Below are 52,693 nucleotides of genomic sequence, written 5' to 3'. Positions count from 1 at the left end.
GGAACTCCTCGGGATAGGCCTTGGGCATATCGATGATCCTTCCACTGCAAGGAAATCCTCACAGGTCAGGAGTCAACCGAACCGGGGGCAGTCCCTCCCGATGGACGGCCGCTCCGTCGTCGTTTAGGTGCTGCCGGGTGCGGTCCAGGTCGCTGATCGCTGGCATCTGTGGCACCGATTGGTGTCCTCGGTCGAGAAGGTGGTCACCACCTATAGTCGATCTTGGGCAGCGGCCGGACCGAAACGGCGCACACTGACAAACGAGACGACCACCCTGCAACGATGGCATGCCGTGCATGACCTGCTCGATCAAGGAGTTGGGCTGCTGGACTGCGCCCGCCGACTGGGCGTGGGCCTCAGTACCGTCAAACGCTACGCCCGAACAGTCGAACCGAAAAACTGCGCCGCCCACTGAACCGCCCCGAGTTTCTTGCCGCTCTGAGCCGTCCTGACGGACTAAAAGTCGGGACGGCTCAAAGCGGCATCAAACCCGGGGCGGTTCAACTCAGCTTGATCGGGCTGTGGCAGTTGTGACGAATCATTCGTGGGCGTGCCTTCTCTATCAGTCGTTGTCGGCGCAGTTCGTAGCTCTTGTGCACGACGACTGATCTGCTCTTACCCGCGAACGTCCAGCACAGGCGGCGAATCATGCTCTGCCCCAGAGCAAACCACCACACGTGTCCAGTAGCCGAGTCGAAAGCCTGCGGATAATACTCGAGGCCGACGTCCGGCAGCACGAGAGCTCTCCGCGTCGTCAGAAGAAGCCGAGCGCTTTCCGCGAGTAAGACACGAGCAGGTTCTTCGTCTGCTGGTAGTGGTCGAGCATCATCTTATGGTTCTCGCGGCCGATGCCGGACTGCTTGTAGCCACCGAACGCCGCGTGCGCTGGATACTGGTGGTAGCAGTTCGTCCATACCCGACCGGCCTTGATGTCGCGTCCGGCGCGGTAGGCGATGCCGCCGTTGCGTGACCACACTCCGGCACCCAGGCCATACAGGGTGTCGTTGGCCAGGGAGATCGCTTCGTCGTAGTCGGAGAACGAGGCGACCGACACGACCGGACCGAAGATCTCCTCTTGGAAGATGCGCATTTTGTTGTGCCCGGTGAAGATCGTCGGCTGCACGTAGTAGCCACCGTTGAGGTCACCACCCAGCTCGGCGCGTTCGCCGCCGGTGACCAGTTGTGCGCCTTCACCTTTGCCGATCTCGATGTAAGACAGGATCTTCTCGAGCTGGTCGTTAGACGCTTGCGCACCGATCATGGTCTCAGTATCCAGCGGATCACCCTGCCGCACAGCCTTCGTGCGGATCGCGGCCATGGTGAGGAACTCGTCGTAGATGTCGGCCTGAATGAGCGAGCGCGACGGGCAGGTGCACACCTCGCCCTGATTCAGGGCGAACATGGTGAAACCCTCCAGCGCCTTGTCCCGAAAATCGTCGTCGGACGCCAACACATCCGAGAAGAAGATGTTAGGGCTCTTGCCACCGAGTTCGAGGGTCACCGGGATCAGATTCTGCGACGCGTACTGCATGATCAGCCGACCGGTCGTCGTCTCTCCGGTGAACGCGATCTTGGCAATCCGATTACTCGATGCGAGCGGTTTACCCGCCTCGGTACCGAAGCCGTTGACGATGTTGACCACACCGGGCGGCAGCAGATCGCCGATCAGGCTGAAAAGGTACAGGATCGACGCGGGGGTCTGCTCAGCAGGCTTGATCACAACGGCATTACCGGCTGCCAGCGCCGGGGCCAGCTTCCAGGTCGCCATCAAAATCGGGAAGTTCCACGGAATGATCTGCCCGACAACACCGAGCGGCTCGTGGAAGTGGTACGCGACGGTGTCCTCGTCGATCTCCGACAGCGAACCCTCCTGCGCGCGAATCACACCCGCGAAATAGCGGAAGTGGTCGACGACCAGTGGCAGGTCCGCGTTCAGCGTCTCGCGGATCGGCTTGCCGTTGTCCCACGACTCGGCGACCGCGATGGATTCGAGGTTCTCCTCGATCCGATCGGCGATCTTGTTCAGAATGACAGCCCGCTCAGCAGCCGATGTCTTTCCCCAGGCGGGTGCGGCGGCATGTGCGGAGTCGAGGGCGAGTTCGACATCCTCGGCGGTCGAGCGTGCGACATCGCAGAAGCTCTGACCAGTGACCGGAGTCGAATTCTCGAAGTACCAGCCCCTGACCGGCGCGACCCATTCGCCACCGATCCAGTTGTCGTATCGCGCTTGGAAGGTCATGAGGGCCTTGGGGGTTCCGGGGCGAGCATAGATAGTCATATGATGTTCCTCGTCGTCAGACGAATAAAGCAATGGAAGATGGGTGTTGCGGAATAGGATGTTCCTGCGGGTTGTGATCGGTAGATTCCCGCTACGACGAGTCGCTTCCGTTGGCAGAAGTTGTGTAAGGGCGGGGCCCTTCGCGACGACCGTGAGGTAGTCGCCCATTCCATGTATGCCGGATGATGCGTTAGGCAGATGCTGTACTGCGTGGTGTTGTGCGGTCCGCGTCGTCGTTCAGATCGTTATGCAGCGGCGGGCATCCGGCGCCAACGTGGGATCAGCAGAAGCATCGCGATGAACGCAGCGCCCGCGAATCCGTAGAACAGCTGACCGGTTTCGAGATATCCGGGTAGCAAGCCGCCGAGGATCGCCCCGATCGAACCGCATCCATTGATCGTTCCGGTCGCGGCGCCGGCGTGCTTGGAGGTTCCGAAATCCACTGCGGCGACACACGAGATCATCGCGTCAGCGCCATAGATCGTCAGCCCGATCGCGGCGAGAGCAGCGACCATCACCCAAACATTCCCGGTCGCGGTCAACGGCCCGAACAGGGCGAGCGCCGTCACAAGACCCGCCAGGCTCACCACACAGGCAGGCATCCGCCTGGCGTGGAATACCTTGTCTGAGATGCGACCGATCAGCACCGGAGCAATCAAGCCGGCCACACCGAACGCGATCGGGACCGTGATGGCTTGAAAATTTCCTGCATCGTCCAACCGCTCGGCGACTATGACCGGCCCCCACAGCAAGATCGCGTATCGCGCCGGCTTGAGCAGGAAATATGCCGCACCGAGCGTCATCACCATTCGATCTCGCGTTACGGTCCGGAAGGTGTCGCGCAACGACATCGCCGGTTGCGCAATGTCGTTTGCCTCATTGTCGAGCGGAGCCACACTTTCGAGCGAGTGGTACTGCTCGATCGGCGGCAGCCCGACGTCGGCGGGTGTGTTGCGCTGGAACAGTAGAACGAGGAGGAGCACGCCTGCGACAACGAGTGCTCCGGTGACGAACGCGACACGGAAACTGTCGAAGACGCTGTAGGCTACCCAGCCGAGGAACGGCGCGGCGGCGAGCCCGCCGAAGGCGTAGTTGGTGCTCCACAATCCGAGCACGCGTCCGCGTTCGCCGATGGAGAAGAACTGCGCGATATTCTTCAGCGTGCCCGACCAACCGGTGGACTGTGCAAGACCCTGCACGATCATCAGCGGCAGCAGAACCATCAGCGCCGGGAACAATCCCATGAACAAGGTCGCGACCGCAGAAATCGCGAGGCCGCCGATCAGCACGACCCGGGGACCGAACCGGTCGGATACCGTCCCCCAAAGAAACTGTCCGGCGGCGTAGGCGGTCAGGTACACGGCGTCGAGGTCCGCGAGAGTGCTCTTGGTCACCGTGGTTGCGAGCACTGGATCATCGAGGATGCCGAGTTTGGCGACAGAGAAGGTTTGCCGGGTGAAATAGAATCCGGCATAGGCAATCCAGGTGATTGCGAAGATCTGTCGTCGCCAGCGCTCGTAGCCTGGGATCGTCGTATGGGGGGTCATGACTGTGGTCGACATGGTAGGTGCCTAGCCAGGAGTGGGGTGGTCGAAAGCTCGTGTGTCGTGCGGGCGATCGCTAACTGTGTTGCGATCGCCCGCAAGACTGGCGTGCGGCTGTTCAGAGTCGGCCGCGGTGGGTAGATCGGATTGGCAGTGCAGTGGCGGATCAGGCGCGGAGGGTGACGAGCAGCGCAGGCAGATCGGCGACGCTGTCGATGACGTGCGTAGCTCCGGCGGCTAGGAGTTGATCGCTGTTATGCGCTCCGGTCAGCACGCCGATCGATGCTCGTGCGCCCGCGCGCACACCGCTGGTGATGTCCGACGCCGTGTCGCCCACAACGACCATCTGCTGTACCGAATCGGTTCCGGTGCGGAGCAACGCGGTGAGTGGCATGTCGGGGTAGGGTCGACCTCGTATGCCTTCGCCAGGACATAAGACGACGTCGGCGACATTTGCCCAGCCAAGTGCCTTGATGATGGCCTGTTGGGTCGTGTGCGCGAATCCTGTGGTGAGCGCGACCTGGATGTTTTGCTTATGCAACGCCGAGAAGGTCTCGATAGCGCCGGGTATAGGGCTGCAGTTCCCGTCCTCGACCAGCTGGCCGTAGCGCCGCTCGAACGCGTCGTTCGCAGCCTGGGCCTGTTCCTCGTCATTGCGGCTCAGGTGACGGAAGACGACGATCTTCGACTGTCCCATCGTGTTGTGGACATATTGCAGCATCCTGGCCCGGTCGTGGGAGTCGCTGGATAGACCGGCATGGTCGTCGGCAGCGAGGAACGCCTGCTGGACCAGGCCGCTGTCCTCGACGGTGGTGCCTGCCATGTCGAAGACGACGAGGGTGGTTTGTGGGTTGTGGGTTGAGCTCATGCTTGCTCCTGTGTTGCGGTTCAGATGGGTCCAAATCAGGCTGGGACGCGAAGGTCATTGCGCTCGAACACACGCTCGACGCTTTCCTGCGCAAGCCCCATCGACGTAGTCATGCCGATGCCGGTCGTCACAGTCACAACATGGACCCCGTCGATCGGCTCCTCTATCAGGAATTCCTTGTCCGGCGCGGACGAGTAGACGCCTTGCCAGCGTTCGGTGATGGTGAACGGGACGCCGAACAAGTTCTCGGCCTCATCGATCAGCACCGTGAAGCCCTTCTCCGACTGAAAGGGTGAGGCCGTTACATCCTTCGCGTGGGTATCGCCCACAAGAATCGAGCCGTCGGGCTGCGGCGTGTACATCTGGTGCAAGTCGATCTCCGCATAGTCAGGGAACTCGGAGCGCAGGCGTTGTAGGACGGCATCTTTGGATGAGAGATTTTCGAAGCCGGAGTACCGCACCAGTGACCAGCCGGTAAAGAGGGGACTCGGGAGCGCGAAGCCGAGCGGAGCTCGAGCTCGCAGCATGTGTAGCTGGCAGCGTTGCAGTTTGTCGCGGTCGGCCAACTCGGGGAACAGCCGGTCGATGTCGTAGTTGACCGTCACGAAGATCGCGATCGCTTGCACGTCGCCTCTGGTGGTATGCACCACCCCACTGTCGAAATGGGTTGCGGCGGTGCGCCAGTAGAAGTCGACACCGGACGACTCGAGCCAACGCGCGATTGCGGGGGCCGCCAATCTCGGGTCGACCTGGATGTCGTTCGGGAGGTACATCCCACCGGTGACACCGTTGGGGCGGATCGGCAGGCGTTCGAGAATCTCTGTACTGCTCAACACCTCCACATCGCTTGGTCCACGTTCGTCGGCAAACTCGTTGATCAACGTCAGCTCGTCGTCGTGTCGAGCGACGCATAGCGTTCCCGACTCTGCCGACCAGAACCCTGCCCTGGTTGCAAGATTCAGCCAGTGCTCGCGCCCTGCACGTCCATAGCGCAGAGCCGCCCCCGATTGCGCCGTGATACATGCGTGACCGAAGTTCTGCACCGAGGCGCCGGTCACCCGATCGGCGTGTTCTATGACGGCGACGCGTAAGCCTCGGTTCAGTGCGTGATACGCGTGGGCGAGGCCGACGATGCCGGCCCCGACAACGACGACGTCGTAGTTCGTTTCAGTTGCCATGTTTCGAATTGTGAGCCCAATCACGGCAACTTGTCAATACAAGTTCTAAATATTTTAGACTAGTGAATACAAGTTTGATCGAGGTGGTGGAACGGGCGGCCACCCCCGCGTCAGCCCCGCAACCACGTGGTTATCTCCGGACTCGTGGCACGGATGTGTCTTCGCCGACAGTCTCACGACATACGCAGGCGTCCGCCCAGCGCGGAATACCGCGCCAGAGATGGGACCGATCATCACCACAGCGATCAAGCCACCCACGCCGAACACTGGACAACAACAGCTCTGTCTCTGTTCCGGCTATCGACCACGACCACGACCGGGAATGTGGGAATGCATGAGTGATGGTCGCCGTTCTCGCCGCGACCGGAACGATCAGCGGTTTGCGGTTCCGATCGGAGGATTCTCGGTGGCCGGCTACCCGGACATCTCGCGACCGGCCAGCTGTTCTACGGATTCGTTGGGGCTACGTTCATTTCGATGCTTCTGCCGAACCCGCATCGGTGCCGGATGCGTACCGTTGCTTAGTAATTCGTCAGCGTCGCACTTGATCGTCCGCGGCATCGCGCGGATCGATCGTGCGTGCGTTCACGATGCTGAACGCCACTCGGTCCGGCCTGTATCGATCGTCTGCGAACTCGAACGCCACACCTTCGCCATTCCAGGAGGTGCGATTTTCGCGCAGGAGTGGACTGCCGCGCTCGATCGCGAGGTTATCGGCGTCGATCCCGTTAGCCGCGACCGCGTCCAACACGTGCCTCATCGACTCGAACCGCACTCCGCGAGCCACGAGGAAGTCCGTGATCGAAATCGCGTCAGTGTCGACGTCGAATAGCAGTGAACCGATGCTCTCCAGGTAGGTGGACCGCTCGAGCATCGTCGGTTCGCCGTCCAGCAGTCTCAACCGCAGGATCTCGACGACGAAATCGTCGGCATCGAGGCCGAGCGCCACGCGCGCCGGCTCGGAGACGCGGCGGCGGGCGACTTCGATAGTCCTGCTGCCCGCGCTGCGACCCGTCAGCCGCGCCCACTGGGTGAACGGAGTGAACGTGTCCAACGTCTGAGTTGCGTCGAAACTTCGCACCGCTGCTGGCTTTCCGCGAGACACGGTGACCAGCCCCTCGTTCTTCAGCATCGCCAGCGCCTGCCGTACCGGACCGCGGGAGACACCGAACTGCGCACACAGTAAGCTCTCGCTCGGCAGCGAGGCGCCGACCTGGTATTCGCGACGGAGGATGCGCAGCCGGAGCTCACGTGCAACCTGCTCATAACGCGGCTCGCTCACCGACCACGCTCCCCTCAGTCGAAAGTCCACCTAGGCGAAGTCTAGTTGTGACGTCCGGGGAGGTTGTTCCGGGTTCGTGAAGGCCCGGCGATCCGGGCCGGGCCCAGCCGGTGCCGCCACCGCAGCCCGACCACCTGCCGGACTACCGATTCCGGGGTCCTGGCCGGGCTGCGGTGCGGGCGCGAGCTGCGGTCGGCCATTCCCGCCGCGCCTTCGGCGTGGTAGCGGTCGGCCCAGTTGCGGGCGGTCTTGGGGCAGACCATGAACATCTTCGCTGCCATGGAGCCGGTCCAGCCTTGCTCGACGATCAGTCGTGCCAGCCGCAAACGTGCACGCGGGGTCAATGTGGCGTTAGCGTGGACCACGAACGCCTCCTGGATTGTGAAGGGGTTACTCGACATCTCCACTTCACAACCGGAGGCCTTCACCCATCAACACGACCCGAACACCTCCGGCAGATCCCGCCACGGCGAACTGGTCCGTAACCGCTCAGTGGAACGGAAATCGCGTTTGGATTGCGTCGCAGGCGTGACCAGACCCAACCCATTCCGAAATTGCCGCAAACCTTCCAGGTGACTGTGCGTGATTCTGCGTGACCGAGCATGCAGTACATGCCAACTGGTCGTTTCTCGCTTGTCTCATGTAGTGGCCAGTGACTCGTGTCTCAGTTCGATGGCATTTCTTCAGTTCGATCCGAGCTCAACCGCTGATGATCACCCAGCCGCTCGACCACCATGCTCTCGAGGAACACGCAAGAACTCGAATCGGCACAGCCACCGTGATCGACTTGACAGAGTTCTATCGGTGCCTCGTCTGGAAAGGTTGATTCGGCGACCCGCAGGCCATTCGGGTCGTTGAAGGCCCGGAGAACAATCGTTCACACGGCAGGCGCGGCAGCCGACGCGACTTGATCGTTTCGGGAATCAATTCTATTGCGAACCGATGCTTTCGACTCCAATCGACGACCAAGTTGCGTGCCGCCCTCGACGGTGGCCTTGTAGTCGAAGGCCACGCCGGGCCAGCGAAATCCGCAGGTGTACATCGCCTTCGGATGGAGCCCGAGGGACCGCGCCCTCCGCGAATCTCCCATACGTGGGCAGCCAAACGCCACGCCGAAGTGGCGGACGTATCCAGTCCGGGAACCGCTGCCAGTACTGGGGCCAGCAATGTGCCGATCACGCCGGTATCGGCGAGCGGGTCCGCCGTCGGTGACGATTGGCCGGTTCCCTGGACGCCGATGACGTAGAGGGCTGGGCAGCCTGGGCCGTGCTCGACGATATCGATCTCGATGCGCCCGACCCTTATCTGGACGTCACCGGAACACTTGTCGAGGAGAAAGGCAAGGGCACCGGCGGGTGGGTCCGCAAGCCCGCTCCCAAGACCGACAACGGGTGGCGCAGGATCCTGTTACCTCCGCACACTATCGAGTCGATCCGCGAGGCCATCGAGTACCTGAAGACCTCGGGGCCCCCGAATCCGATGGGGTTGCTGTTTCCCTCCTGTGTCGGCACGGTGCGCAATCCGAACAACTTCGGCAGGCCCTGGCGGGCGGCCCGCGGTGAGACCTTCGCGTGGATCACCCCAAGAACCTTCCGCAAGGGAGCCACTACCGAAGTCGATCGTGAATACGAAGATCCGGAGCGGGCGGCCCGTCAGCTGGGCAACACCACCGCGGTGGCGAAGGGCCACTACATCGACATCCCCGAGACCGTGCCGGACAATCGGGACGTTCTCGAACGGTGGGCCCGGGGCGGATGAGCTCGAAAATCTGAGATTTTGATGGGATCGGCTCGAATCCGGGCCCGAATCGGACATAAGAAAACCCTTCTGACCGAGGTCAGAAGGGTTTTCTTTGTCGGGATGACAGGATTTGAACCTGCGACCACTTGACCCCCAGCAATGGCAGTCAGTCATCGGTGCACGTCATACGCGGTTTGCCTCTTGTCGGGTCTCCCCCGCGTCGACCTGTTGTTCGTGGTCGCGCACGACGTGCGGTCCCCAACTGGTCCCCACACTGCCAGGAACGGGTACGGTCGGTGATCGCCGTCAATCTGCGAAGCAACAGGCGGTTGAGTCTGCCGCTGGACTACACCGACGATCTCGATGAAGAGCAGCCGCTCCCCGACCCAGCCTCTGTTGAGGACCTTGTCACCGCTCGGAACCCGCTGCATGAGGCCGCTCGCCAACTGGCTGGCTCCGCATCTACGTACGAAGCTGCCAGAGCCCACCTTAGTCATCCCGAAGGATGATCCGATTTGCGCTAAACCAGATTTCATCCAGACAGTCGGTCTCAACCGAGCCGGACTCCCTTGCCAGCATTCGAGCAAATCCGAGTACAAGCATCTGACAACATGCCAGCGTGCCCATAATTCTTTCGTAATCATCACCTACGCCTTCAGCTTCTTCGTCATATAATTTCCCCGATGCGCTCCATATAAGATTAAGCGCACCAGTCCATGTCCGCTCCCCGTGCTCTTCCCACAGTTCTTCGGAAATCCCCGATTGATATCTGAGCATTTCCACATCAATAGCATCGGGCTCGAAGCCTGCCTCTACATATGCAACGACGGCACATACCAAGGTATGGACACATACCGCAAAGCATGCCCACCCGTCAGAAAACACAAGCTTATTCCATCGCAAGCGCAGTTTTTCAAAGCCGACTTTGTCGCAAGACAATTGCGCTCGGACCATCCTAAAGAAGACGTCTGCTTCGACTCTTGGCAAGGTCGTAGCCTCGTGAGTCACGAATGACCGTCCAATTGCCTTCGCGCTCGTCGGGAATTCACCAAAATGGTACTTGACCCGCGCGCTGTTCGCCATAAGTAAGAACTGTTCAACTATGTCGAGTCGCGACCATAGGACGACCGCAACCCCCTCGGACCCCAGACGCTTCGCTTCTTGAATGAGGTCAGCATGCTTGCCTGGATAATTAAATACAAATACAAACTCCTTCATCTGCCCCTTTTGACTCCAACACTCCACAGCACGCGTGAAGTCACTATTCAATTTCGTGATTGCAGATTTGAGTTTGAAGTATGGACTGGGTCCATAGCACGCAAATACCGTCGCCCGCGACTCAAGGTAGCCGTCACACCCCCGGTCGCCAAGTTTTCCGAGAGCGGCAGTCTCATGGTAGTCATTTCCGTGTATGCAGCGCATCACCTTGTCAAATACTGCCTGAAAAGAATTTCCATTAGCGCTTCTAAGCTCTGTATCCAATACAATGCGGTAGTAGTCGCGTATCCAGTCCGGAGCTTCATGAAGCCACTGGAACCGAGGCATTGAGGGCATCGCTAGAAGGTACCGTGAGGACATCCGAGCCATGCCATTTTGCGAGCCTTAGTCCACCTGCTCCATGTTTTGAATCGACCCGGAAAGTACCCCCGCCCGCGCCCGCGCATTCCGGAAGCTTTCCTGTTGCCTTCCCATGCCGGCACCGACCCATCCTCACCGCCTGCTCCGGAGGCAGCTCCGGCCCGTCCAGCGGGGTCCCGCCGATACCGCAACCTGCCGGTTCCGTCCGCCGAAACCCGGGGCAGTTTGCCCTACTTGCGACAACGTGGTGACACCGAAGGCTCCGGCGGGTGGGTACACGACGATACGTCACTAGAACATATATTCTAATCTATGCGGCCCTCCGTGTGCACCGGACAGTGGACCGAGCCTTCACCCTGGGTTCCGCCCGAACGGGCATCGCCTCGAGGCCAGGCGCGCGCTCGTCACGGCGATGCCTTGTCGGCGGATCAACGGACATCACCGTGTACATACCTGCTTGGCCTGTGGTGCGCACACCTACAGCCCGCCCGCTCATACCAACTGCGAGCATTGAACAGGCCAGGTCGCGCAGCCGGAGGTCGCTGTGGGTCGATTCGAGGGAACCGAATTCTGTTCAGCCACGTCCAAACAGGCACGACAAACAGCTAGAACGTAAAGCTTCAGTCGGTGCCGCAGTACGAACCGGCGCTGAGTCCTGAACCCGTCAGAAGCCCGTCCAGCGCAGGGGCCGACCACTTCGCCACAGTCGACGACGGACCGACTCCGCCAAGTAGGAATAGTTCGCACCCGAGATGCCCACTGAGAAGCCTGGGCGGTCAACTGAACCCGGGCTTCTCTGTGGCTCATCTCGGTGACGGGATCTGAATACCCTGTCGGTGGGGCCGTCCATACTGGAGGTGCCAACCCCGAGCGAACTAGAGATGAGGACTCAAGGTGACCGACGACTATCGTCACCCAAAGTGTTACGTCAATCTTCATGGCGGTTGCTCTTCCAAGATATCGGGTGAACATTTTATCTCCCACAGCCTAATAAAGCTGTACACGTTCGACGATCCGGAGATTAAGATTCTTCATGACCACGGCTTCGGGATCCCACACCCCGTGAGCCCCAAGAATTTTTATGCGAACGTGCTGTGCACTACGCATAATAATTCACTAAGTCCAGCGGATAGCGCCGCGCTGGATTTTGCGACATTTCTCCGCAAGATTGCCATTCAATACCTCAATGGAAATGGGGAGTGGGGGGAGGATGAGGTCATCGAAGTGTCGGGAGATGACTTTCAGAGATGGGTCTTGAAGCTGCTTGCCACACATGCGGCTGCCTCCGCCTTCGCTAGTCGCGGCTCGAAGGTCGTCAGCCCCATAACCGAAGAAGCAGTCCACCTTCTGCTGGACAAGGCAGCATGGCCGATAACCTGGGGGTTGTGCGTCGCTAAGGAGCCAGGAAACACTTACCTTAAATTTGATCCGTTCACGGACATAGCCTCAGTGACCAGTAACTGGTGGTCGGCCCATCCATTTTTTAGAAACGGTGACACGGCCTTGTGTGGCGGTGTTGTGGAACTTGCAGGAGTGGGCTTCGGGTTGACCCTGTTCAATCAAGGTAGGGAGTCGTTGGAATTCGATAGCCTTGACAATCCGATTCGCCGATCACTACAGCGTCCCGCATATATGGAATGGGAACTGAACGGAGTCAAGAAGCGGATAAACTTCATTTGGGATGACAGCCGGCACTCGTTCGGAGTCACGTACACGATGGTTCGGTAGAAGTCGTCTTGACAGGATTCGAACCTGCGACACCGCTTTAGGAGAGCAGCCGATGCCCGATTGCCGGGCATTGATGGTGTGGGCATCGTTTGTAGGCGTGGTTCCACCTGCGGATTCGTCGTTGGGTTCGTTGGTGACAATCGGCTGTGTGTGTCGAGGCGCTGGGTACGAACCGCGTACGAAAGTCGCGGGGTGTGATGCTCCGCGACTTCGTCGTGTCCGGACCACTGTTGGCCCTGGGCTGGGGTGCACACATAGGGGCTGGCTCACCGCCTGCCCGAAAGGCCTGCCTGTCACGCGCGAGGCTCACAGGTCAAGGGTGGCGAATGCCATCGGCGAAGCTGATGCCATCGGTGCCCTTGAGGCGTGAGGGGCGCGGGATCACAACGCAGTCCAACCCAGAGCAGGGCCACGCGGCCACCGATCGCGATACCACCCACCTCACCGCGGATTCCGTTCAGCAATTCAGTCGCACCTGGTGAGCGGCTCGGTAATCGGGCAGAGTGCCGGCCTTTTCGGCTGACCGGTGACGGCTCGGTGACCAGGTACGCAGGTCCGGCGGGTCAGGTCTATGAGGCAAGCGAGCGAAGCTCGTGCGGCAGCACCGTATTGGAGTGGGTGCGCTGGGAGCCGTCGATGGGCAGAGTGCCGGCCGAATCGGGCTCGGTGATCCGTTCAGCAATTCGCTGCCGTGCACACGTCGTGCCGCGTCCATGGCTCGGGTCGTTGCCGCTCTGAGCAATTCAGGTGTCGGATCGCCTATCGGTAGCGCGTGGGTGCCGCCGACGCGCCCGGCGGCCCGCCAGCGCAGCCAGGGCCGTCGGTTGCGCGGCGGTGGCGCGCATGCGCCGCCGCAGGCGCCTTGACTCTATATAGCGAAATTCAGCAACAACTCCGTGAGGTGGCGGGCGCTGGGCCACTGAGGCGTCCGACACGCGGCCTTGTCGTGGAATCGGTTGCCGTTCTTGCGATTCCGCTCGGCTGCTCGAGTAGGCTGGTGATCACCTCCAGCTCAGGGGCGGTGTGGCAGCTGGTCCAGGCCGCATCGCGCCGAGGAAGGAGGTGGTGGGAGATGGCGAAACATCGCCGGGCAAAGAGCAAGGCCCCGGTCGACTACGGCATCGTGCTTGCTACAGCTGCCGTGATCGCCGGGGCGCTCATGCTGGTCCGCTGGTCTAGGGGCTAGGTGACCCATCAGGTGGGGCGTCGCGCCAACGACGTCCCACCGCCCAGCAATCACTCGCGTGACGACTCAACTGTACTGGTTGCACCGAGTCACAGGCGACTTTGAGGGGAAACTAAAGCGAAAATCGCCGAGCCTGTCTGGCTGAGTCCCCCTGGCTGACCGCCCGCTTACCCGGGAACGGATGCATGCCCTGAGATGGCTGGCCGAAGCCGATACCTTGGATGTATGGCGCAAGACCTCGTGAGATGGGCGGCAGAACTCGCACACGAACACCTGCACACACTGCCGCGCAGGTTGCGGCACGTCGAAGGCGTAGCGCGGCGTGCGGCGCTAGCGAGTGACATCGTGGACGATCCGGCGTTGCTGATAGCTGCGGGCTGGCTGCATGACGTGGGGTACGCGCCAAGCCTCATCCGAACCGGGTTCCATCCGGTCGACGGTGCCGCGTTTCTTCGGCAATTAGACGCATCCGACCGGCTGTGCGCTCTTGTCGCGAACCATTCATGCGCCTGTGTGGAAGCACGGAACCGCGGAGTCACCATCGACTGGCCAGACGAACGAACACCGCTGCGTGATGCGCTCTGGTGGGCCGATATGACAACCACAGCCGACGGCGCGGATGTGACTCTGACCGAACGTTTGGCGGACGTGTACCGCCGGTACGGAGAAGCCGATGTGGTTGCCCGGTCTGTGCGTGAAGCCGAACCGGCGTTGCGGGAGGCTGTCGACCTAACCGAAGGCCGGTTGCGACTTCAAGTGAAATAAGGCTCGGCCGGCGGTTGCAGTCCGCGTTGGATTCTTGCCCTGATCGACGGATCGATATCGAGCCCCGAGATTTCCTCATGAGGGACCCACCGCACCGCCTTGGATTCCGAGCTGGTCGTGGGCGTTCCGCTGATCGGCTCTGCCGCGAAGCAGATCGAGAATTCCTGTCTGACCTCGCCGTCGTCGTAGGCGATAACGTGGCGCGGGTCCGAGAAGATCCCGACGATTCCGAGGGGTCGGACTTGGATGCCGGTCTCCTCGGCGACTTCTCGTACTACCGCGTCGGCAACTGTCTCTCCAACTTCCATCCCTCCGCCGGGAATCGAGTACTTGTCGTTGTCGGTGCGGTGGATCATGAGGATTCGTCCGTCTGAGTCTTGGACGAATGCGCTGACCGCAACTTTGAGGCTGTTCGCCTCTGGGGCTTCGGGGTCGTTGAAGTAGTCGATTCTCATGCCACGCTCGCCTGTAGGTCTGCGGGCTTCGAGCCAGCCCAAACCTGTTCGAAGCTGGTTACATACGTTTCGAAGAGGTCTCCGCCCGCCAATCGGCGAAGGTGCATCGCAGGGGCGTAGGCCCCCGGCTGTCCGTAAACGTGCATGTTGACGATCATCTCGTCGTCGAACCGAAATACGGAGTTGTACAGCGTGGTGTCGTGGTAGCGAAGGTCCACACCGTCGATCGAAGCCAACGGCGTGATCAGGGATAAAGCATTTCGGATGCGCGCTGAAACGGTGCCGTCGGCAAGACGTTCCTCACTGCTCCGCTTCTTCGCCTCGTCCGCTTTCGGATCGCCGAACAGAAGCCGAATCGATGTGCCGCTCGCGGCCTTCTGCTTGATCTTTCGAGTAAATGACGGGTCTTCAGCGAGGAACAGTCCAGCGAGCACGAGGATCTCGATTCGATCGTTTGCGTTGTCGAGAAGCCTGCCCCAGAGGTCAGCAGGTACCGAACTGCGATGGGGAAAGACTTTCACGACCTCAGATTCGGCTATGGCTGAACGTCGTTCTGGGGAAACAGCATCCGGCCAGAGATAGTTCACGGTCTCCTTGACCAGGGAAGCGACTGCGTGTCGGTGCTTGGGGTACGGAACACGACCTTTGGTGATCCACCGCTCGACAGTCTTCTGATCGACACCGGTCGCCTCGGCCACATGGTCGATGTTCACGCCGTTGCGTAGCAGCGCTTCACGAAGTCGCTCGTTTGCCATTCCATCTCCTGGGACGAGTAGGGACGACTTAATCGTAGCTAGGACGTCCCTAGATGTCCAGGTATGCGGTCTTCATGTCTCGGAATTTCTTGGAAAGTACTGGTCAGCAAGGGATTCCGATCCACCGAGATGACACAAGACATACGACAAGGAGCTGATTTCGATGGCACTCAAGGGCTACCGCTTCCCCATCTCCCACGCCGAAGCCTTTCCGCTGGGCTTGGTGCTGGTCGGCCAGATCGAGCCGCTGACCAAGTACAACCAGGACCGCAACGCTGCCCCTGAGCAGCGCTACGACTTCGACCCGAAGACCGGCACCGGTTCGGGCCTGCTGATGTGGAAGGCCACGGTCACCGATCCGTCGGAGACCAACTCCAAGCGCGCCAGCTTCCAGCTGATCTTCCTGGCAGATGTTCAGCCGGTGCCGTCGACTCCTGAGGTGCTGCCGGGGATGCGTCAGGTCGAGCTGGAGGGCCTGCAAGCCGAGCCGCGCGTGATGGGGCAGGGCGAGTTCAAGTACCAGGGGTTCAACTTCTACGCCGGTGGCATCAAGGGCGACAACTCCGGCGCGAAGGTCAACCAGCCCGCCGCCGCGAAGGCTGCGTGATCGCCATGTCGCACATCTCCACCTCGGCTGGGTCCTGCGATCAGATCGGCGCCGTCTATCACCCGGCCACGACCACCGAGCACGGCTACACCATTCCGGCATCGGTGTGGATCTGCCTGGATAGCGACCGCAGCAGCTCGCACGCGACGATGTTCCTGAACATCGAACATGTGCGTGAGCTGGCACAGCGATTGCCGGAACTGCTGATGGCTCACGATGCCGCCGAGCACGCTCGCATCGAGCAGCTGGCCGCCGAGAAATCTGCGGCTGAGTCCCGGGCGGCGTGACCGTGAGCGCGGCGGATCAGCAGTCCAAGGGAATGGCGTGGGCTCGCTGGTCCGCCGTCCTCGTGGTCGTTGTCATCGGCGTTGCCGCGTTCGTGTTGTCGTTCGCGGCGTTGGAGGACCTCGCGAAGAAGGCCCATACCCCCGAAGGGCTGGCGTGGTTGTTCCCGATCATCGTGGACGGCACCATTATTCAGGCCACGATCGCTGTGCTGGCGTTGGCCGAGAGTGACGACCGTAAATGGTTCGAATGCGTCCTGGTCGCTGGGGCTGCGGTCTCGATCGGCGGCAACATCGCTCATGCCCTGGTGTCCGGTCACGGTGTCGGTGCTGCCGTGCTCGCGGTGATCGCCCCGGCTGCTCTGCTGATCGACACCCACGGCCTGGCGGTGCTACTGCGCACCCGCCGACCCGTCCCGACTGAACCTGTTGAGCCCGTGACGGATTCCGTACCCGTCGAATCCTCATCCCCCGAACCCGTGGCCCCGGAATCTCCGGTCGCCGAACCCCCGGCCCTAGAACGTGTCCCGGTGTCTGTGCCGGTGCGTTCCCCGATTCCCACGCCTGTCCGGCCCGTTGTTCCGCCGAAGCGTGTGGCTCAACCTTTCCAACCCCCGCGTCCGATACCAGTCCGGCCGGTCGCGGTTCCTGTCAACGGAGGCAACTGACATGGCAATCATGACGATTCACCACAGTGACTACCGGCTCAATTCCCACGCTATCGGCACCGACCTCGCCGCCGCCTATATCCCCGCGATAGGCATGGTGATGGTCTGTGTCGGCAACGGATCGCTGTGCATGGTCCCCGACCAGGCCGCCGAGCTGATCGAGATGGTCACCGCGGCTCTGGACTCCCACATCTCCACGCAGGCGGTGGCGTGATGTTCCTGCGTGAGCGCTTCGGATTCCCGCCCCCGCCAGTGCGGATGGAGACCGGTTACGACCCGGATCAGGACGTGATTTTCCTCAAGGTCGGCCGCAAGGGGGTTGGGCTGTCGCCACGAGATGTGTCCTGGCTAATCGAGGATCTGCTGGATTCCGTGAACGAGCAGGCCCGAAATGCAAGGTCGGACAACAGCGTTGCTCGCGACTCGGAGGTGGCGTGATGTACACGTCGTCGCTTCTGCCCCTGGGCGTGGTGTTCGCCGCAGTGATCGTGTCAGCGGCTCCAGCTGCTGAGGCCGTTACCGGTGAATGCTCGATGTTCTGCCAGAACCAGCCGTCGCGTCCGGCTCCTGGCCAGTGCTCGATGTTCTGCGAAAAACCGGCACCTCCGCGCGATGACAGTGCGTGTGGCCAGTTCTGTGTACTGAACAACACCTGGGATCGAGGTGGACGGTAATGAGTTTGGCAACCACCTTGGGTCCGCTGGCAGCAATAGCCGGTGGTGTGGGCATGACGGCACGGATGGCGTACTGGTCGCGGCAGAAACCTGTGGCTCGTGTGGAGACGGTCACCGATTGGGTGGCTGCGGCACCGAACGGGTTGAAGGCTTCGATCCTGGTGTTCTGCGACCGCCGGCAAGAGTTGATGCTGTGGCGTGAGCTGGGATTCGGCTCCGAAAAGGAGGGTTTCCCTACGGTCCTGGGTGTCGAGTACACCGCCTACGGGCTGGATGTGGACGTGCAGATGCGGGGCGGACACAAGGTCAGCGACTGGACCGACCAGGAAACCCTGGACGCGTTCGCCCAGTACATCGGCGTTCCCGAAGTCACTGCGATGTCGTCGTTTCCCGGATTCATCCGCGTCCAGGTCAGAGTCCACGACACCCTCGCCGACCCGGTCCCGGTGCCGGTGCCGGTGGAAGTTCCTGATCATGTGGACTTGGAGGCCGTCTGCGCAGGGGTGTTCGAGGACGGGCAGGGTTGGACTGTTCCGGTCCAGGGCCGTCACATCCTGATAGCCGGTGGTATGGGTTCGGGTAAGTCGAGCGTGTTGTGGTCGCTGGTCAACGGGATGGGTCCGGCGATCCGTTCCGGGCGGGTGGATCTGCGGGTGATCGACCCGAAGGGTGGCATGGAATTCGGGTACCTGGAACCCTTGTGCACTCGCTTCGCCTGCACCGGCGAAGAGGAAATGGTCGGCCTGCTCGAGGAGACCGTCACCGATCTGCAGGAAGCCACGCAACGGTATCGGGGCAAGGTCCGCAAACCCGTTCCTACACCACAGAACCCGCTGGTTGTCACGATCATCGATGAGGCCGCCACTCTCTCGGCGTTCTCCACCCCGAAGATGCAGGCCCGTTTCGAACGCGCTCACGGTCTGCTGCTCTCGCAGGGTCGGGCGCCGCTGTATTCGGTGATCGAGACGGTGATTGATCCGTCGAAAGAGAATGTGCCGCAACGGCAATTGCTTCCGTACCGGGTCGGTATGCGCATGGACGAAGCCGCCCAGGTCGCCATGATCCACGGCCAGGGCGCCCGTAACCGTGGCTCCTACTGCGACCGTATCCCGCACTCAACACCGGGCGTTTGCTACGTCCAGGAAGACGGCAAGGCCGGTTTCGCGCGGGCTCGGGCGTTCATGGTCACCGATGCTGATGTGGACCGGATCGTGGCGCAGTACAAGCCGGTTCCCCGCCCGGTCGACCTGGCCGACTTCGCTCAGGGGCGTGCGGCATGAGGACAGGGTTTGTCATGGAGTGCCACGTGGTCATCTACTGCGACGGCTGCGGCGACATCTACACCGAGAACACCGGCGAAGGCATCTGCTTCGACACTGTCAACCAGGCTGTCGGCTACCTCAACGCCCGATCCGCTGGTGTCGGCTGGGTCTATGACGGCGACAAGGTCGTTTGCGACGGCTGCCAAGCAATGGCCCGCTGCACCGAAGCCGGCCACACCTTCCCCGACCGCCGTGTCTCCCTGCGGCGGCTCACCAAAGCCACTCATCCCCGCACCTGCACCGTGTGCGGCATCCACGAAACCGAGGCCCTGTCATGAACACCAACAGCCGCTACGACGACAACGTCATCGACATGCAAGCCCGCCGCCGCTGCCAGCTGCAAGCCCGTGGCCTCGCCCCTGTCACGGTCGCGGTTCACGTGCTGGCCGAAACCGGCGCACTCCCGGCCTGGGGCACCGATGACTACGACGGTGGGGACTGGGCGGCATGACCAGCCAATGGATCCTCTCCCCGGTCCGTGCCCGCTACCTCGCCTGGTACCGCTACCGGCGTCGTTGGACCCGCCTCATGACCGCCGCCCGCCTCACCCGCCCTACCGACGACGGCACCACCCGAGTCCCACGCTTGTTGTCGGTCCGTATCGGTGAGACCACCGACCGGGTTCGGGTGCGGATGCTCGACGGGCACTGCCCCGCCGACTACGAAAACCGCACCACCCACCTCGCCAACGCCTTCGGTGTCCAAGGCTGCGACGCCGCAATCGTCGCCGCAGGAACCATCGAAATCGTTCTACACCAACAAGATTCGCTCAAATTTGCTGCTCCATCGGACGACGTAGACGACGTGGCATGACCGAACTTATCGACGGAGGCCGGACCAGGGACACCAGCCCCGATCCGGCCTTCAGGCCAAATGCGAAGGGGGACACCACGTTATGACCGCACCGATCATCGGCATCGCCCCCAACCGGGAAACCGCTGCCGACCGACGCGCGATGCCCGACATCAACGACATCGCCGAATCAGCCGCCGAGAAGGAAGGCGTGTGCGCTCGGGTAGTCCCGATGCGGGCGTTCGATCCAATCACCTCCCGCACCTCCTACGTCGGCGCCCCCTGCAAGTCCACGAACGCCACGACCTGCCCGGCGTGCGCGAAAGCCAACCGGTACCTGCGTATGACCCAGCTGCGCGAAGGCTGGTGCGCCGAACACGAAACCGTCGACACCACAACCGAACCGACCCAGGCGCAGCAGGATGTATTGGGCGGTCGCGCGATCCTTTTTACCGATTACCACGACGCTCGCCGCGACGGCGATCATGAACTCGCGGACGCGATCAAGGCTCTGGTTGCCGAGCTCGATATCGAGCTGCGTGAACTCGGTGTCCGCGGTCGGCTCCCGGCTCTGGACGAGAAGCCCCGCCGTAAAGCCAAGTCCACCCGTCGCCGTGACGACGTGCCGGACCTGCCACGTAAGAAGGTCAACAAGGCGCTGACGGTGGGTACCGCCTACGCGAACGGCAAGTACCGGCCCTCGACATTCTTCACCCTCACCCTGGACTCCTACGGGCACATCAACAAGGTCCGCGACCCTGAGACCGGCAAGATGGTGTCTGACGGTTCACCGCGCGACCCCGAGTCCTACGACTACACCCGCCAGGCCCGCGACACCATCCACCTTGCCCGGTTGTTCGACCGGTGGATGCAGAACCTACGCCGGGCGGTCGGCTGGAACGTCCAATACTTCGCGACCGTGGAACCGCAGAAACGTGGTGCCCCGCACCTGCACATCGCTATCCGAGGCTCGATCCCCTCGCAGCTGCTGTATCAGGTCACCGCGGCTTCCTATGTCAACATCTGGTGGCCGCACTTCGACACCCCCGTCTACACCGAGGCGAACATGCCGCAGTGGGACTATTCGGCCGGCACTTTCACCGACCCCCGCACTCACAAGCCGCTGACCTATTGGGATGACGCCCTGGCGGTGATGGACACCGTGGACGATCTCGAACCGGCCCACACCATGAAGTTCGGGGGTCAGTCCAAGGCGGTGCAGATCCTCGGCGGCTCGGAGGAGATGGACACCAAGGTTCGGTATCTGACGAAGTACCTCACCAAGTCCATCGGGGAAGTCCTCGAGACCGACTCGACCCGTGTTGCGGTGCATTACGACCGGCTCCACGCCGAGCTGCAGCAGACCCCGTGCTCGCCTCGGTGTGGTGTGTGGTTGCGCTACGGCATCGTCCCCAAGGGTGCCACCGAGAAGACCCAGCCGGGTAAGTGCAAGGGCAACGCGCACCGCCGCGACACCCTCGGCCTGCCCGGTCGGCGCTGTTTGAACTCGGGCAAGTGGTCGGGCAAGACGATTCCCGATCACAAGGCCGATCGCCTCGACTTCGTGCGCGCCGAGCTCGCCCGCGTCGGCATCCTCAAGCCGGATACCTCGCACCTGCGGATCACCCCGGTCGGGCCTGGTGACAAGGACGCGCCGCCTCGTTCGCATCTGGTGATGGCGCTCGTGGCTGCCCGGATCAATCAACGCGCCGAGTACACAAAAGCCCGCCTCGCCATGGCCGACAGACCACCAGGCGATGGCGGTCACACACCAGAAGTTGTTGTGCCACACGATATTTCGATCATTCAGCAATCGGCAGCATAGAGGGGAACCTTGATGGAGACATACGGAGTCTGGTGGTACACAACCGAGGAGGTTGCTCGGATGTTGAGTGTTGACGCGTCCAGCTTGCGGCGTTGGCGGACTGCTCGCCCACCGCAAGGTCCGCCGTTCGTACAAGTGTCCGATCGCGTGGTCCGCTACAGCGCAGCCGACGTGGAGTCGTACTTGCAAAGCAAGCGTGTCGATCCGATGGCGGCGTGATGGCTGATCAGGTACAGGTGATCCCGCTCGGCGTCCCGGTTCGGGGTGATGTCGAGATCCGGGACCGCGCGAAGTCCTGCCGGGCTCGGGTGCGGTGGGTCGATCCGACCACGAAAAGGCGGTGCTCGAAGTCGGAAGCGTTCGACACTCGCGAGGAAGCGGACGAGTGGATAGATCGCATTCGGCAAGCTGCGGCAAGGGGTGTCGATCCGAAGGCCGCGACGGCGACTCTGGCTGAGTACGGGACTGCGAACTTGGACTTGGCGTTTCGCGGCGTCGAGCCAAAAACGCTCGATCCGTACCGCGCTGGCTGGCGTCGTCGGGTTGTGCCCACTGTGGGTCATCTGCCGGTCACCATGATCACGGCTGGTGTGGCTGATCGGGCCGTCGGCATCTGGATCGCGGATGGGTGCACCAAATCGACGGTGAAGAACACGCTGGCCGCCTGGGTGAGGGTCATGGACCAGGCCGTGAGGGATGAACTGATCGACCGTAACCCGGTGCAGGTGGTGGGATGGCAACGCCAGTTTGCCCAGCACGAGGATGAACTCGATGATCCGAGGTCGTTGGCTTTGCCCGACTGGCAAACACTCACCAAGCTCGCTGCGGCACTTGTCGATGCATCGACGGACAAATATCAATGCTGGGGTGACGTGGTGATCTTCGAGGCGTGCACCGCTACCCGCATCGGTGAAGTGTCAGGGTGCCGAGTGGCCGACATCGACACCGACCAGTGGGTGTGGACGCTGCGCCGCCAGACGACTCCCGGCCCTGGCGGCATGAAGGACAAGGGCACCAAAGGTAGACGAGCTCGCAGGATTCCGATCATCGAGGAGCTGCGACCACTGGTACTCAAGCGGATCGCGGCGGCCAATGATCGGCCGGATGCTCGGCTCTTCGTCGGACCACGAGGCGGCAGGATAGCAACCGGCGTGCTGCGGCGGGCCACACACTGGGATGACGTGGTCGCCAAACTCGGCTACGAACATCTTCGTCGGCACGATCTACGGCACACCGGATTGACCTGGTTCGCAGACGCGGGCGTACCCCTGTATCGGCTCCAGAAGATCGCCGGGCACACCGACCCACGGATAACGCAGCGATACCTCCACCCCGATATGCAGGGGCTCACCGACGACGGGAATCTGCTCTCACAACACCTACGGTCCCCACGTGGTCCCCAACTGCGAGTGGTCGGTGAATGACAAAACCCCTTCCGATACTGGTCGGAAGGGGTTTTTCTTTGTCGGGATGACAGGATTTGAACCTGCGACCACTTGACCCCCAGTCAAGTGCGCTACCAAGCTGCGCCACATCCCGGTTGCGCCCGCGTGCGGGCGCTCGAAAAGATTACCTCAGGGAGGGTCGAGACACCGAATCGCCTGGTTGGCGGCGTGGCGGGGTGGTGTGAGAGTTACAGCGGTGTAACTCGGGCAGCGGCTCGAGGGTCGTCCGCTACAACGAACCAGACGTCGAGGGCGGTGCCGTTGCGGCGGCCGATGAGGCGGACGTTGTCGCCTGCTTTGAGGGGTTTGATGTATTCGATGACGGTGCGGTAGGGCCCGGATATCAGGTCGGTGTGGGCGGCGAGAAGTTCTTCCAGGGCGGCGAGGTAGACGGCGTTGTTGACGTGGTCGAGCCAGTCGATGTCGGCGACGCGCAGCGGGAAGGGTCGTTCGTGGACGGCGGGTTCGTCCGGTGCGGGGATGGGGGTGGTGAGGGCAGCTTTCCAGCGGAGTCGGTGTTCGGTGGTGTCGGCGAGCATGGGGGCCATGAAGCGATCGCTCATGCGGGCCGGGACACCGGATTCGGTGCCGAAGTGGATTAGGAAAGCTTCGGTTTCGACGAGGCCGCCGTTACTGCCGCAGATTTGGACGCGCATGTTGCACCAGCGGTTGGAGAGGCCGGAGCACCAGCGGCGGAGGGTGGCGTGTTCGCCGAATTCGATGGGCTTCAGTACGTCGATGACAGTGCGGCGCACCACCCAGCCGCGGTGGGTGTCGCCGTCTTCGACTGCGTCGAGGTGGTCGAAACCGATATCTTGGAGGTAACGGGCGATGGCGTCGAGGCGTAGGCGTTGGTCGCTGTCGGTGTCCGCGAGGCGCACCGGCCAATCCGTCTGGAACGGGGATCCGGTGGTAGGGCGTTCCGACAGCACGCTGGGAATGACCATGATCCGAATAATGCCAGTTCGGGGCAGTTCGGACGCATTCCGAGCCGCTCGCGTCGCGTATCCGGGGCAATTCGGAGCAATCCGTGTTTTTCGCCGTCATCCGGCGTTGGCAACCGCAGGGGAAGCCGACCGTCGAGCACGCGCACACAACCCCTGCCGCACTCTGTTCCGGGCCACCGCACGGGAACTCCGACCCTCCTAGTTGCCCCGGTCGACAGAGACAAACAGAGACCCGACCGAGGGCGGTAGAAGCCTTCGCGCACTGCCACGCCGCCAACACCGTGGCGAGTGCCCGATCGTCTGTGCGCCCTGAGAAGGGCCACCGTGCGGCGGACCGACAACAGGCCCTGTTCGCGGACGGTCAGGAGACGGACAATTCGGCGTCGCCCTGGTCGAGGATTCGGGCCAATTCGGCGGGGACGGGCATGGGAGTGCTGATGCCGACCGCGGCGCGGCCGGTATTGCCGATCGGGACACGGCCCACCGACGAGCCCAGACCCGCTACCGACAGTCGGACCAGCTGACCGAATGCTTCGCCGCGGTCGTGGCAGCGCAGAGCCAGGCGCAGCATGTGCCAGTGGGCGCGGGTATGCGGCCACGCCCAACGCTGGGACAGGATGTGCGCGCGTTCCAGTGCGTGCCACATTTCATCGAGATCTGTTGTGGTGTAGGCAGATTCCAGGGCGGCTTCGAAGGCGACGCGGACTGCGGACGGAAGGGGAGCCATGGTTTTCCTCCTGGGGTGGTGTCACGAACCAGACTCGTCCAGCGGTGCGTCGGGCGGCTTGAACAAACCTGCTGTCCAGCCGACCGGCAGCTCATCGACCCAGCGAATGCCTCTGAACGCCGATGGCGGAGCGCCGAACATGCTGCGGCACACACGCGTCAGATGGGCGCTGTCGGCGAAACCCGCGCCATGCGCGACAGCGGTCAGCGAGTGGCCAGCCGCGAGCAGTTCGACGGCACGCTGCAGCCGCAACCATCGGACATAGGGCCGGAACGGCAGACCGATCTCGGCAGAGAAGACATGGGCCAGGCGGCTTTCCGACAGGTGCACAGCATGCGCGAGTTCGGCCAGTCGGATGGGGCCGCTGCTCAACCGGTGCGGAAGCAGCCGCAGCACTTCCGACACCGCAGGATGACGCGTCGGACCGCCCGTCGCGGAACTCGAACCAGTCTCGGGCAGCCATTCCATCGCTGAGCCTTGACGCACGATCGAATGCGGCGGATGCCTCACCGAGCTGGATCGCACCGCCGAATTCACCCACGCACATAGGACATCGGGCTCTCGGGGTACCGCACCTACTACCTCGCTCGGTCTGCCGATTCCTGTTGGCGGCTCGTTGCCTGCGCGCGGATGCGGTCCGGTCGCCGGTCGCTGTGGGGCACCAATGGATTGACCAGCGCGGACCCAGCCATCCACCGCCGCAAGCGGATTCGGCCACGTTCTGAGCTCCGAACCCACAGCGGACTCCGGATCGATGTGCACGAGAATCCCATCGGCCGCACCGTGCACAATCGCATGCGGCACATCGGGCGGGATGACAGCGGACCGGCAGACCAGCTGCTCCCCCACCGCGTCCTCGAGCACGATGTCGCCACGAGTCGTGATCACTTGCACGGTGTGATGAGCATGCATGGCCGCAGCACCCACTGCGCCGGTGATCACCAGAAGACCAGGACGCAGCACCGCCAGTCCCGCCCACCGAAGTGGGTCCCCGTCAGCGACCTCACCCATCCCCTCAGTGTCGGCCCGTGCGGGGCGGAGGAGAAATCCGCCCATGAAGGCCCGCACAATGCCTGAGTGCGGAACGGGGCCGAGCCCGCTCCCAGAGTGATCGGACAGCGACTCGGATGGGATCCCCGTCGGGCAAGGAGCTTGCGCTGCGGTGTGCAGGCTCCTAGCAGGGCGTGAGGGGCTCCCAGCAGCGCACCCCCAAGAGCCGATCCCGCTAGTCCCGCTTCCAGGCACCCGAGGCAACCGCGGCGTGCACGTAGTCGGCAAAGTCGATCGGCTCGCGGCCGAGGAGACGTCGGACCGTGTCGGTCACGGTGGCATTTCGGCCGTCGAGGAGAGTGGCAAAGATGTCGAGCATGCCGGCGACCTCTTCGTCGGGCATCCCGAATTCAGATGTCAGCACCGCACCGAACTGCGCGCCGGTGACGGGGACGTACTGGACATTCCGACCGGACTCCGTGGCGATTGCGTCGACCGCGTCGCCGAAGCTCAGCAGTCGGGGGCCGGTCAGTTCGTAGTCCTGGCCGGCGTGCCCGTCCTCCGTCAGCGCGGCGACGGCGATGTCCGCGAGATCGCCGGAGTCGATGAAGGGCTCTAGCACCTGACCGGCGGGGAAGGCGACTCCGCCAGCCGACACCATATCGGTGAAGACGCCCTCGTCGAAGTTCTGGTTGAACCATGCGGCCTGCAGGACCGTCCATTCAACGCCGCTCTCGCGCACGGCCTGCTCGGCCGGAGCCGCCTGGTCTTCACCACGGGCGGACAAGAGCACGAGTCGCTGGACGCCATTCGCCACGGCGAGTTCGCTGAACGCCCGGATGGTGCCACCGGCGCGGGGATCCCCGATGTCGGGGGTGTACATGAGGAACACTCCCTGCACACCCTGGAGCACCGACGCCCAGGTGCTGCGGTCCTCCCAGTCGAACGGGATCTCCGCGGAGCGAGACCCGATGCGGACCGGAAATCCCTTGGCGTTCAAGCGATCCGCTACTCGACGACCCACCTTGCCGGTGCCTGCGGTGACCAGGATGGTGTTGGTGTTGTTCTGCGTTGTTGTCATGCTCCCAGTCAACCCGGACGGGGGGTCGACAGACCATCGGCGAAAGACTCGGCTCCATGTCTGTGCGTCTACGGCACGGAGTCCGACGGCCGAACACTCGTCATGCCGACGGGAATCACGAACGCTCCGTGCGTGAAATCTCGTGTATCAAATCTCGTCGGGCTTCGAATACATCAGCAGGTCATTTCACGACTTCGATTACATCGCCGGGCGATACATGGTGGTACAGCGCCTCGGCACCCTCGGGTGTCATTCGTATGCAACCGTGCGACTGTTCTTCGATCGGTCCGATATGAGTGGCGATGTCGCCGTTGAAGAACACTGCCCAGCGCATCGGCGCATTGTGCATCGTGCTCCAATGGTCTTCCTTCTTGAAAGCGACGCGGAAGACGCCGGGAGGCGTTTCATATCCCGGTCTACCGTGCGAAATAGGCGTCGGGCCGTAGGTCACCTTGCCGTTGTCCAGCAACCATGCCTGATTGGTCGAGAGTTGCATGCATACTCGCGAGGCCTCGGTGGTGCACGGCGCGATGACCGGAGCGGGCAGAGGCGGGATCAATGCTGGTACACCCGGAATGTCTGGGCCGCCCGGCCACAATGGTTCGGCGGAGGCGGGGGCCATGACGGCGAGTCCGGCCGATACGACACCGATGAAAATCATCGATCGGGCCGCCCATTCGAGTAAGCGCTTGTTGCTCATGGCGTTTCTGACCTCTCTACCCATGCCCGTCACCCTGAGTACCGCCTGCCAGGGCGATGGGGCCATCTCGTCGGCACAAGCTCGGAACCAGCTGGAGGTGTTGAAGATCATTGTGAACCGCATTCCTGATCATTGCGGGTTTTCCATTCATATTCACCGCATCAATTGAGTGATCAAGATCGAGAATTAGTCGCAAATAGCGGCGAAAACCCGCCAAACCTTCCGACTGGTCGGAGCTGATGTGTTTATCGCACGATTGCCCCCGCACAACCACATACCCGACCACGGTGGCGGCAAGAACGCGCTACCGTTGCGATCGAGCGCTGATCGCGCTTGCGGCCCGAGTTCATCTCACGGATCGACGAGACCGAAAGGCCGGTTCACGGCGAAGGAGCGACTGATCTTGCCACCAAGTCTTGCACTCCTGTTGTCCACAGCGGTCCAAACCACCATTTCGACCACCGGTTGCGGGTCCCCCATCGACACCGCAGGCGCCCGAGCGGCCGGCCCGCCCGAGACGTTGCCTGCGCAGCGGCCGCGGCCGAGCCGCACAGCGACTCTCGCGGTAGCAACCTGCCTCCGCCACCTCCTGACCGCACCCGAGAAGTCTCTCCTCGACGCCTCGGGTGCTGCCGAACTGAAGAGCGTCGACCGCTTCGCCGGCACACCCGCCACCTCGACTACGCGCAGCCGATGACTCCGTCGAGCAAACGTCGGAAAGTCGGTGCGGCCCTTCTTGTCCTGACGATCTCGTACTACGTCGCCGAATTGATCGTCGCGTCACGCTGGCCCGCACCCCATGCCTATAGTTGGGCACGAAACATGATCAGCGACCTCGGCGTCCCCGAATGCCTCGGTGACATGCGCAAGTACGGTGACGGCACACCCAGCGGCCGGTACATCTGCTCGCCGTGGCACGCGCTGATGTCCACCGAGTTCGTGTTGCTCGGCATCCTGCTACTCGGCGCCGCCATCCTGCTCTCGCCACTGCTGCCGAAAACCCCACTCGGCAAGGCACTTCCGTATCTGGCCGCAATCAACTGTCTTGGCATGGTCCTCGTCGGCACCTTCCCGGGCAGCTCCGGCGCAATACTCGGCGGCAGCAGAATTCGCGCCGTAGCGCATCCGGTGGGCGCGTACCTCGAATTGCTGACCGGCATCGTGATCATGGCGATAGTCGCCTACCTCTACCGGTCGTATCACGCTTACACCGCAATCACTCTCGTGCTGCTCGCCGCAAGCTTGGTGGGCGTGGTCGCCGGACTCACGACCACATATCCGGGCATGGAACCCGGTGCCGCAGAACGACTCGCCATAGATCCTTTCGTCTGGTGGCGGATCACGACCGGTATTGCGCTACTCCTCGCACCCGCGCGATTGGCCACGCGCCGCGCATCGTGAGCGGCCCCGCGAACAGCTCACCTTGCATCTGGACAACGCAGCATCGGTCGCCCCTTCCCTACGACCCGATCTCATCGGGATGTTGGTGTTCGCGAACCTCCGGCCGCTGCAGAGCTACCGAAAACGCGAAGTTCTATCCAAGGCGCGAGGAAGGTCGCGTGGCAGGTTTGGCCCGGTCACGATCGGAGGGGCGCACGCCGTGTCGGCATACGCCCCTCCGAGTACGCAACGGTGACAAACGATTTCGTCGCCGTGGCGCCTACTTCTTGCGCTCGCGCTTCTCGCGCACGCGGACCGACACCCGCACCGGCGAACCGTCGAAGCCGAACTCCTCACGCAGCCGACGCTCGATGAAGCGCCGGTAGCCCGCCTCCAGAAAGCCGGTGGTGAACAGCACGAAGGTCGGCGGGCGGGTCGTCGCCTGGGTGGCGAACAGGACGCGCGGCAGGCGGCCGCCACGCATGGGCGGCGGGGTTGCCGCAACCACTTCCTTGAGCCAGTTGTTCAGGCGGCCGGTGGGGATGCGCTTGTCCCAGGATTCCAGGGCGGTTTCCATTGCGGGGACAAGCTTTTGGACGGCGCGGCCTGTGTGGGCGGAAATATTCACCCGCTGTGCCCACGGCACGCGGACCAGGTCCCGATCGATTTCGCGATCGAGTTGCAGGCGGCGGTCCTCGTCGACGAGGTCCCACTTGTTGAAGGCGAGCACCAGCGCGCGACCGGAGTCGGCGACCATGCTGATGACCCGCAGATCCTGTTCGGTGATCGGCTGCGAGGCGTCGACCAGCATGATCGCCACCTCGGACGCCTCCAGCGCCGACTTGGTGCGCAGCGAGGCATAGAACTCCATGCCACTGGCATGGGAGACCTTGCGGCGCAGACCCGCGGTGTCGACGAACTTCCAGACCTTGCCACCCAACTCGACCAGCGAGTCGACCGGGTCGACCGTGGTGCCTGCAACGTCGTGGACCACCGAGCGCTCGTCGCCGGCCAGTTTGTTGAGCAGACTGGACTTGCCGACATTCGGCTTGCCGACCAGCGACACCCGGCGCGGGCCGGTGCCGCCAGAACCCTCACGCGGGGTTTCCGGGAGCACGGCGAGGACGTCGTCGAGCAGGTCACCGGTGCCGCGACCGTGCGCGGCCGAAACCATGCGCGGTTCACCGAGACCGAGTGACCACAGGGCGGCGGCCTCGGATTCGATCTTCTGATCGTCGACCTTGTTGGCAACCAGGATCACCGGGATCTTGGCCCGGCGCAGCTTCTTGACCGCGGCTTCGTCGGTGGCAGTCGCGCCGACCACCGCGTCCACCACCAGCAGGATCGCGTCGGCGGTGCTCATGGCCAGTTCGGCCTGGCGCGCCACCGACTGCTGCAGACCCTTGGCGTCGGGCTCCCAGCCACCGGTGTCCTGAACCAGGAACTTGCGACCGGACCAGTTCGCCTCGTAGGACACTCGGTCACGGGTGACACCGGGAATGTCTTCCACGACCGCCTCGCGACGGCCGATGATCCGATTGACCAACGTCGACTTGCCGACATTGGGGCGGCCGACCACGGCAAGGGTCGGCATCGGAATATGCGCGTCGACATCGAATTCACCTTCGAGATCGACCATCTCCCAATCGGATTCATCGCTCCATACGCCGTCACCGGCGATAACATCCTCGCTCACTTGGCACCTCCCATCCGGCTCGTCGAAACCTGTAGGCGCACAACGCGAAACAGCTCGTCGATGACTTCGTCCATACTCATGTCACTGGTGTCGACCAGCACCGCATCCTCGGCGGGACGCAGCGGCGACACCTTGCGGGTGGAGTCGAGGTTGTCGCGACGCTGCACGTCGGCAAGCACGGCCTCGTAGTCGTCGCCGCGCCCCTCGCGGATGTTCTGCTGGTTACGCCGCTCGGCGCGTGCCTCCGCCGAGGCGGTCAGGTAGATCTTGGCGTCCGCGTCCCGCAGCACGACGGTGCCGATATCGCGGCCTTCGACCACGATTCGCTGTGCGGCGGAGGTGATGTCGCGCTGCAGAGCAACCAGCAGATCACGCACCTCCGGCACGGCGGACACCGCGGAAACGGCCTTGGTGACGGCATCGCCGCGGATCTCCGACGACACATCGATACCGTCGAGCAAGATGACTTCCCGGCTCGGGTCGGTGCCGATCGTCAGCGGCAGCTCTTTGACGGCCGCACCGATCGCCGCGGTGTCGGTCAGTTCGAGGCCTGCGCGCAGCACGCGCAGCGTCGCCACCCGGTACATCGCGCCGGTGTCGAGGTAGCTGGCGTCCAAACGAGTCGCCAGACGACGCGAGACGCTGGATTTGCCGGTGCCCGAAGGTCCGTCCATCGCGACGACAAGTGGCGAAGTGCCCGATAGCTGCGCTGTTCCGATCCCCAGATCGCTGCGCTCCCGCCCGCCGGGGGCCTCGACCGGAATCTCCACACCGTTCACAACGACACCGCCTCATACAGTTTGCCGACTTCATCGCGACCGAGCACACGCAGCGTGCCGGGCCGTTGATCGCCCAACGCGACCGGACCGATATTGGTGCGCACCAGCCGGGTCACCGGGTGGCCGACGGCATCGAGCAGCCGGCGCACGATGTGCTTGCGTCCCTCGTGCAACACCAGCTTCACCAGAGAACGTCCCTCGCCCAGTTCGAGCACCTGGAACTTGTCGACCTTCGCGGGGCCGTCCTCCAGCTCGATACCGTCCTTGAGACGCTTGCCGACCGACTTGTTGACCTCGCCGTTCACTGTCGCCAGGTAGGTCTTCGGTGTCTCGAACGAGGGATGCATGAGCCGGTGGGCGAGATCACCATCATTGGTGAGCAGCAGCAGGCCTTCGGTGTCGGCGTCGAGCCGACCGACGTGGAACAGGCGTTGCCCGGCCGCGATGCGCTCGGCGACGATATCGCCGACGCAGGGACGTCCGAGGTCGTCGGACATGGTGGACTGCCAGCCCTTCGGCTTGTTCAGCGCGATGTGGACGAGTTCCTCGCGCACCATCACGCGGGTCCCGTCGACACGGACAACGGCGGTCTGTGGATTGATCCGCAGACCCTGCTCGGTGACAATGGCGCCGTCGACCTCGACGCGACCCTGCTCGATCATTTCCTCGGCGGCGCGCCGTGACGCGACGCCCGCCTTGGCGAGCACCTTCTGCAACCGTTCGCCTTCACCCGCAGGCAGCTTGACGTGGCCTTCGGCGACGGGCTCGACGTGCTGCCGCTTGGCAGGCTTGGCGTTGTTCAGCAGTGTCGGCGCGACAACTTTGCGCTCCGGCTTCGGATTCTTGGCCTTGCGTTGGCTCGCCCCGGCTGACGGAGACTGTGCGGGCCGACGCGCGGCGGCGCCTTCCGAGGCACCGCGGTAGCCACCGCCCTGCGACGAACCACGCTGTGCGGCACCGCCTTGCGCGGATCCACGGTACCCGCTGTCGCTGGGCGAACCGCCACGGTAACCGCCACCCTGCGACGAACCACGCTGACCGGCACCACCCTGCGAACTGCCGCGGTAACCGCCGTCGCCCTGCGAACCGCCACGGTAACCGCCACCCTGCGAACCACCGCGATAGCCACCCTCGCTCTGCGAACCGCCGCGGTAACCGCCCTCGCCCTGCGAACCGCCGCGGTATCCGCCGCCCTGCGCGGGACCACGCTGACCACCCTGCGAACCGCCACGATAGCCACCACCCTGGGAGGAACCACGGTAGCCGCCCTCGCCCTGCGAGCTACCCCGGTAGCCACCGCCCTGCGACGAACCACGCTGACCACCCTGCGAACCACCGCGATAGCCACCGTCGCCCTGCGAGCTACCCCGGTAGCCACCGCCCTGCGACGAACCGTGATGGCCGCCCGCTCCCTGTGAACTCCCCCGTTGCCCCCCTTGCGGACCGCCGCGGTAGCCCCCGCTCTGCGAAGATCCGCGGTCGCTTCCTCCCCAGGAAGCTCCGCGCTGTGTCTCTCCCCGTTGTGCCGAGCGGGCTCCTCGGGAGCCTGCGTCACGGCCTGCGCCGCCTCTGGTGGGCTGGTCGCTTCGTTTTCTACGATCCGGTGTGCCATCTCGGCGAGCGGGCGTATTCATGTTGTCCTGTCAGTCCTCGGTGCCGAGGTCCAAATCGGCCTCGGCGGGTTTCCTCAGCCTGGTGTAACGGGGATCCGTGTCCAGGCTCTCGTTGATCTCATCGATCAGGTCGACGCCCGGAAGTAGGGGCGCCAGTGGCGGCAGATCGGTCAGCGACGGGAGTCCGATCCGTTCCAAGAACAGTTCGGTCGTGCGGTACTGCGTACCGTTCGTCTCCGGGTCGACCCCGGCCTCGGCGATCAATCCCCGAGCCAGCAGGGTTCGCATCACCCCATCGACGTTCACGCCGCGCACCGCGCTGACCCTGGTTCGGGTCACCGGCTGACGGTATGCCACCACCGCCAGCGTTTCCAACGCCGCCCGCGTCAATTTCGACCGGGCGCCGTCGAGCAGCATCCGTTCCACATACGGCGCGTACTCGCTGCGAGTATAGAAGCGCCAACCGTCCCCGACGAAACGCAGATCGATACCACTGCCCCGCGCGGACAGTTCCGCCGACATTTCCCGCAGTGTGCGATCCACCCGCGCCGGGGTGTCCGCCAACGCGTCTGCCAGCAACTCTACCGGGGCCGGAGCGTCGACAATCAGCAGCATGGCTTCCAGCGCCGACCGCAATTCGTCGTCGTCGAGCGACTCGGGGGTGAACTCCGCCACTGCGTCGCTGGCGGAGTCGTCTTCGGTGTGCTCGCCGGAAGCTGTCGCTCGCGGTGCATCGGCGTCGTCACGGTCGGGATCTGCGTTCGGACGACTCTGCGCACCGGCGTCGGCGGTGCCGTCGTTGTCCGCGATCGCACCCGCGGCTCGAGCATCGCCCGCCGAAATGTCGACGGTGACGTCGCCGTTCTCGCTCACCCGTAGTCCTCCTCGATAGTTACGGCGTCGGCCGTCTGCACGGTGTCGTCCTTCGGGTCGCCGATCCAGCTGACCGAGAGCGGGCCGAGCGGGTCGGGCTGGTCGAACTCGATCGTTTTGCCGCGGTACAGCTCCAACAGGGCCAGAAAACGGGCGACGATCTGGATCGGCACGTCGCAGTCGACCACCAGTTCACCGAAGGTGGTCCAGCCGCCCGGTCCACGAAGCTTCAGCATTTCGAGCACGATGGCGGCCTGCTCGGCGACCGAGATGGCGTGCGAGTGCAGGTGGTCGAGGCCGACCTTGGGCACCGGGCGCGGCCGGAACGCCGCGGCGGCGATGGCAGCGAACTCGTGGGCGTCGACCCCCAGCGTCACCTCGGGCAGCAACTCGGCGAAGCGCTCCTCCAACCCGACCGCACGCGGGTAGCGTCGCAGCGCGACGGCCTCCAGCTCACCGAGCAGCTCGGCCACCTGCTTGAACGCGCGGTACTGCAGCAAACGCGCGAACAACAGGTCGCGCGCCTCGAGCAGTTCGAGGTCCTCGGCGTCGGTCATCTCACCCGACGGCAACAGCCTGGCCGCTTTCAGGTCGAGCAATGTGGCCGCGACGACCAGGAATTCGGTGGTCTGGTCCAAGATCTTGTCGGCACGCAAGGCCTCCTGCTTGCCGCCCTCCGCGCTCGCCGTCAGCGCCGCTGTCAACGCCTTCGTGTAGGCGATGAACTCATCGGTGACCTGGTGCAGCGCCACCTCGGTGACATCGAGCTTGCGCGAGCTGATCAGCGTGAGCAGCAGATCGAACGGTCCTTGGAAATTGCTCAGCCGCAGATGGAAGCCGGTCTGCTGACCCGAATCGCCCGTACCGACGACAGACTCCGAGCCGAGCGTTTCCGTGGTTGACGATGGCGCCGGCTCAGCCGCTCGCGTCACCGGCCGGACCGGTGGATGACTTCCCGCGCCATCGCCCGATATGCTTCGGCCCCAGCAGATTTCGACGCCCAGGTGGTGATGGGTTCGCCCGCGACACTGGCGTCGGGGAACCGGACGGTGCGCGAGATGGCCGTATCGTAGACCAGATCGCCGAACACCTCGACAACGCGCGCCATCACCTGGCGCGAATGTAGTAGCCGCGCATCGAACATCGTCACCACGATGCCGTAGAGGCTCAGCCTCGGGTTGAGCCGATCGCGCACCTTCTCCACGGTGTCGTTGAGCAGTGCGAGCCCGCGCAGCGAGAAATATTCGCATTCCATCGGGATGATCACACCATCCGAGCAGGCCAGCGCGTTCACCGTGAGCAGGCCGAGCGACGGCTGGCAGTCGATGAGGATGTAGTCGTAGCGGTCGCGCACCGGCTCCAGCGCCCGCGCCAGCGTCTGCTCCCTACCCACCTCGTTGACCAGCTGGATCTCCGCCGCCGACAGGTCGATATTGCTCGGCAGCAGGTGCAGGTTCTCGACGCGGGTCTCCATCAGCACGTCTTCGATGGACACCTTGGAACCGATGAGCAGGTTGTGCACCGTCAGATCGAGATCATGGTGAGCCACACCCAATCCCGCCGACAACGCGCCCTGCGGGTCGAGATCGACGAGCAGCACCCGCCTGCCGAATTCTGCGAGCGCCGCACCGAGGTTGATAGTCGAGGTCGTCTTGCCGACGCCGCCCTTCTGGTTGCACATGGCAACGATCAGGGCGTCGCCGTGGCGCTCGAGCGGAGCCGGGTCGGGAACCACACGCAGTGGCCGCCCGGTCGGGCCGAGCGCCGCGTCTTCAGGGACCGGTTCAGCGCCGCTGCCCCACAGCGTCTCCGCCGCGGCCGCCGAGTACGGACCCTGCGGGGTATCCGTAAGCGGCTGCGCCCCAGCACTGATCGGCGGCTCTGCCGCACTGGCTGTCGTCACGATCCGCTGCTCCTTATACGTTCCTACCCGTTGCCTCGCCGAGCGTAGCGAGGCCGATCGGGCCCGACCTCGCTTTCGTACGGTCCAGCTCTCGAAAGAACGCTACCGCTTGACTGTGTCCAACTACCGCGCCTCAGCGCGGCGTGTTCGCAGTGAAACGTTACCTCTCACTCTCTCACCGCCACTCGGGTCCGCCGTCGAAATGGACGTCGAACCGGTCGTGTAGCTCGTCCATACTGTCCCAATCCGCCTCGCCTCGGGCGATGCGACCGAGTTGCCGGAAGTATTCGAACCGGACGATACCCGGTGTGAGCACCGCCAGGAACTCTGCCGGGCCGTCTGCCGAAGCACCGAACGCGTGCACCGTGCCCGGCGGGACCACGACCAGGCCACCCGAGGACACCGACTGAAGTTCGCCGTCGACAAGGAATTCCATGGTTCCTGCGAGCACGTAGAAGATTTCCGTCGACTTGGTGTGGTGATGCGGACGTGTTCCGTTCGCGCCCGCCTGCAGGACGAGCCGATTGGCTCCGAACAAGCCATCGGAGTTCTCGCTGTCCTCCAGCAGCCGGAAGGAACCGCCGCCGGGCAGCGACACCGCTTCGACGTCCGACTCGTGGACGATGAAAGCCTTTGACATTCAACTCACCTCACTTGTTCAGCTGACACAGCGACGAGCCGACACAGCAACGACTCGACACGGAAAGCAAACGGACCGAGGTCCATTTTCTTCCTCGGCGTCCGAAGAAGTCCGATTTCCGCCAACCGGCCAAGCTGAATTCGCCTGAGATACGCCGGGTCTCGCGGTTCTGGGCCACGCCCGGCTAACGCGCGCGTGGATGTGCGGTGGCCCAGACCTCGCGCAAGGTGTTGACGGTGACCAAGGTGTAGATCTGTGTCGTCGTGACAGACGCGTGCCCGAGCAGTTCCTGCACCACGCGCACATCCGCCCCACCGTCGAGCAAATGTGTTGCGAACGAATGCCGCAGCGTGTGGGGGGAAACCGTCGCACCGATGCCGGCACGTTCGGCGGCCGTCTGCAGAACCTGCCAGGCCGTCTGCCGCGACAGCCTGCCCCCGCGCGCGTTCAGAAAAAGAGCGCCCGCATTGCCTTTGCCGCTCGCCGCGAGCACCGGCCTGCCCCGAACCAGGTACGCGTCCACCGCGGCGAGAGCGGGCCTGCCGATCGGCACCATGCGCTGCTTACCGCCCTTGCCATGCAGCACCGCCGCGCGCTCATCGGTGTCCAGGTCATCGACGTCCAGCCCGACCATCTCCGAGATCCGTGCGCCGGTCGAATAGAGCAGCTCGAGCAGTGCACGGTCACGCAGGCCGCGTGGCCCGCCATCGGTTCCGGCCGCGACATCGAGAGCCTCGGCGTCCATCGGTCCGCCGCCCGCGGCCTCCAGCAACCGCAGCACCTGGTCGTAGGGCAGCGCTTTGGGCAACCGCCTGCCCGGTGCGGGCGGCTTCACCGCATGTGCGACATCGGTCGCGGTGAGACCCTCGGCCGCCGCGAACCGGTGCAGCCCGCGCACTGCGATCAGTGCGCGGGCCACCGAGCCTGCCGCCAGCGGCGGATGATCGGCACTTCCTGCCCGCAACGCCGTGGTGAACTCGGCGACATCGGACTCGGCAACCGTGTCGAGCCCGATGACACCACGACCGGCCAGGAAATCTCGGTAGCGCACGAGGTCACGACGGTATGCGCCGAGAGTGTTCCGCGCGACGCCACGCTCGACCGCGAGATGGTCGAGATAGGCGTCGATCTCCCGCGCGAGCATCACCGAATCCCCGGTCAGTCTTCGGACTGCCGCAAAGCCGCCTTACGGCGAAGGAACGCGGTGGGCTGACCCGGCCACGGCGCGTCGGCGGGTCGTAGCTCGGTGCTGCCCGCCCGTGCCGCCGCAAGCGCCAGCACCCCGGCGACCGCCGTCGCGTTGACGATCTCACCTGCCAATGCGGCCCGGACGGCCGCATCGACCGGCATCCGGACCAGCTCCAGATCGGCTTCCTCGTTTTCCGGCTCGGGCTGGTGGGTTTCGTACAGATCCCGCGCGAGATAGACCCGCAGCGCCTCATCGGTGAAGCCGGGTGACAGCGCGACATCCACCAGCACTGACCACTCCCGTGCGGCCAGACCGGTCTCCTCGGCGAGCTCACGCTCGGCCGCTTCGAGCGGATCCTCGCCCGGCAGATCGAGCAGCCCGGCGGGCAACTCGAGCAGCCTGGTGCCGAGCGGGTGCCGGTACTGCCGGATCAGCACCACATTGTCGTCGGCGTCGATCGCGGCGACGGCAACCGCACCGTGGTGCTCGATCACCTCACGCTCGACGACCCGACCACCCGGCATCGCCACCTGATCCAGCCGCAGCGCGAGGATGGCACCGCTGTAGACGGTCTTGCTGGACACCGTCTCGAAATCGTGGCTACCCGGTCCACCGGCTTGCTCGGTCACTACGATCCCTGATCCGCGTCCGCGAGCTCTTCTTCGGGCAGGTCGACCGGAAGTCGCTCGGCCAGCTTGTATTTCAGCGCGGCCGCGATGAGCGCGGCGAACAGCGGGTGTGGGCGGGTCGGACGGCTCTTCAGCTCCGGGTGCGCCTGGGTGGCGACGAAGAACGGGTGCTTGTCGGCGGGCAGCTCGACGAACTCGACCAGGTGCCCGTCCGGCGAAGTGCCGCTGAACCGCAGTCCGCTGGTCGCGATCTTGTCGCGGTAGGAGTTGTTCACCTCATAGCGGTGCCGATGCCGTTCGGAGACCTGCTCGGCGCCGTAGGCCTGCGCGACCACCGAGCCCTTGGCCAGGGTGGCCGGATATGCACCGAGGCGCATCGTGCCACCGAGATCGGCCTCACCAGCGATGACCTGCTGCTGGTCGGCCATGGTCGAGATCACTGGATGTGGTGTGTCCGGCTCGAATTCGGCCGAGTTCGCCTCGGCGAGACCGACCGAACGCGCCGCTTCGATCACCACGCACTGCAAACCGAGGCACAAACCGAGCAGCGGCAGACCTCGCGTCCGCGCGTACCGGATCGCGCCGACCTTGCCCTCGATGCCGCGAATGCCGAACCCGCCGGGGATCAGCACCGCATCCACATCACGCAGCGCGGCCTGCGCGCCGGCCGGGGTCTCACAGTCGTCGGACTGTACCCAGCGAATGTTGACCTTGGCCCGCGAGGCGAACCCGCCCGCGCGCAGCGCCTCGGTCACCGACAGGTAGGCGTCCGGCAGGTCGACGTATTTGCCGACCAGCGCAACCTCGACGGTTTCCCGCGGCGAGTGCACACGATCGAGCAGATCCCCCCAGACGGTCCAGTCCACGTCGCGGAACGGCAGCCCGAGCTTGCGCACCACATAGGCGTCGAGGCCCTCACGATGCAGCACCTTCGGAATGTCGTAGATCGACGGCGCGTCCGGGGTGGATATACAGGCGTCGACGTCGACGTCGCACATCAGCGCGATCTTGCTCTTGAGGCCCTGCGGCACATCCCGGTCGCAGCGCAGGATCAGCGCGTCGGGCTGGATGCCGATGCTGCGCAGCGCCGCCACCGAGTGCTGCGTCGGCTTGGTCTTGAGTTCGCCCGACGGAGCCAGGTATGGCACCAGCGACACGTGCAGGAAGAAAACGTTCTCCCGGCCCACATCATGGCGCACCTGACGGGCGGCCTCGAGAAACGGCTGCGACTCGATGTCGCCGACGGTGCCGCCGATCTCGGTGATCACCACGTCCGGGACGTGTCCCTCCAGATCGGGGCCTGCCATCGCGAGGATGCGGCTCTTGATCTCGTCGGTGATGTGCGGGATGACCTGCACGGTGTCGCCGAGGTACTCGCCGCGCCGCTCCTTGGCGATCACCGACGAATACACCTGCCCCGTAGTGACATTCGCGTCGCCGGACAAGTCCCTGTCGAGGAACCGCTCGTAGTGACCGACATCCAGGTCGGTCTCGGCGCCGTCCTCCGTCACGAACACCTCTCCGTGCTGGAACGGATTCATGGTGCCGGGATCGACGTTCAAGTACGGGTCGAGTTTCTGCATCGTGACGCGCAGCCCGCGCGCCGTCAACAGCTGACCGAGGCTGGAGGCGGTAAGACCTTTACCCAATGAGGAGGCGACACCACCGCTGACGAAGATGTGTTTCGTCGCTGTTCGCGCCTGAATCCGTGTTTGACCCACGGGTCTTCACGGTAACACGAATCCGCAGTTCCGACCGCACCACACGCAGGTTTGCCACCGGGTCGCTGCATTCGGATTGTGCGCGCCGCCGACAGTGTTCACAGCGTAGTTGTGGTGCGCCCGCCCGAAGCCGCGCCACCGCACCGATTCACCCCGACCACGACTGTGAGAGACGTCGCCTCGACACGATAACGGTATCGCGGAGCACGCACTGGTCGAACGTGTACAACAGCGGTCAGTGCGGCAGGGCGACGAGAGTGAGGGAATTCGCCTTGGTACCGGTGCCGTAGCGGCCGGCGCCGCCCCGTAATTGCTCGCTGAGACCGAGGACGGTGGTGACCCGGCCGATTTCCCGGTCGAGGTTGTCCACGGTGGTGACTGTGGTGGCCAGGGCCGCGTCGGAGCGGGTGGCTGCGATAGGGCCCGGTGCGTCGGCGGCCCCGGAGCGGCCCGCCAGGACCGCACCCGCGCCACGGCCGCGGAGGGCGCCCGCGAAACGGGCGATGTTCGAGCCCTGACCGTTCTCGTTCGAACGGGCGCCTTCGCCGGTGATGACGACCGCGAGTTGCGCCGGGTCGACCGGAGTATCGCCGTAGGCGAGAAAGCCGCCGCCGCGCAGCGTCTCCAACGCGAGGCTCAACTCCTGCGGGGTGCTGCGGGGTTGCGAGTTCGCGGGATCGAGCAACAGCACGAGGCCGAGCAGATCGCCCGCCATGCTGCCCTGATCGACCGCTCCACTGCGCAACTGAGCGCCCGCGGGGATGACATTGGTGAGGGTGGTGCGCAGTCGGTCGCCCTCGGTGGTGTCCAGGAGGGCTTCGGCGAGTGCGATCTTGCCTGTCACGGTGGCACCGGAGGTGTCGAGGCCATTGGTGACGGCTTCGATGTCGGCGGGGTCGGCGTCGGGGGTAGTGAACACCACAACGCTATGGTCGATGAGGGTGCCTGGGAGGATCCGGCTCGAAGAGCCTGCGATGAAACGGTCGGCGGCGTTCAGCTCGCCAGATAGTCGACCGTTCTGTTCAGAGATGGTGTCGACCTGTTTGCGTAGATCGGTCTTATCTGCACGCAACCCGTGCAGCAGGTCCGCCGCCACCGTCTGCGAACCGAGCACCACGCCGACGGCCAGCGCTAGGAAGATCGCGACGAGAGAAACGGCGTGCTGTCGTAGCGAAATCATCGACGCTCCTGGGTTTCAGCGGTACCCCCACGCCCGGCCGGGCTGATGAGAACTGCGCGATGGTGTCTCATCAGCCCCTCCTGTGTAGCGGTCGCCCGATCATTTGCCGACCAGGCCATGCGCCCATAGCGCGAAGCGGTTCCAGGTGTCGATGGCCCAATCGAGCACCTCTGCGCCCATGTGGGAGGCGAGCATCGCGACGATCACGGCGATCAGCGCGGCGAGCACGATCATCGCGATCGCGATGCCGGACACACGGTTGCGATACAGCGTGGCAACGGCGGTGGCGTCCATCAGCTTGGCGCCGACCTTGAGCCGGGTGAGGAAGGTGGCCGGGTTGCTGTCGCGGCGGCCACGATCGAAGAAGTCGTCCAGCGAGGCGGCGGCGCCCGCGGTCACGATCAGCGACGCGCCGTGATGGTGAGCCAGCAACAACGCCAGGTCCGCAGGCGAGCCCGAGGACGGGAAGGTCGTCGCACCGATACCGAGATCCTGAATGCGCTCCAAGCCCTTGGCGTGGCCGTCGGTGTCCGCGGGCAGAATCATTTCGGCGCCGGACTTCAAGGTGCTGGTGGTGATTTCGTCCGGATCGCCGACGATCAGGTCGGGCCGGTAGCCCTGCTTCATGAGGGTGTCCGCGCCGCGTCCGACTCCGACCATGATCGGCACGTACTCCTTGATGAAGGGCTTGAGCGCTTTCAGTTCGGCCGCGTGGTCGGGCCCATCGGCCACCACCACGACATGCCGATGTTTCATCACCAGGTCGAGTTCCGGAACGCCGATGCCATCGATCAGCAGCGCGCTCTCGGTGCGGAAGAACTCGATAGTGTTGCCCGCGAATGCCTCGAGGTGATCGGCGAGTCCGTTGCGGGCCTCGATCATCCGGTCGTTAATGCCGGCTTCAGTCAGTTCGATACCCTCGACAAGGACCTCGGGCCCTTTCCTCGTCAGCTTGTCCGCGTAGACAATGCCCTCGTCGATGCGAACCTTGGCGCCATCCTTGATTTTGCTGAACGCATCCGAGCTCACGGTGTCCAGCAGTACTATTCCTTTGGCCACCAACATTTCCGGGCCGAGATTCGGATAACGTCCAGAAATCGACGGCGAGGTATTCACCACCGCGGCCACACCAGCCTCGACGAGCCGATCGGCGGTGAGCCGATCCAGATCCATCTCGTCCAGCACCACCACATCACCGGGTCCGACTCGCTCGAGTAGACGCCGGGTATTGCGGTCGACCCGGGCGATGCCGGTGAGCCCTGGCAACGTTTCGGTGTTCTTCGACAACAATGCCAACATCTTCATAGGCCCGATAATGGCTGCCAGCCCTCAACCATTGGTGGAGGCGCGCCGCATCATCGGTCACATTCGTCACTGTGATGTCACCAGTACATCGCTGAAAAATCTTCGCTCATGTCGCCAAGAATGTTCTGATGGCTTCGTCGCTGGAGAGATGGTTAGCACTGACGGTGACGTCGATCGTTGGGTAGTTTCTCCGCACAGCGCCGGCGATACTCAAGAGGCGATCGGCGAGTGCTGCCGGGTCGCGCAGCGACTCTTGCCGAAGGCCGTCGAAGCCGGGGAACCCCGTCGGCGACCAGAGTTACGTCCGGGTTGTTGATGATGTTGTCGTAGGTCAGAAACTCCACGCTGACGATCTTGGATGTGTCTATGCGGCCCGGGGTGGTGAATACGCGGTCGCTGACACCTTCGATGAAATTTGCGGCCGAATGCCCCTCTTCCGCCATCGGATTCACACGGATACGGTTACCGTCGATACCTAATACCATGCCCACCGGATGGAACCGCATCGTGCCGTCACGGACATCGGTCCAGCTTGTGATCGTTCCATACACGCCAGCAATGTCATCGCCATCGGTCAGGTATACAACGTCTCCAGCAGTGCTGTGCGACGCTGTGCGGATATAGCCTTCCTCGGCTGCGGCTTCTTTTCCTCGAAAAGCCTTGGGAAACACTTGATCGACCTGCCACAGGCGTGCTCCGTTATAGAAGCGATCCGGTGATGCGGACCCGGATTTCAACTGCGGATTCGGGAATGACGGGTCGCCGGTATCGAAATCGTTGCGAAATCCCTTGTCGCCGTTGGAAAATACTCCGGCAGCACCCTCGGCCTCGCGAGCGAAGGGCCTGATGCCATGTTCGGAATCAGCCCTTGCCAATCTCGTAATTTCGTTGCTCAAATGTTGTGCAAATCGGCCATATGTCCGCGCAATCAATTCGGATCTGATCAGCAAAACAACACCCTCGGCCTGATCGCCGCAGTTTCCTCGTCTTCTCCTGGCACCGTCGCCAGCATCTGCGTGGCCCTGTGATCCACGACCGTCAGCGGTACCCGAGATGCGGCCGAGTTGAGCCCAACGCCGCCATCAGGGGGATCTTGTCCTTACATATCTGTTGGCAGGGGGTTGTTGGTGGCGTTTTCACCTGGGCTGATTGGATTGGTCGCGTTGGACTGTGCCGTAGATGGTGGGCCGGGAGTCACCGTTCGGCGAGGTCGGCGATGATGTAGGCGCCGGTGGGCACGCGCGCAGCTCATTTCGCTGCTTGGTCGAGAGCTTGGGTTGCCGGCCGCGGAATGCCCGTTTGGCGCATGCGACAGGCATGCCCTCACGGGTGCGCATCCGCAGCAGGTCGACGTCGAATTCGCCGAAGGTGGCCAGGATGTTGAAGAACATCCTGGCCATCGGATCGTGCGGATCGTCGGTCTGTCTGCCGCGGGACAGCTTGATGACACGGGCGACCATTTCGTCACCGATTGCTCGCACATCCGGGACCGACCGGGCGAGCCGGTCTCGTTACGGCACGACAAGTGCGTCGCCGACGCGGACCGCCGCGAGGGCCTCGCCCAGCCCAGGATGCTTGCGGTTGACGCCCGGTCGGTTGCGTCGAGACGATCGGTTGCGCTCGATCGGTGTGGCGACCGAGGTGACGCAGACCATCCGAGTCGAAACAAGCGTAGGAGTGCAGATTCCATCAGCTCGATCGACGACCTGCTTCATCAACCGAGCGATGCCCTTATCAAACAGAATGCAAATCCTATTCACCGTGAGGTACAACCTGCGGCGACGCTATGCGATCGGACACCATTCTCCGCCGCGCGAAGCCCCGGACAAACTACCAAGAGGTAGCATCCCCACGCTGCCCTGTTCCAGCATAATCCACACGCGCAGAAGAACTTTCGCCCCTATTCCCAATGCTGTCGAATCGGAGGCGATTGCGATCCCAAGTACGGGAGTCCCGCGGTTCCGGACAGTACCCGTATGCTGCGGGTCACAGATATCTCGAAGAGGAGACATTTTATGGCCAGCACCACCGTCGACGCTGTCATCGAGGCCCCGCGCGAGGTCGTATACCGGCTTTTCGCCGAGCGCGAGAGCATCAGCCCCTACCTTCCGGTCCAGGTCAAGCTGACCAAGCCAGGACTGACCGAGCGCGAAGGCGTCGGTGCGCAGCACCTGATCGGCGTCGGCCCGCTCGGGGTCACCGAAGAGATCACCAAACTGGTGCCGGGTGAGCGCATGGAGTACAAGATCGTCAAGGGCGCTCCGGTGAAGCGGCACGTCGGAGTCGTCACCTTCACCGACGCCGACAACGGAACCCTGGTGTCCTACACAATGGAATCCGAACCGAGCCTGCCCGTGCCGTCCAAGATCCTGGAGTTAGGGCTGCGCAACCTCATCTCCCAGTTCATCCGCGGCGCGCAGAAGGCCGTGCGCTGAGCTGGTAGCCGGCACCCCTGGGATCCCCGTCCGCTGCCGATCCCAGGGTGCGCTTCCAGGCGACTGTCAGGCCGACGCGCGTTCGGAGCGAGCGGTCTCGAGGAGCTCTTCCGCGTGGGCTCGCCCGGTCTCGGTGTCGTCGAGCCCCGCAAGCATGCGGGCCAATTCGATCACTCGCTCATCTTTCGTGAGCGCGCGAACCCCACTGTTGACCTTGCCCTTGCCGTCGTCGGATTTGTCCACCACCAGATGCGTGTCGGCGAACGCGGCGACCTGCGGCAAGTGGGTCACCACGATCACCTGATGGGTGCGCGCGAGACGCGCGAGCCTGCGGCCGATCTCCACCGCGGCCCGGCCGCCGACGCCGGCGTCGACCTCGTCGAACACCATCGTCGCGCCATGGTCCGAACTGGCGAGCACCACCTCGAGGGCCAACATCACGCGCGAGAGTTCACCACCGGACGCGCTCTTGCTCAGAGGCAGCGACTGTGCGCCGGAATGCGCGGACAGCCGGAACTCCACCTCGTCGACGCCGGATGATCCTGCGTGCAGCTCTTGTGCGTCGACCGTCAGCGGCGCGGAATCCTGAGGGCTCGCCGGCGCCGGGCGCACCTCGACCTCGAGCCGCGCTTTCCCCATCGCCAGCCCACCCAGCTCGGCGCTCACCGCGGCGGCGAGTTTGCCCGCCGACTTGGTTCGCGCGGCAGTCAGCTTGCGTGCCGACTCCCGGACCCGGTCCGCGGCGATGTCCACCTCAGCGGCCAAGGCGGTCAAGGCCTCTTCTGAAACATCGAGTGAGCCGAGCCGGGTACGCGACTCGTCCGCCCACTCGATCACCCCGTCGATATCCGGGGCATATTTGCGAGTGAGCGTCTTGAGTTCGGCCTGCCTGGTGAGCAGCGAGTCCAGTGCACCGGGATCCGACGGCAGATCCGAAAGATAGCCGCTGAGTTCGGTGGTCAGATCGACCACCAGCGCGATGGCCTCCTGCAGCCGAGGCGCGAGGGCGGTCAGGGCCGGATCGTCGGCCGATTCCACCCGGGCCCGCGCCACACCGAGCAATTCCAGTGCGCCCGAACCGTCTTGGGGCGAATCGGGAGAACCGGCCAGTGCGTGGTGCGCTGTCACGGCCGCCTCGCGCAGGGAATCCAGGTCGCTCAGCCTGCGCACCTCGTCCACGATGCGTACATCCTCACCAAGCTCCGGTGCGATGGCGTCGATCTCGGTGAGCGAATACTTGAGCCGGTCGGCCTCCAGCGCGAGTTCTCTACTACGCGCGGTGCGTTCGAGGAGTTCGGCGCGGGCATCGAGCCACGACCGCCGGTGCACCTGATACTTGCGCAGCAACGGACCGACCGTATCGGCGGCGAACTGATCCAGTGCGGACAACTGCTGATCCGGGCGCTGCAGCCGCAATTGGTCGTTCTGGCCGTGCACGGTGAGAAGTGGGGCGGTGAAATCGGCGAGGACCGCGGCGGGTACACCGCGGCCACCGAGATGGGCGCGCGAACGACCATCACTGCCGACCGTCCTGATCGCGATAATGCTGCCGTCGTCGTCAGCCTCTGCCGCAGCCGATTCCAGCACCTGCCCGACCTCGGCACGCGCGGCATCATTGACGTCGTCGACGGTGAAGCGACCCTCCACCACAGCGCGCGCCGCACCCAGCCGCACCCGGCCCGCATCGGCCCGCGCGCCGCTGAGCAGGTGCAGGCTCGTGACCACCATGGTCTTGCCCGCACCGGTTTCACCAGTGAGAACTGTCAGACCCTCATGGAATTGCGCAGTGGCGGTCGAGATAACACCAAGTCCATCAATCCTGATCTCTGTCAGCACGTGTGCTCTCCGTTCGCCGTCGGCCACGCCAGCCTGTCACGGGCAATTGGAACTTGCGCACCATCCGATCCGCGAAAGGCGCGGAATCCAACCGCACCCAGCGCACCGGCTCGGCGCCGCGGACCGCTTCGACCCGCCCACCTTTCGGCAGCGCGAGGGTACGCCTGCCGTCGAGGAAAACTATCGCATCATGTCCGGTCGCAACGGATTCCACCGCGATACGCGACTCCGGGCTCGTCACCAGCGGGCGCGCGAAAAGGGCATGCGCATTACTCGGAATCACCAGCAGCGCTTCCAGTTCCGGCCATACGACCGGGCCGCCCGCGGAGAACGCGTACGCGGTCGAACCAGTGGGCGTCGAGATCAGGATGCCGTCACAGCCGAACTGCGACACCGGACGTCCGTCGACCTCCAACACCACCTCGAGCACACCCATCCGTGCGGCATTCTCGATACTTGCTTCGTTCAACGCCCAACCGGTTTCGACGATCTCGTCGTCCACCCGGACGGTGACGTCGATCGTCATCCGATCCTCGATGCGGTAATCCTTGCGGACCACCTGGGCCAACGCCTCATCCAGGTGCTCTGCCTCGGCCTCGGTCAGAAAACCGATGCGACCCAGATTGATTCCCAGCACCGGCACCGCGGCGGGCCGCGCCAGTTCGGCGGCACGCAGGAAAGTGCCGTCACCACCGAGGACCAGCACCATCTCACAACCCACCGCCGAATCCGGGCAGTGCTCCACCACCCGAACCGGATAACCGCCGGGCGCCGCCACCGCCGAAGAGCCTGGCCCGGGGGCCTCACAATCGAGATCGACATCGAACCGGGTGCCTTCCGCCTCATCGGCGAGCACCCGCAGCCCGATCCCGGCATTGGCGAAGATCTTGGCCACCCGATGGGCGGTCTCGATGATCTCGGCGCGGCCGGGATGCGAAACCAGCAGAATCTCCCGGCCAGCGGACTCGGCCGGCGCCTGCGCGTTCACTGTGGACCCTCCTCAACCGCATGCTCGACGAGGGCCGCGACCTGCTCGCCGTCGTACTCGAACTGCTCGTCTTTACGCAGCCATAAAAAGTATTCGACATTGCCCGACGGGCCGGGCAGCGGGCTGGCAACTACCGCTCGAGTGCGCAGCCCCAACCCCGCGGCTGCGGCCGCGACATCGCGCACCACTTCGGCACGCAGAGCCGGATCGCGCACGACGCCGCCGGAACCCACCCGTTCTTTACCCACTTCGAACTGGGGTTTCACCATCGGCAGCAGGTCTGCGCCCAGCGCAGAACAGGCGGCGAGCGCAGGCAGTACCAGGCCGAGGGAGATGAACGACAGATCGCCCACTACAAGCTCGACCGTGCCACCGATCGATTCGGGGGTCACGCTGCGGACATTGGTGCGATCGAAAACCCGCACCCGTTCATCGTTCTGCAGTCGCCAGATCAGCTGGCCGTAACCGACGTCCACGGCGACGACCTCGCGTGCGTGTCTCGAGAGCAAGACATCGGTGAAGCCCCCGGTCGACGCGCCCGCATCCAGGCAGCGCTTACCCGCGATCGTCAAACCCTCGGGTTCGAACGCTTCGAGCGCACCCAGGAGCTTGTGTGCACCACGGGAGGCCCAAGACACCTCGTCAGGTTCGTCGCGCACCACCAGCGGGGTGCCCGTTTCGACGGCGGTCGCCGGTTTCACCGCGACCGTTCCAGCTATCAGGACGCGGCCCGCGCCGATCAGCTCGACCGCGTGTTCCCGCGATCTCGCCAACCCGCGGCGAACCAGTTCGGCGTCCACCCGCGCGCGCCTGGCCACCTCAGATCTTGTCCACCGTAGCCAAGGCCTGAACCAGCACCTCGTGTGCCTGCTCCAGGATGTGTGCCCGCCGCGTGATGTCGGTGCCGGTTTCGGCACCCTCGGGCTGACCGACCCGCGAACCGAGCTCGGCGAGCAAGCTCTCGACATCGGCGCGAATCCGAGCAGGATCGGCCGGTTCCGGGCGCCCTTGTGCGCCAGGCAGATGCCGGCCCGGCATCGGGACCCCCGGGCGGGGTCCGTTCGAGCCGGGGCCGTTCGAGCCGGGGCCGTTCGAGCCGGGGCCGTTCATCCCGGGTCCATATGGGCGGGGCATCGGAGTACTCATCGTGATGTCAACGCTATCGGATTTCCGAACCCGACGCGCGCACCGTCACGGCTCGCCCCGGGTTGCGCCGCAATCGTGCGGTCAAGTCGGCAACCAGGTCGGTGGCGGCCGGGTCCGGTTCGCCTGCCACAGGCGGGTGATTCAAGGCGTCCAGCGATTCCGACACATAGGTCGGGATCAGGTCAGCCGGGGCGTCGCGCAGCTCGTCGAGGCCGCTCACGCCGGTCAGGACCAGCAGCGAATCGAGGCCGACCCGGTTGGCACCCTCGATGTCGGTGTCGAGACGGTCCCCCACCACCAGCGCATTACGGGAACCCGCCCGCACCAAGGCGTCCTCCATCAGCGGCGCGTAGGGCTTGCCCGCCACCAGCGGCGCACGACCGGAAGCGGCTCGCAGGGCCGCGACCATCGCACCGTTGCCCGGCGCGAGTCCACGCTCGTTCGGCAAAGTCTTGTCGGTATTGGCGGCAACCCACAGGACATCGGCGCTCAGCGCGTAGGCCGCCTCGGCCAGATCCGGCCATGCGGTCGTCGGCGAATGTCCTTGTACAACAGCATCGGGGGTGGTGCCGTTGAAGCGGCGGACCGAACGTAGACCGACGGCATCCACCTCCGCGGCAAGATCATCGGTGCCGACGATCAAGACAGTCGCGCCGGAGTCGAGTCGCTCCGCGAGCAGTCGGGCCGCCGCCTGCGCACTGGTCACCACATCGTCCATCGTTGCGGGGAAGCCGAGTTCGGCCAGATGCTGTGCGACCGCGTCCGGCCCCCGGCTCGCATTGTTCGTGACGTAGACAAGCCGTTGCGGCACGCCCGAATTCGCCAGCGCCGCGGGGGCACCTTCGATCACCTCGGGTCCGCGGTACAGCGTGCCGTCCAGATCCAGCAGTAGGGCTTCGTAGCGATCTCGTAGCCGCTTCACACCACTCTCACTTCATGTCACCGTCGGCAGCCCTTGCCGAACTCTTCGCCCCTTGCACCATTGCCCGGCGACCTGCTCCGCGGGGCAGCACACGGCCGCAGCTCTCGGAGGCACACAGCACACTACGCCCACCGCCCGACAGCAAAGCACGGCCGTCGACGCCGGTCACGGCCGACCGTAGAGCAACCGTGCTCGGGCGAGATCCACGAACCCGCCCGGCGGTAGGTGTAGGAAGTACTCCAGCTGCCACGTCTGTGTGGCACGGGCCTGACGGTTCGTGGTGTCCGCCCACGGCGGATAAATCCGAAACCCACGCTTACCACCCGAACCATCAATGGAGACAATATCTTTCGTAGCCAGTGCAGTGCCAGGAAAAATAAACTGGCCGAAGTGGCTTCCGGTGCGGGTACTGATGACGAACAGCTCGACGCGATCGGCGATATCGAACGGCCGGATCGGTCCGCCCACCCCGCGCTGCCACACGGTCACGAACTGACCGACCTTTTTCGGCGTCGATTTACCTACTCGGAACCGTACCGACCGGCCGTCCACCGTGAAAGAGTGCGCCGCATACTCGGCGCTCTCCGGTTCTGCCACCGGCATAGAACAATCGAGCCCGAGAGGCTCGAATATCAGTGCTTTCGCCGCAGCCAGATCATCATGAGTCAACCAAGGTTCCCTCTGCACTACCGCACTCCGCCTACGCTCGGCATTCGATCTCTCGCCAGAACATTCCGCTCGACACTCCGCCAGTACTCACAAGCCTCCGCGACCGGTCTATTCGGTTCAGCACACCGACGGCACTCGGAGGCTGGGGGTACCAGAATGTTCCGGTCAGCACTCCACCTGCACGTGCACGCCTCCGCAACTGGTCTATTCCACGCCGTACTGCCACGGCACACAGAAAACCGGTATCGCCGATCAGGTACATATTCAACTCCGACCCCCGTCGTCAGGCGAAGTCGCCGAACAGCTCCGCACCGGACTCCGACGGCGCTGAGAAGCCCGAGTCGCGGGACAGTTCCGCTCTGCAGTCCACCGGTGGTCGCAAGTCTGTATCGCTGGTCGGTTCCGCATCGCACTTCGGCGGCCCTCAAACACTCGAAACAGCGGATGGTTCCGCTACGTACCCCGCTGGCGCGCGGACGCTGGTGGTGCCGATCAGCTCCGCATCGCGCGGTGACAGCACTCGACAGCCGGTTTCGCCGGACAGTTCCATACCGCGCCGATCCTGCGATCAGACGTCGGTCTCGCCGGTCAGTTCGGCCGCGCGGTCTTCGGCGTCGGTCTCGCCGTCCAGGTCGGCAGAGGCGGCGTTGAGGAACCAGGTGAGTCCGTCATCGGTTCGGCCCGCGGCCACGAGTGCGTCGGCGTAGGCATAGAACAACCGGGCCGCGGCCGAGCCGGTGCGGGACGGGTCCAGATCGGAAGTCTGCAAGGTGACCACGGCCTGGTCGTACTGGCCGAGGTCCATACGGGCGCCGGCGACCACAATGCGCAGCTCGCTGGCCTCATCACCGCTCAGGGCGCGGGCCTCGTCGCTGCGGCCGAGTTCGATCGCACGCTCGGGGCGGCCGAGACCGCGTTCACAGTCCGCCATCACCGCGAGCAGACCGGAGCCGCCGGACATCCGGCGGGCGGTACGCAACTCGGAGAGCGCCTCGGCCCACTCACCCGCGTGGTACGCGGTCACACCCGCGGTTTCGCGAACCACGGCAATGCGGCCTGCGCGTTGCCGTGCCGCGCGGGCGTGCGCGAGTGCGAGGCCGGGGTCATCGTCGATCAGTCTGGCCGCCATGACCAGATGGCGGGCGACGGCTTCCGCATTGGTCTTATCCAAGCTCAGCAGGTCACGTCGAACCGCAGGTTCGAGATCCGAGGCCTGGATGTCGTCCGGCAGATCCGGCTCCTCGGGCCGCGGCGGGCGTCGATCCGACGACTGGCCGCCACTTCCCGCGCGAACACCCTCGCCACCACGACGACGGTCTTCCGAAGGACCGTCCCCACGCTGAAATGACCCGCGCTCCGATCCGCCACGCTCGCCGGACCGTCCGAAGCCTGCACGTTCACCAGAATCACTGCGCTTGAAACCACCGCGCTGACCGGAGTCCGGGCGGTTGGCCCCACGATCGGCGGAGCCGCGTCGTGAATCACCGCCACGATTGAAGCCACCACGGTCGCCGGAGCCACCACGGCCGGAGCCACCGCGCTCACCGGAATCACCACTGCCGCGGTTGGTGCCGCCGCGCTGACCCGAATCACCGCCACGATTGAAACCGCCACGCTGACCGGAGTCACCGCCACGGCTGAAACCGCCACGCTCCCCGGAGTCACCGCCGCGATTGGACCCGCCACGTTGACCTGAGTCAGCACCACGGTTGAATCCACCACGTTGTTCACCGGAGTCGCCACCACGGTTGAAACCGCCGCGCTCGCCGGATCCTCCACGCGGGCCGGAACCACCTCCGCGATTGAAACCGCCACGCTCGCCCGAATCCTCGCGGCGCTTGAAGCCGCCCGCTGAGTCACCTCGCTGGTTGGAGCCTCCGGAGTCGCTACGCCGGTTGAATCCACCACGCTCACCTGATCCGCCGCGCTGGCCGGAATCACCGCTGCGTCTGAATCCTCCACGCTGCTCCGAGCCCTGGCCGCCGGTGCGATCACGCTCAGGACGGTTCGAGGATGAGTCACCATCGCCGCCACGTGCAGGGCGCTCGCCGCCTGCACCACGCTGGCCGGAACCAGAGGCGGGAGTGTCACGCCGGAAGGACTTCCGGTTGTCGTTCTGTTCCGACACGGTGATCCCTTTCTAGGTTCCGCAAAAAAGTGGTCGGGCCCCACAAATTGAATCACGTGTCGATGGTGGGGCATGGACGCGGAGGCGTGCGTTGGGCACGACAAGGTGCTCAAACGCCGATAGGGGACCCAGATTCTGGGTCCCCTATCGCGAATGATGTTCCGGCGGTGTCCTACTCTCCCACACCCTGTCGAGTGCAGTACCATCGGCGCTGGCAGGCTTAGCTTCCGGGTTCGGAATGG

At 64.0% G+C, this 52,693-nt stretch carries 50 protein-coding genes, 2 tRNA genes and 4 pseudogenes; 18 read left to right on the top strand and 38 right to left on the bottom strand.

Annotation, left to right across the window (positions count from 1 at the left end; translation table 11 throughout):
• Nucleotides 1–754 precede the first annotated feature (754 nt).
• The 6 genes and pseudogenes from adh to AB0M74_RS32115 all read right to left on the bottom strand — a co-directional run.
• Nucleotides 755–2,278, bottom strand: coding sequence for an aldehyde dehydrogenase (gene adh, locus AB0M74_RS32140; RefSeq protein ID WP_366530061.1), 1,524 nt, complete (start codon nucleotides 2,276–2,278; stop codon nucleotides 755–757).
• Nucleotides 2,279–2,523: 245 nt separating this feature from the next.
• Entirely contained in the window at nucleotides 2,524–3,840 is a 1,317-nt protein-coding gene (locus AB0M74_RS32135) for an MFS transporter (protein WP_366530060.1), read from the bottom strand.
• A 148-nt stretch (nucleotides 3,841–3,988) separates the two neighbouring features.
• Nucleotides 3,989–4,690, bottom strand: a complete 702-nt coding sequence (locus AB0M74_RS32130) for a phosphonatase-like hydrolase (RefSeq protein ID WP_366530059.1) — start codon at nucleotides 4,688–4,690, stop codon at nucleotides 3,989–3,991.
• Between the two features lie 35 nt (nucleotides 4,691–4,725).
• Complete coding sequence (locus tag AB0M74_RS32125) at nucleotides 4,726–5,868, bottom strand: TIGR03364 family FAD-dependent oxidoreductase (RefSeq protein WP_366530058.1); 1,143 nt, start codon at nucleotides 5,866–5,868, stop codon at nucleotides 4,726–4,728.
• Nucleotides 5,869–6,400: 532 nt separating this feature from the next.
• Nucleotides 6,401–7,150 carry a GntR family transcriptional regulator gene (locus AB0M74_RS32120; RefSeq protein WP_366530057.1) on the bottom strand — a complete coding sequence of 250 codons (750 nt, stop codon included), beginning with the start codon at nucleotides 7,148–7,150 and terminating at the stop codon, nucleotides 6,401–6,403.
• A gap of 86 nt (nucleotides 7,151–7,236) precedes the next feature.
• Nucleotides 7,237–7,515, bottom strand: a pseudogene (locus AB0M74_RS32115) (leucine zipper domain-containing protein); the annotation flags it as partial.
• An 850-nt stretch (nucleotides 7,516–8,365) separates the two neighbouring features.
• On the opposite strand from AB0M74_RS32115, the gene AB0M74_RS32110 reads away from it, so the two are divergent.
• Nucleotides 8,366–8,908: a hypothetical protein gene (locus tag AB0M74_RS32110; protein ID WP_366530056.1), complete on the top strand. Its 543-nt coding sequence runs from the start codon at nucleotides 8,366–8,368 to the stop codon at nucleotides 8,906–8,908.
• A gap of 471 nt (nucleotides 8,909–9,379) precedes the next feature.
• On the opposite strand, the gene AB0M74_RS32105 is transcribed toward AB0M74_RS32110, so the two are convergent.
• Nucleotides 9,380–10,444, bottom strand: a complete 1,065-nt coding sequence (locus AB0M74_RS32105) for a hypothetical protein (RefSeq protein ID WP_366530055.1) — start codon at nucleotides 10,442–10,444, stop codon at nucleotides 9,380–9,382.
• 918 nt (nucleotides 10,445–11,362) lie between these two features.
• Here AB0M74_RS32105 and AB0M74_RS32100 point away from each other — a divergent pair.
• Nucleotides 11,363–12,196: a hypothetical protein gene (locus AB0M74_RS32100; protein WP_366530054.1), complete on the top strand. Its 834-nt coding sequence runs from the start codon at nucleotides 11,363–11,365 to the stop codon at nucleotides 12,194–12,196.
• 10 nt (nucleotides 12,197–12,206) lie between these two features.
• Here AB0M74_RS32100 and AB0M74_RS32095 read toward each other — a convergent pair.
• Nucleotides 12,207–12,263 (bottom strand) — tRNA-Arg (locus AB0M74_RS32095).
• Nucleotides 12,264–13,577: 1,314 nt separating this feature from the next.
• Here AB0M74_RS32095 and AB0M74_RS32090 point away from each other — a divergent pair.
• A complete protein-coding gene (locus tag AB0M74_RS32090) occupies nucleotides 13,578–14,147 on the top strand; it encodes an HD domain-containing protein (protein WP_366530053.1) in 570 nt (189 codons plus the stop codon).
• On the opposite strand, the gene AB0M74_RS32085 is transcribed toward AB0M74_RS32090, so the two are convergent.
• On the bottom strand, nucleotides 14,135–14,602 hold the full coding sequence (locus tag AB0M74_RS32085) for an NUDIX domain-containing protein (protein ID WP_366530052.1): 468 nt from the start codon (nucleotides 14,600–14,602) through the stop codon (nucleotides 14,135–14,137). The genes AB0M74_RS32090 and AB0M74_RS32085 overlap by 13 nt on opposite strands.
• Nucleotides 14,599–15,357 (bottom strand): DUF5919 domain-containing protein, encoded by a 759-nt coding sequence (locus AB0M74_RS32080; RefSeq protein ID WP_366530051.1) that lies wholly within the window; start codon nucleotides 15,355–15,357, stop codon nucleotides 14,599–14,601. The genes AB0M74_RS32085 and AB0M74_RS32080 overlap by 4 nt, the downstream gene beginning before the upstream one ends.
• 163 nt (nucleotides 15,358–15,520) lie before the next feature.
• Here AB0M74_RS32080 and AB0M74_RS32075 point away from each other — a divergent pair, with 163 nt between their 5' ends.
• From AB0M74_RS32075 to AB0M74_RS32020, 12 genes are all read left to right on the top strand, one after another.
• Nucleotides 15,521–15,964, top strand: coding sequence for a hypothetical protein (locus tag AB0M74_RS32075; RefSeq protein ID WP_366530050.1), 444 nt, complete (start codon nucleotides 15,521–15,523; stop codon nucleotides 15,962–15,964).
• Nucleotides 15,965–15,969: 5 nt separating this feature from the next.
• Nucleotides 15,970–16,251: a hypothetical protein gene (locus AB0M74_RS32070; protein ID WP_366530049.1), complete on the top strand. Its 282-nt coding sequence runs from the start codon at nucleotides 15,970–15,972 to the stop codon at nucleotides 16,249–16,251.
• A gap of 2 nt (nucleotides 16,252–16,253) precedes the next feature.
• The gene (locus AB0M74_RS32065; RefSeq protein WP_366530048.1) at nucleotides 16,254–16,916 is read left to right on the top strand and encodes a DUF2637 domain-containing protein; all 663 of its coding nucleotides are present in this window, start codon (nucleotides 16,254–16,256) and stop codon (nucleotides 16,914–16,916) included.
• A gap of 1 nt (nucleotide 16,917) precedes the next feature.
• Nucleotides 16,918–17,130: a hypothetical protein gene (locus AB0M74_RS32060; RefSeq protein ID WP_366530047.1), complete on the top strand. Its 213-nt coding sequence runs from the start codon at nucleotides 16,918–16,920 to the stop codon at nucleotides 17,128–17,130.
• Nucleotides 17,127–17,354 (top strand): hypothetical protein, encoded by a 228-nt coding sequence (locus AB0M74_RS32055; protein ID WP_366530046.1) that lies wholly within the window; start codon nucleotides 17,127–17,129, stop codon nucleotides 17,352–17,354. The genes AB0M74_RS32060 and AB0M74_RS32055 overlap by 4 nt, the downstream gene beginning before the upstream one ends.
• Before the next feature lie 235 nt (nucleotides 17,355–17,589).
• A complete protein-coding gene (locus AB0M74_RS32050) occupies nucleotides 17,590–18,870 on the top strand; it encodes an FtsK/SpoIIIE domain-containing protein (RefSeq protein WP_366530045.1) in 1,281 nt (426 codons plus the stop codon).
• Nucleotides 18,867–19,190 carry a hypothetical protein gene (locus AB0M74_RS32045; RefSeq protein WP_366530044.1) on the top strand — a complete coding sequence of 108 codons (324 nt, stop codon included), beginning with the start codon at nucleotides 18,867–18,869 and terminating at the stop codon, nucleotides 19,188–19,190. The genes AB0M74_RS32050 and AB0M74_RS32045 overlap by 4 nt, the downstream gene beginning before the upstream one ends.
• On the top strand, nucleotides 19,187–19,363 hold the full coding sequence (locus tag AB0M74_RS32040) for a hypothetical protein (protein WP_366530043.1): 177 nt from the start codon (nucleotides 19,187–19,189) through the stop codon (nucleotides 19,361–19,363). Before AB0M74_RS32045 ends, AB0M74_RS32040 begins: the two co-directional genes overlap by 4 nt.
• Nucleotides 19,360–19,725 carry a hypothetical protein gene (locus AB0M74_RS32035; protein ID WP_366530042.1) on the top strand — a complete coding sequence of 122 codons (366 nt, stop codon included), beginning with the start codon at nucleotides 19,360–19,362 and terminating at the stop codon, nucleotides 19,723–19,725. The genes AB0M74_RS32040 and AB0M74_RS32035 overlap by 4 nt, the downstream gene beginning before the upstream one ends.
• Nucleotides 19,726–19,807: 82 nt before the next feature.
• A complete protein-coding gene (locus AB0M74_RS32030) occupies nucleotides 19,808–21,529 on the top strand; it encodes a replication initiator (protein WP_366530041.1) in 1,722 nt (573 codons plus the stop codon).
• A gap of 12 nt (nucleotides 21,530–21,541) precedes the next feature.
• Nucleotides 21,542–21,748, top strand: a complete 207-nt coding sequence (locus AB0M74_RS32025) for a helix-turn-helix domain-containing protein (protein WP_366530040.1) — start codon at nucleotides 21,542–21,544, stop codon at nucleotides 21,746–21,748.
• The gene (locus tag AB0M74_RS32020) at nucleotides 21,748–22,953 is read left to right on the top strand and encodes a site-specific integrase (RefSeq protein ID WP_366530039.1); all 1,206 of its coding nucleotides are present in this window, start codon (nucleotides 21,748–21,750) and stop codon (nucleotides 22,951–22,953) included. Before AB0M74_RS32025 ends, AB0M74_RS32020 begins: the two co-directional genes overlap by 1 nt.
• Nucleotides 22,954–22,994: 41 nt before the next feature.
• On the opposite strand, the gene AB0M74_RS32015 is transcribed toward AB0M74_RS32020, so the two are convergent.
• The 6 genes from AB0M74_RS32015 to AB0M74_RS31990 form a co-directional block, all read right to left on the bottom strand.
• Nucleotides 22,995–23,068: transfer RNA gene (locus AB0M74_RS32015), tRNA-Pro, on the bottom strand.
• Nucleotides 23,069–23,162: 94 nt separating this feature from the next.
• The gene (locus AB0M74_RS32010) at nucleotides 23,163–23,921 is read right to left on the bottom strand and encodes an acyl-ACP thioesterase domain-containing protein (RefSeq protein ID WP_366530038.1); all 759 of its coding nucleotides are present in this window, start codon (nucleotides 23,919–23,921) and stop codon (nucleotides 23,163–23,165) included.
• A gap of 361 nt (nucleotides 23,922–24,282) precedes the next feature.
• Nucleotides 24,283–24,648: a DUF3703 domain-containing protein gene (locus tag AB0M74_RS32005; RefSeq protein ID WP_366530037.1), complete on the bottom strand. Its 366-nt coding sequence runs from the start codon at nucleotides 24,646–24,648 to the stop codon at nucleotides 24,283–24,285.
• Nucleotides 24,649–24,669: 21 nt separating this feature from the next.
• The gene (locus tag AB0M74_RS32000; RefSeq protein WP_366530036.1) at nucleotides 24,670–25,659 is read right to left on the bottom strand and encodes a helix-turn-helix transcriptional regulator; all 990 of its coding nucleotides are present in this window, start codon (nucleotides 25,657–25,659) and stop codon (nucleotides 24,670–24,672) included.
• Between the two features lie 214 nt (nucleotides 25,660–25,873).
• The gene (locus AB0M74_RS31995; protein ID WP_366530035.1) at nucleotides 25,874–26,719 is read right to left on the bottom strand and encodes an NAD(P)H-binding protein; all 846 of its coding nucleotides are present in this window, start codon (nucleotides 26,717–26,719) and stop codon (nucleotides 25,874–25,876) included.
• Between the two features lie 181 nt (nucleotides 26,720–26,900).
• Complete coding sequence (locus AB0M74_RS31990) at nucleotides 26,901–27,215, bottom strand: L,D-transpeptidase (RefSeq protein ID WP_366530034.1); 315 nt, start codon at nucleotides 27,213–27,215, stop codon at nucleotides 26,901–26,903.
• On the opposite strand from AB0M74_RS31990, the gene AB0M74_RS31985 reads away from it, so the two are divergent.
• Together AB0M74_RS31985 and AB0M74_RS31980 are read left to right on the top strand one after the other, a co-directional pair.
• A complete protein-coding gene (locus AB0M74_RS31985; RefSeq protein WP_366530033.1) occupies nucleotides 27,214–27,588 on the top strand; it encodes a hypothetical protein in 375 nt (124 codons plus the stop codon). The two genes, AB0M74_RS31990 and AB0M74_RS31985, sit on opposite strands and share 2 nt — an antisense overlap.
• Before the next feature lie 524 nt (nucleotides 27,589–28,112).
• Nucleotides 28,113–28,820: a hypothetical protein gene (locus AB0M74_RS31980; RefSeq protein WP_366530032.1), complete on the top strand. Its 708-nt coding sequence runs from the start codon at nucleotides 28,113–28,115 to the stop codon at nucleotides 28,818–28,820.
• Nucleotides 28,821–29,079: 259 nt separating this feature from the next.
• Here AB0M74_RS31980 and der read toward each other — a convergent pair whose 3' ends face one another.
• The 14 genes and pseudogenes from der to AB0M74_RS31910 form a co-directional block, all read right to left on the bottom strand.
• Entirely contained in the window at nucleotides 29,080–30,495 is a 1,416-nt protein-coding gene (gene der, locus AB0M74_RS31975) for a ribosome biogenesis GTPase Der (RefSeq protein ID WP_366530031.1), read from the bottom strand.
• Nucleotides 30,492–31,169, bottom strand: coding sequence for a (d)CMP kinase (gene cmk, locus AB0M74_RS31970; RefSeq protein ID WP_366530065.1), 678 nt, complete (start codon nucleotides 31,167–31,169; stop codon nucleotides 30,492–30,494). Before cmk ends, der begins: the two co-directional genes overlap by 4 nt.
• Nucleotides 31,170–31,270: 101 nt before the next feature.
• A pseudogene (locus tag AB0M74_RS31965) lies at nucleotides 31,271–32,077 on the bottom strand (pseudouridine synthase); the annotation flags it as partial.
• A gap of 840 nt (nucleotides 32,078–32,917) precedes the next feature.
• The gene (locus tag AB0M74_RS31960; protein ID WP_366530064.1) at nucleotides 32,918–33,562 is read right to left on the bottom strand and encodes an SMC-Scp complex subunit ScpB; all 645 of its coding nucleotides are present in this window, start codon (nucleotides 33,560–33,562) and stop codon (nucleotides 32,918–32,920) included.
• 194 nt (nucleotides 33,563–33,756) lie between these two features.
• On the bottom strand, nucleotides 33,757–34,590 hold the full coding sequence (locus AB0M74_RS31955; protein WP_366530063.1) for a segregation/condensation protein A: 834 nt from the start codon (nucleotides 34,588–34,590) through the stop codon (nucleotides 33,757–33,759).
• 98 nt (nucleotides 34,591–34,688) lie between these two features.
• A complete protein-coding gene (locus tag AB0M74_RS31950) occupies nucleotides 34,689–35,564 on the bottom strand; it encodes a ParA family protein (protein ID WP_366530062.1) in 876 nt (291 codons plus the stop codon).
• Between the two features lie 274 nt (nucleotides 35,565–35,838).
• Nucleotides 35,839–36,303 (bottom strand): cupin domain-containing protein, encoded by a 465-nt coding sequence (locus tag AB0M74_RS31945; RefSeq protein ID WP_366530030.1) that lies wholly within the window; start codon nucleotides 36,301–36,303, stop codon nucleotides 35,839–35,841.
• Nucleotides 36,304–36,487: 184 nt separating this feature from the next.
• Nucleotides 36,488–37,447 (bottom strand): site-specific tyrosine recombinase XerD, encoded by a 960-nt coding sequence (gene xerD, locus AB0M74_RS31940; protein ID WP_366530029.1) that lies wholly within the window; start codon nucleotides 37,445–37,447, stop codon nucleotides 36,488–36,490.
• 14 nt (nucleotides 37,448–37,461) lie between these two features.
• Nucleotides 37,462–38,121, bottom strand: coding sequence for an NUDIX hydrolase (locus AB0M74_RS31935; protein WP_366530028.1), 660 nt, complete (start codon nucleotides 38,119–38,121; stop codon nucleotides 37,462–37,464).
• Complete coding sequence (locus tag AB0M74_RS31930) at nucleotides 38,121–39,842, bottom strand: CTP synthase (RefSeq protein ID WP_366530027.1); 1,722 nt, start codon at nucleotides 39,840–39,842, stop codon at nucleotides 38,121–38,123. The genes AB0M74_RS31935 and AB0M74_RS31930 overlap by 1 nt, the downstream gene beginning before the upstream one ends.
• Before the next feature lie 235 nt (nucleotides 39,843–40,077).
• Nucleotides 40,078–41,022, bottom strand: coding sequence for a copper transporter (locus AB0M74_RS31925; RefSeq protein ID WP_366530026.1), 945 nt, complete (start codon nucleotides 41,020–41,022; stop codon nucleotides 40,078–40,080).
• A gap of 99 nt (nucleotides 41,023–41,121) precedes the next feature.
• Nucleotides 41,122–42,327: a putative cytokinetic ring protein SteA gene (gene steA, locus AB0M74_RS31920; protein WP_366530025.1), complete on the bottom strand. Its 1,206-nt coding sequence runs from the start codon at nucleotides 42,325–42,327 to the stop codon at nucleotides 41,122–41,124.
• A 152-nt stretch (nucleotides 42,328–42,479) separates the two neighbouring features.
• Nucleotides 42,480–43,277, bottom strand: coding sequence for a hypothetical protein (locus AB0M74_RS31915; protein ID WP_366530024.1), 798 nt, complete (start codon nucleotides 43,275–43,277; stop codon nucleotides 42,480–42,482).
• Between the two features lie 186 nt (nucleotides 43,278–43,463).
• Nucleotides 43,464–43,823, bottom strand: a pseudogene (locus AB0M74_RS31910) (recombinase family protein); the annotation flags it as partial.
• A 519-nt stretch (nucleotides 43,824–44,342) separates the two neighbouring features.
• Here AB0M74_RS31910 and AB0M74_RS31905 point away from each other — a divergent pair.
• Nucleotides 44,343–44,762 carry an SRPBCC family protein gene (locus AB0M74_RS31905; RefSeq protein WP_366530023.1) on the top strand — a complete coding sequence of 140 codons (420 nt, stop codon included), beginning with the start codon at nucleotides 44,343–44,345 and terminating at the stop codon, nucleotides 44,760–44,762.
• 66 nt (nucleotides 44,763–44,828) lie between these two features.
• Here AB0M74_RS31905 and recN read toward each other — a convergent pair whose 3' ends face one another.
• From recN to AB0M74_RS31865, 8 genes and pseudogenes are all read right to left on the bottom strand, one after another.
• On the bottom strand, nucleotides 44,829–46,598 hold the full coding sequence (gene recN / locus AB0M74_RS31900; protein ID WP_366530022.1) for a DNA repair protein RecN: 1,770 nt from the start codon (nucleotides 46,596–46,598) through the stop codon (nucleotides 44,829–44,831).
• Nucleotides 46,576–47,586: an NAD kinase gene (locus AB0M74_RS31895; RefSeq protein WP_366530021.1), complete on the bottom strand. Its 1,011-nt coding sequence runs from the start codon at nucleotides 47,584–47,586 to the stop codon at nucleotides 46,576–46,578. The genes recN and AB0M74_RS31895 overlap by 23 nt, the downstream gene beginning before the upstream one ends.
• The gene (locus AB0M74_RS31890; protein WP_366530020.1) at nucleotides 47,583–48,404 is read right to left on the bottom strand and encodes a TlyA family RNA methyltransferase; all 822 of its coding nucleotides are present in this window, start codon (nucleotides 48,402–48,404) and stop codon (nucleotides 47,583–47,585) included. The genes AB0M74_RS31895 and AB0M74_RS31890 overlap by 4 nt, the downstream gene beginning before the upstream one ends.
• Nucleotide 48,405: 1 nt before the next feature.
• Nucleotides 48,406–48,732: a hypothetical protein gene (locus AB0M74_RS31885; RefSeq protein WP_366530019.1), complete on the bottom strand. Its 327-nt coding sequence runs from the start codon at nucleotides 48,730–48,732 to the stop codon at nucleotides 48,406–48,408.
• Nucleotides 48,733–48,745: 13 nt separating this feature from the next.
• A complete protein-coding gene (locus tag AB0M74_RS31880) occupies nucleotides 48,746–49,654 on the bottom strand; it encodes an HAD-IIA family hydrolase (RefSeq protein WP_366530018.1) in 909 nt (302 codons plus the stop codon).
• Nucleotides 49,655–49,819: 165 nt separating this feature from the next.
• Nucleotides 49,820–50,257, bottom strand: coding sequence for a MepB family protein (locus AB0M74_RS31875; RefSeq protein WP_366530017.1), 438 nt, complete (start codon nucleotides 50,255–50,257; stop codon nucleotides 49,820–49,822).
• 634 nt (nucleotides 50,258–50,891) lie between these two features.
• Nucleotides 50,892–51,572 (bottom strand): annotated as a pseudogene (locus tag AB0M74_RS31870) (hypothetical protein); the annotation flags it as partial.
• Complete coding sequence (locus AB0M74_RS31865; RefSeq protein WP_366530066.1) at nucleotides 51,497–52,285, bottom strand: hypothetical protein; 789 nt, start codon at nucleotides 52,283–52,285, stop codon at nucleotides 51,497–51,499. The pseudogene AB0M74_RS31870 and the gene AB0M74_RS31865, both read right to left, overlap by 76 nt.
• Nucleotides 52,286–52,693: the final 408 nt, after the last annotated feature.

The organism is Nocardia sp. NPDC051463 (genome assembly GCF_040681975.1).
In the GTDB taxonomy this organism is placed as follows: Bacteria; Actinomycetota; Actinomycetes; order Mycobacteriales; family Mycobacteriaceae; genus Nocardia.
Note: the sequence above shows the minus strand (reverse complement) of the source record. Positions and strands in the feature narration are given on the sequence as shown.

What these genes read in the sequence shown, in the direction of transcription:
- AB0M74_RS31990 (WP_366530034.1), bottom strand. Translation starts at nt 27,215, where the DNA reads ATGCAACTCTCGACCAATCAGGCATGGTTGCTGGACAACGGCAAGGTG.
- adh (WP_366530061.1), bottom strand. Translation starts at nt 2,278, where the DNA reads ATGACTATCTATGCTCGCCCCGGAACCCCCAAGGCCCTCATGACCTTC.
- cmk (WP_366530065.1), bottom strand. Translation starts at nt 31,169, where the DNA reads ATGGACGGACCTTCGGGCACCGGCAAATCCAGCGTCTCGCGTCGTCTG.
- AB0M74_RS32035 (WP_366530042.1), top strand. Translation starts at nt 19,360, where the DNA reads ATGACCAGCCAATGGATCCTCTCCCCGGTCCGTGCCCGCTACCTCGCC.
- AB0M74_RS32000 (WP_366530036.1), bottom strand. Translation starts at nt 25,659, where the DNA reads ATGGGTGAGGTCGCTGACGGGGACCCACTTCGGTGGGCGGGACTGGCG.
- AB0M74_RS32040 (WP_366530043.1), top strand. Translation starts at nt 19,187, where the DNA reads ATGAACACCAACAGCCGCTACGACGACAACGTCATCGACATGCAAGCC.
- AB0M74_RS31945 (WP_366530030.1), bottom strand. Translation starts at nt 36,303, where the DNA reads ATGTCAAAGGCTTTCATCGTCCACGAGTCGGACGTCGAAGCGGTGTCG.
- AB0M74_RS31905 (WP_366530023.1), top strand. Translation starts at nt 44,343, where the DNA reads ATGGCCAGCACCACCGTCGACGCTGTCATCGAGGCCCCGCGCGAGGTC.
- AB0M74_RS32025 (WP_366530040.1), top strand. Translation starts at nt 21,542, where the DNA reads ATGGAGACATACGGAGTCTGGTGGTACACAACCGAGGAGGTTGCTCGG.
- AB0M74_RS32130 (WP_366530059.1), bottom strand. Translation starts at nt 4,690, where the DNA reads ATGAGCTCAACCCACAACCCACAAACCACCCTCGTCGTCTTCGACATG.
- AB0M74_RS32060 (WP_366530047.1), top strand. Translation starts at nt 16,918, where the DNA reads ATGGCAATCATGACGATTCACCACAGTGACTACCGGCTCAATTCCCAC.
- AB0M74_RS31980 (WP_366530032.1), top strand. Translation starts at nt 28,113, where the DNA reads ATGACTCCGTCGAGCAAACGTCGGAAAGTCGGTGCGGCCCTTCTTGTC.
- AB0M74_RS32010 (WP_366530038.1), bottom strand. Translation starts at nt 23,921, where the DNA reads ATGGTCATTCCCAGCGTGCTGTCGGAACGCCCTACCACCGGATCCCCG.
- AB0M74_RS32005 (WP_366530037.1), bottom strand. Translation starts at nt 24,648, where the DNA reads ATGGCTCCCCTTCCGTCCGCAGTCCGCGTCGCCTTCGAAGCCGCCCTG.
- steA (WP_366530025.1), bottom strand. Translation starts at nt 42,327, where the DNA reads ATGAAGATGTTGGCATTGTTGTCGAAGAACACCGAAACGTTGCCAGGG.
- AB0M74_RS32135 (WP_366530060.1), bottom strand. Translation starts at nt 3,840, where the DNA reads ATGTCGACCACAGTCATGACCCCCCATACGACGATCCCAGGCTACGAG.
- AB0M74_RS32085 (WP_366530052.1), bottom strand. Translation starts at nt 14,602, where the DNA reads ATGAGAATCGACTACTTCAACGACCCCGAAGCCCCAGAGGCGAACAGC.
- AB0M74_RS31995 (WP_366530035.1), bottom strand. Translation starts at nt 26,719, where the DNA reads ATGACAACAACGCAGAACAACACCAACACCATCCTGGTCACCGCAGGC.
- xerD (WP_366530029.1), bottom strand. Translation starts at nt 37,447, where the DNA reads ATGCTCGCGCGGGAGATCGACGCCTATCTCGACCATCTCGCGGTCGAG.
- AB0M74_RS31875 (WP_366530017.1), bottom strand. Translation starts at nt 50,257, where the DNA reads ATGCCGGTGGCAGAACCGGAGAGCGCCGAGTATGCGGCGCACTCTTTC.
- AB0M74_RS32030 (WP_366530041.1), top strand. Translation starts at nt 19,808, where the DNA reads ATGACCGCACCGATCATCGGCATCGCCCCCAACCGGGAAACCGCTGCC.
- AB0M74_RS31985 (WP_366530033.1), top strand. Translation starts at nt 27,214, where the DNA reads ATGCATACTCGCGAGGCCTCGGTGGTGCACGGCGCGATGACCGGAGCG.
- AB0M74_RS32075 (WP_366530050.1), top strand. Translation starts at nt 15,521, where the DNA reads ATGGCACTCAAGGGCTACCGCTTCCCCATCTCCCACGCCGAAGCCTTT.
- AB0M74_RS32050 (WP_366530045.1), top strand. Translation starts at nt 17,590, where the DNA reads ATGAGTTTGGCAACCACCTTGGGTCCGCTGGCAGCAATAGCCGGTGGT.
- AB0M74_RS32045 (WP_366530044.1), top strand. Translation starts at nt 18,867, where the DNA reads ATGAGGACAGGGTTTGTCATGGAGTGCCACGTGGTCATCTACTGCGAC.
- AB0M74_RS32020 (WP_366530039.1), top strand. Translation starts at nt 21,748, where the DNA reads ATGGCTGATCAGGTACAGGTGATCCCGCTCGGCGTCCCGGTTCGGGGT.
- AB0M74_RS32080 (WP_366530051.1), bottom strand. Translation starts at nt 15,357, where the DNA reads ATGGCAAACGAGCGACTTCGTGAAGCGCTGCTACGCAACGGCGTGAAC.
- AB0M74_RS32070 (WP_366530049.1), top strand. Translation starts at nt 15,970, where the DNA reads ATGTCGCACATCTCCACCTCGGCTGGGTCCTGCGATCAGATCGGCGCC.
- AB0M74_RS32125 (WP_366530058.1), bottom strand. Translation starts at nt 5,868, where the DNA reads ATGGCAACTGAAACGAACTACGACGTCGTCGTTGTCGGGGCCGGCATC.
- AB0M74_RS31925 (WP_366530026.1), bottom strand. Translation starts at nt 41,022, where the DNA reads ATGATTTCGCTACGACAGCACGCCGTTTCTCTCGTCGCGATCTTCCTA.
- AB0M74_RS32105 (WP_366530055.1), bottom strand. Translation starts at nt 10,444, where the DNA reads ATGCCCTCAATGCCTCGGTTCCAGTGGCTTCATGAAGCTCCGGACTGG.
- AB0M74_RS31885 (WP_366530019.1), bottom strand. Translation starts at nt 48,732, where the DNA reads ATGAGTACTCCGATGCCCCGCCCATATGGACCCGGGATGAACGGCCCC.
- AB0M74_RS32090 (WP_366530053.1), top strand. Translation starts at nt 13,578, where the DNA reads ATGGCTGGCCGAAGCCGATACCTTGGATGTATGGCGCAAGACCTCGTG.